General features: G+C 55.4%; 50 protein-coding genes and 2 tRNA genes (2 of these 52 only partly in view). 9 read left to right on the forward strand and 43 right to left on the reverse strand.

Annotated features, from left to right (window positions below):
• Positions 1–2,185, forward strand: partial view of a PilZ domain-containing protein gene (locus NH461_RS13440; RefSeq protein ID WP_261600839.1) — the 3' portion only. 167 nt of this gene lie to the left of the window's left edge; only the last 2,185 of its 2,352 coding nucleotides appear in the window; the start codon falls outside the window, past its left edge; it ends in the stop codon at positions 2,183–2,185.
• A gap of 133 nt (positions 2,186–2,318) precedes the next feature.
• Here NH461_RS13440 and serB read toward each other — a convergent pair whose 3' ends face one another.
• Positions 2,319–3,278, reverse strand: coding sequence for a phosphoserine phosphatase (serB, locus tag NH461_RS13445; protein ID WP_261600840.1), 960 nt, complete (start codon positions 3,276–3,278; stop codon positions 2,319–2,321).
• A gap of 95 nt (positions 3,279–3,373) precedes the next feature.
• On the opposite strand from serB, the gene NH461_RS13450 reads away from it, so the two are divergent.
• On the forward strand, positions 3,374–3,988 hold the full coding sequence (locus NH461_RS13450) for a YtjB family periplasmic protein (protein WP_261600841.1): 615 nt from the start codon (positions 3,374–3,376) through the stop codon (positions 3,986–3,988).
• A 129-nt stretch (positions 3,989–4,117) separates the two neighbouring features.
• On the opposite strand, the gene deoD is transcribed toward NH461_RS13450, so the two are convergent.
• The 14 genes from deoD to NH461_RS13520 all read right to left on the reverse strand — a co-directional run bounded on the left by deoD (position 4,118) and on the right by NH461_RS13520 (position 18,419).
• A complete protein-coding gene (gene deoD, locus NH461_RS13455; protein ID WP_261600842.1) occupies positions 4,118–4,843 on the reverse strand; it encodes a purine-nucleoside phosphorylase in 726 nt (241 codons plus the stop codon).
• A gap of 111 nt (positions 4,844–4,954) precedes the next feature.
• Entirely contained in the window at positions 4,955–6,175 is a 1,221-nt protein-coding gene (gene deoB / locus NH461_RS13460) for a phosphopentomutase (RefSeq protein WP_261600843.1), read from the reverse strand.
• Between the two features lie 10 nt (positions 6,176–6,185).
• Positions 6,186–7,517 (reverse strand): thymidine phosphorylase, encoded by a 1,332-nt coding sequence (deoA, locus tag NH461_RS13465; protein WP_261600844.1) that lies wholly within the window; start codon positions 7,515–7,517, stop codon positions 6,186–6,188.
• 231 nt (positions 7,518–7,748) lie between these two features.
• Positions 7,749–8,522: a deoxyribose-phosphate aldolase gene (deoC, locus tag NH461_RS13470; protein WP_261600845.1), complete on the reverse strand. Its 774-nt coding sequence runs from the start codon at positions 8,520–8,522 to the stop codon at positions 7,749–7,751.
• Positions 8,523–8,926: 404 nt separating this feature from the next.
• Positions 8,927–9,103 (reverse strand): XapX domain-containing protein, encoded by a 177-nt coding sequence (locus NH461_RS13475; RefSeq protein WP_261602913.1) that lies wholly within the window; start codon positions 9,101–9,103, stop codon positions 8,927–8,929.
• Between the two features lie 528 nt (positions 9,104–9,631).
• Entirely contained in the window at positions 9,632–10,885 is a 1,254-nt protein-coding gene (locus NH461_RS13480; RefSeq protein ID WP_261600846.1) for a NupC/NupG family nucleoside CNT transporter, read from the reverse strand.
• Positions 10,886–11,105: 220 nt separating this feature from the next.
• Positions 11,106–11,900 (reverse strand): TatD family hydrolase, encoded by a 795-nt coding sequence (locus NH461_RS13485; protein WP_261600847.1) that lies wholly within the window; start codon positions 11,898–11,900, stop codon positions 11,106–11,108.
• A 10-nt stretch (positions 11,901–11,910) separates the two neighbouring features.
• The gene (locus NH461_RS13490; RefSeq protein WP_261600848.1) at positions 11,911–12,120 is read right to left on the reverse strand and encodes a DUF5363 domain-containing protein; all 210 of its coding nucleotides are present in this window, start codon (positions 12,118–12,120) and stop codon (positions 11,911–11,913) included.
• A 106-nt stretch (positions 12,121–12,226) separates the two neighbouring features.
• A complete protein-coding gene (gene glgX / locus NH461_RS13495) occupies positions 12,227–14,311 on the reverse strand; it encodes a glycogen debranching protein GlgX (RefSeq protein ID WP_261600849.1) in 2,085 nt (694 codons plus the stop codon).
• Between the two features lie 181 nt (positions 14,312–14,492).
• On the reverse strand, positions 14,493–16,073 hold the full coding sequence (prfC, locus tag NH461_RS13500; protein WP_261600850.1) for a peptide chain release factor 3: 1,581 nt from the start codon (positions 16,071–16,073) through the stop codon (positions 14,493–14,495).
• 363 nt (positions 16,074–16,436) lie between these two features.
• Positions 16,437–16,883 (reverse strand): ribosomal protein S18-alanine N-acetyltransferase, encoded by a 447-nt coding sequence (gene rimI / locus NH461_RS13505; protein ID WP_261600851.1) that lies wholly within the window; start codon positions 16,881–16,883, stop codon positions 16,437–16,439.
• Entirely contained in the window at positions 16,873–17,274 is a 402-nt protein-coding gene (locus NH461_RS13510; RefSeq protein ID WP_261600852.1) for a DNA polymerase III subunit psi, read from the reverse strand. Before NH461_RS13510 ends, rimI begins: the two co-directional genes overlap by 11 nt.
• Before the next feature lie 151 nt (positions 17,275–17,425).
• Positions 17,426–17,932, reverse strand: coding sequence for a GNAT family N-acetyltransferase (locus tag NH461_RS13515; protein ID WP_261600853.1), 507 nt, complete (start codon positions 17,930–17,932; stop codon positions 17,426–17,428).
• The gene (locus tag NH461_RS13520; protein WP_410000112.1) at positions 17,922–18,419 is read right to left on the reverse strand and encodes an SCP2 domain-containing protein; all 498 of its coding nucleotides are present in this window, start codon (positions 18,417–18,419) and stop codon (positions 17,922–17,924) included. Before NH461_RS13520 ends, NH461_RS13515 begins: the two co-directional genes overlap by 11 nt.
• Positions 18,420–18,636: 217 nt before the next feature.
• Here NH461_RS13520 and NH461_RS13525 point away from each other — a divergent pair, with 217 nt between their 5' ends.
• The 3 genes from NH461_RS13525 to NH461_RS13535 all read left to right on the forward strand — a co-directional run bounded on the left by NH461_RS13525 (position 18,637) and on the right by NH461_RS13535 (position 22,726).
• Positions 18,637–20,676 carry an EAL domain-containing protein gene (locus NH461_RS13525; RefSeq protein WP_261600855.1) on the forward strand — a complete coding sequence of 680 codons (2,040 nt, stop codon included), beginning with the start codon at positions 18,637–18,639 and terminating at the stop codon, positions 20,674–20,676.
• A gap of 166 nt (positions 20,677–20,842) precedes the next feature.
• The gene (locus NH461_RS13530) at positions 20,843–21,838 is read left to right on the forward strand and encodes a peptidase U32 family protein (RefSeq protein WP_261600856.1); all 996 of its coding nucleotides are present in this window, start codon (positions 20,843–20,845) and stop codon (positions 21,836–21,838) included.
• 12 nt (positions 21,839–21,850) lie between these two features.
• A complete protein-coding gene (locus NH461_RS13535) occupies positions 21,851–22,726 on the forward strand; it encodes a U32 family peptidase (RefSeq protein WP_261600857.1) in 876 nt (291 codons plus the stop codon).
• Between the two features lie 81 nt (positions 22,727–22,807).
• On the opposite strand, the gene nlpI is transcribed toward NH461_RS13535, so the two are convergent.
• From nlpI to rlmE, 15 genes are all read right to left on the reverse strand, one after another.
• Positions 22,808–23,734, reverse strand: a complete 927-nt coding sequence (gene nlpI, locus NH461_RS13540) for a lipoprotein NlpI (RefSeq protein WP_261600858.1) — start codon at positions 23,732–23,734, stop codon at positions 22,808–22,810.
• 163 nt (positions 23,735–23,897) lie between these two features.
• Positions 23,898–26,000 (reverse strand): polyribonucleotide nucleotidyltransferase, encoded by a 2,103-nt coding sequence (gene pnp / locus NH461_RS13545; protein ID WP_410000081.1) that lies wholly within the window; start codon positions 25,998–26,000, stop codon positions 23,898–23,900.
• 299 nt (positions 26,001–26,299) lie between these two features.
• Positions 26,300–26,569 carry a 30S ribosomal protein S15 gene (rpsO, locus tag NH461_RS13550; RefSeq protein ID WP_039458488.1) on the reverse strand — a complete coding sequence of 90 codons (270 nt, stop codon included), beginning with the start codon at positions 26,567–26,569 and terminating at the stop codon, positions 26,300–26,302.
• A gap of 174 nt (positions 26,570–26,743) precedes the next feature.
• The gene (gene truB / locus NH461_RS13555) at positions 26,744–27,688 is read right to left on the reverse strand and encodes a tRNA pseudouridine(55) synthase TruB (RefSeq protein ID WP_261600859.1); all 945 of its coding nucleotides are present in this window, start codon (positions 27,686–27,688) and stop codon (positions 26,744–26,746) included.
• 3 nt (positions 27,689–27,691) lie between these two features.
• Positions 27,692–28,087, reverse strand: coding sequence for a 30S ribosome-binding factor RbfA (gene rbfA / locus NH461_RS13560; protein ID WP_261600860.1), 396 nt, complete (start codon positions 28,085–28,087; stop codon positions 27,692–27,694).
• A 98-nt stretch (positions 28,088–28,185) separates the two neighbouring features.
• Positions 28,186–30,918: a translation initiation factor IF-2 gene (gene infB, locus NH461_RS13565; protein ID WP_261600861.1), complete on the reverse strand. Its 2,733-nt coding sequence runs from the start codon at positions 30,916–30,918 to the stop codon at positions 28,186–28,188.
• 24 nt (positions 30,919–30,942) lie between these two features.
• Positions 30,943–32,430, reverse strand: a complete 1,488-nt coding sequence (gene nusA, locus NH461_RS13570) for a transcription termination factor NusA (protein ID WP_261600862.1) — start codon at positions 32,428–32,430, stop codon at positions 30,943–30,945.
• A gap of 22 nt (positions 32,431–32,452) precedes the next feature.
• The gene (rimP, locus tag NH461_RS13575) at positions 32,453–32,908 is read right to left on the reverse strand and encodes a ribosome maturation factor RimP (RefSeq protein ID WP_261600863.1); all 456 of its coding nucleotides are present in this window, start codon (positions 32,906–32,908) and stop codon (positions 32,453–32,455) included.
• A 180-nt stretch (positions 32,909–33,088) separates the two neighbouring features.
• Positions 33,089–33,165 (reverse strand) — tRNA-Met (locus NH461_RS13580).
• Between the two features lie 56 nt (positions 33,166–33,221).
• Positions 33,222–33,306 (reverse strand) — tRNA-Leu (locus tag NH461_RS13585).
• A 12-nt stretch (positions 33,307–33,318) separates the two neighbouring features.
• Positions 33,319–33,651, reverse strand: coding sequence for a preprotein translocase subunit SecG (gene secG / locus NH461_RS13590; RefSeq protein ID WP_261600864.1), 333 nt, complete (start codon positions 33,649–33,651; stop codon positions 33,319–33,321).
• A 203-nt stretch (positions 33,652–33,854) separates the two neighbouring features.
• Positions 33,855–35,192, reverse strand: coding sequence for a phosphoglucosamine mutase (gene glmM / locus NH461_RS13595; protein WP_261600865.1), 1,338 nt, complete (start codon positions 35,190–35,192; stop codon positions 33,855–33,857).
• 20 nt (positions 35,193–35,212) lie between these two features.
• Entirely contained in the window at positions 35,213–36,046 is an 834-nt protein-coding gene (gene folP, locus NH461_RS13600) for a dihydropteroate synthase (protein WP_261600866.1), read from the reverse strand.
• 76 nt (positions 36,047–36,122) lie between these two features.
• A complete protein-coding gene (ftsH, locus tag NH461_RS13605; RefSeq protein WP_261600867.1) occupies positions 36,123–38,090 on the reverse strand; it encodes an ATP-dependent zinc metalloprotease FtsH in 1,968 nt (655 codons plus the stop codon).
• A gap of 41 nt (positions 38,091–38,131) precedes the next feature.
• Positions 38,132–38,761 carry a 23S rRNA (uridine(2552)-2'-O)-methyltransferase RlmE gene (gene rlmE / locus NH461_RS13610; RefSeq protein ID WP_261600868.1) on the reverse strand — a complete coding sequence of 210 codons (630 nt, stop codon included), beginning with the start codon at positions 38,759–38,761 and terminating at the stop codon, positions 38,132–38,134.
• A 138-nt stretch (positions 38,762–38,899) separates the two neighbouring features.
• Here rlmE and yhbY point away from each other — a divergent pair, with 138 nt between their 5' ends.
• On the forward strand, positions 38,900–39,196 hold the full coding sequence (gene yhbY / locus NH461_RS13615) for a ribosome assembly RNA-binding protein YhbY (RefSeq protein ID WP_261600869.1): 297 nt from the start codon (positions 38,900–38,902) through the stop codon (positions 39,194–39,196).
• 103 nt (positions 39,197–39,299) lie between these two features.
• Here the strand turns inward: yhbY and greA are convergent, their stop codons facing one another.
• On the reverse strand, positions 39,300–39,773 hold the full coding sequence (gene greA, locus NH461_RS13620) for a transcription elongation factor GreA (RefSeq protein ID WP_261600870.1): 474 nt from the start codon (positions 39,771–39,773) through the stop codon (positions 39,300–39,302).
• Between the two features lie 252 nt (positions 39,774–40,025).
• Complete coding sequence (locus tag NH461_RS13625; RefSeq protein ID WP_261600871.1) at positions 40,026–40,226, reverse strand: hypothetical protein; 201 nt, start codon at positions 40,224–40,226, stop codon at positions 40,026–40,028.
• Between the two features lie 43 nt (positions 40,227–40,269).
• On the opposite strand from NH461_RS13625, the gene NH461_RS13630 reads away from it, so the two are divergent.
• Positions 40,270–41,268, forward strand: coding sequence for a porin (locus NH461_RS13630; protein ID WP_261600872.1), 999 nt, complete (start codon positions 40,270–40,272; stop codon positions 41,266–41,268).
• A gap of 96 nt (positions 41,269–41,364) precedes the next feature.
• A complete protein-coding gene (gene dacB, locus NH461_RS13635) occupies positions 41,365–42,774 on the forward strand; it encodes a serine-type D-Ala-D-Ala carboxypeptidase (RefSeq protein ID WP_261600873.1) in 1,410 nt (469 codons plus the stop codon).
• 181 nt (positions 42,775–42,955) lie between these two features.
• Here dacB and carB read toward each other — a convergent pair whose 3' ends face one another.
• The 9 genes from carB to murJ all read right to left on the reverse strand — a co-directional run bounded on the left by carB (position 42,956) and on the right by murJ (position 56,433).
• The gene (gene carB / locus NH461_RS13640) at positions 42,956–46,180 is read right to left on the reverse strand and encodes a carbamoyl-phosphate synthase large subunit (RefSeq protein WP_261600874.1); all 3,225 of its coding nucleotides are present in this window, start codon (positions 46,178–46,180) and stop codon (positions 42,956–42,958) included.
• A gap of 16 nt (positions 46,181–46,196) precedes the next feature.
• Complete coding sequence (gene carA, locus NH461_RS13645) at positions 46,197–47,336, reverse strand: glutamine-hydrolyzing carbamoyl-phosphate synthase small subunit (protein WP_261600875.1); 1,140 nt, start codon at positions 47,334–47,336, stop codon at positions 46,197–46,199.
• A 589-nt stretch (positions 47,337–47,925) separates the two neighbouring features.
• Positions 47,926–48,735 (reverse strand): 4-hydroxy-tetrahydrodipicolinate reductase, encoded by an 810-nt coding sequence (gene dapB, locus NH461_RS13650; protein WP_261600876.1) that lies wholly within the window; start codon positions 48,733–48,735, stop codon positions 47,926–47,928.
• Between the two features lie 119 nt (positions 48,736–48,854).
• Positions 48,855–49,799, reverse strand: a complete 945-nt coding sequence (ispH, locus tag NH461_RS13655) for a 4-hydroxy-3-methylbut-2-enyl diphosphate reductase (RefSeq protein WP_261600877.1) — start codon at positions 49,797–49,799, stop codon at positions 48,855–48,857.
• A gap of 12 nt (positions 49,800–49,811) precedes the next feature.
• Positions 49,812–50,246 (reverse strand): FKBP-type peptidyl-prolyl cis-trans isomerase, encoded by a 435-nt coding sequence (fkpB, locus tag NH461_RS13660; RefSeq protein WP_261600878.1) that lies wholly within the window; start codon positions 50,244–50,246, stop codon positions 49,812–49,814.
• A 160-nt stretch (positions 50,247–50,406) separates the two neighbouring features.
• Positions 50,407–50,937, reverse strand: coding sequence for a signal peptidase II (lspA, locus tag NH461_RS13665; protein ID WP_261600879.1), 531 nt, complete (start codon positions 50,935–50,937; stop codon positions 50,407–50,409).
• A complete protein-coding gene (ileS, locus tag NH461_RS13670) occupies positions 50,937–53,786 on the reverse strand; it encodes an isoleucine--tRNA ligase (protein ID WP_261600880.1) in 2,850 nt (949 codons plus the stop codon). Before ileS ends, lspA begins: the two co-directional genes overlap by 1 nt.
• The gene (ribF, locus tag NH461_RS13675; protein WP_261600881.1) at positions 53,783–54,754 is read right to left on the reverse strand and encodes a bifunctional riboflavin kinase/FAD synthetase; all 972 of its coding nucleotides are present in this window, start codon (positions 54,752–54,754) and stop codon (positions 53,783–53,785) included. Before ribF ends, ileS begins: the two co-directional genes overlap by 4 nt.
• 98 nt (positions 54,755–54,852) lie before the next feature.
• Positions 54,853–56,433, reverse strand: coding sequence for a murein biosynthesis integral membrane protein MurJ (gene murJ / locus NH461_RS13680; protein ID WP_261600882.1), 1,581 nt, complete (start codon positions 56,431–56,433; stop codon positions 54,853–54,855).
• Between the two features lie 209 nt (positions 56,434–56,642).
• On the opposite strand from murJ, the gene rpsT reads away from it, so the two are divergent.
• Positions 56,643–56,903: a 30S ribosomal protein S20 gene (gene rpsT, locus NH461_RS13685; RefSeq protein ID WP_036799376.1), complete on the forward strand. Its 261-nt coding sequence runs from the start codon at positions 56,643–56,645 to the stop codon at positions 56,901–56,903.
• Positions 56,904–56,984: 81 nt separating this feature from the next.
• On the opposite strand, the gene NH461_RS13690 is transcribed toward rpsT, so the two are convergent.
• The gene (locus NH461_RS13690) at positions 56,985–57,281 is read right to left on the reverse strand and encodes an ArsR/SmtB family transcription factor (RefSeq protein ID WP_261600883.1); all 297 of its coding nucleotides are present in this window, start codon (positions 57,279–57,281) and stop codon (positions 56,985–56,987) included.
• Between the two features lie 107 nt (positions 57,282–57,388).
• Positions 57,389–57,671 carry the final stretch of a transcriptional activator NhaR gene (nhaR, locus tag NH461_RS13695; protein WP_261600884.1) on the reverse strand. 605 nt of this gene lie beyond the right edge of the window, so only the last 283 of its 888 coding nucleotides appear in the window; the start codon falls outside the window, past its right edge; its stop codon occupies positions 57,389–57,391.

Here is a 57,671-nt window from a genome sequence, read left to right on the forward strand (position 1 = left end):
CGATCTCCGGGGTCGGGTGAACGGTGAATGCCGCCCCTATGAGCTCAACGGCTTAGTACACTGGCTCGATGACGTCGCGCTCAATACCTATCACAAGCGGATCAAAGTGTTCGGCGGCAAATACCGGGTCGGCCTGTATGAAGCGCTGATGAATACCCGCAATAACTTCCGGGTACTGCACCAGCAGCAAAAACAAACCGTCACGGAAACCAGCACGCCCCTGCGCGATACCCAGTTTGACGCCTCGCTGATCCGCTTTGGCCACTACCTGACCCGTCAGGAAAACCGGCTGCGTATGAGCACGCCGGTCAACCTGCTGCTGCCGTTCAACCAGCACGTCCATGGCACCACATCGGATCTGTCCTATTCCGGCGCCAAATTCAAAGTCCCGTCCGCGTTTAAATACGCCCTGGGGCAAACCATCAAGGCCACTTTTCCCAAGCTGGCAGAAGACTATCGCGACAAACGCCTCAACCTGGAAACCGAGTACCGAATTGTCGGCATTGATGACAGCAAGGATAACGACAGCTTCCGGTGGCTGCGACTGAAACGGATCAGTGACAATACCGCCATCCGCGAAGCCATTGACCGCAGCCAGCAGACCCCGCAGCAGCGGACCCGGAAAAACTACGACGACCGCGTGATCCAGGTGCGTACCAAAGGCTACGAGCACTGCTATCTCAAGCATACCACCAGCATGCCGCTGTTCTTTGCCGGGGACCAGCTCAAGTACTGCCTGCTGACCAACCACAACCGCCATATCTGGGACGGCTGGCACGATGAGCGCAACCAACCGGTGATCAACCACCTGCTGTCCAAAGAGCGTATGGCCAGCCTGGGCAAACCGGGGCTCAAACAGTGCAGCACGCTGATTTACAGCTTCAGCCACGAGCATGACAACAAGAGCTACTTCTACTCTGCTGCGCTGCCGGAGCTGACCAAGGAGCAGCGCCACCTGTTCTGGCATATCGGGGCCGCCCGCAAGAGCTGGCGTGTCAGTCGCCTGACCATCCAGCCGATCAGCCCGGACGATCTGGAGCGGTTACAGGAAATTGCCCCGGACATGTATGAGCAGCTCAACAAGCTGACCCACATCGGGATTTTGCAGGATCTGACCAACGAGCACGCCCAGCCGGACTATCGCCTGGCGGTTAAACCCAGTCTGCCGGGCAAAGTCCTGCAAAACTACCGCCACCCGCGCAATCCGGTGGCGACGGCCAATGCCATTTTCTTTGATCCCAAGCCGCAGCGCAGCGAGTCACGGTTTCAGTTTGAAACCAGGGTACTGATGCAGCACGAGGAGCACCCGATGGTGGAAGGCACCAGTGTCGACCTGTCGATCCACGGCTTGAACCTGAACCTCAACTATCCCCTGCCGATCAAGCGGGGCGACAAGGTGTCAATCACCTTCGACGAGCTGCAAAAGCGGGACAAGAAGGCACCGCTGAGCCAGATCCCCTACACCGTGGTGCGGGTCAGTCCGGATTTCACCAATATCCAGATGACAACCGGCAGCGGGGCAATTGCCATGAAGGGGGAGCAATACCTGCGCCGCCTGATCCAACAAAATGAGCGAGCCCTGCCGTTGGTGGCTGAGCCGCTGCCCAAAGGGGAGCTGCTGCTGGCGATGCACCAGATGCTGCTGACCCGGCTCAATACCATTCCGTATTTTACGGAAAAAGAAAACCACAAGATCAAGCTCAAGGCGTTCGGCTGCAACTTCCCGCTACCGAAGCTACCGAAACTGTTCAACCAGGTCGCCGGCGGCAGTTTGTTTTCGCTGGAGCCGATTTTCAAAAACCGCCTCAACCGGATGCTGGCCGAGCCGATGCGCCCGGTGGAGATCCGCAAGCCCTACATTCACGAGCTGTATCTGTGGATTGAGCGCAAGGGCGATCAGGTGACGCGGCTCAAGAGCCAGCTCATTGACGAGTTTGAGAGTATTGATGAGCGGATCCAGTTCATCAAACAGGCCCGGGCCAGAGGCGAATTCATGGCGCTGCGGGTCACGGCCGTCCCGGTGTTAGAGCCGATGACCGCCCTGACCGGCATCGAGCTCGGCGAGCTGGCCCGAATGACCCTGCACCGGGCCCGGGCGCTGGAAAACGAGTTCACCTCCCTGATCGGCTGCGGCGAGATCTATGACATCAGCGATGAAGTGCTGATCCGGCTCGAAATCGTCTGAATCGCGGCAGTGCCATATGGGCATATAAATAACCGGGGCGAGTGAATTCACTCGCCCCGGTTATTTCCAGCTATCGTCTTCTGAGCGGATCGGGGTTATCAGCCAGTCCCCTGCCAGTCAAACCCCTTCGGCATTACCAGCCGATCCCCTGCGGCAGCAGTGACGCCGACAGAATACACATCACCCCGCCCAAATCGGCATGGCGAATGCTGCTCGGCGCTTCCGCCTGCACCTTCGGCTTGGCATGGTAGGCAATGCCCAGTCCGGCCGCCTTGATCATCAACAAATCGTTGGCCCCATCCCCAATGGCCACTGTGTTGTGCGGTGGGATGTCATATTCTTCGGCCAGCATATGCAGAATATCGGCCTTCACCTGCGCATCCACCACCGCGCCCAGTACCTGGCCGGTCAGCTTGCCGTCGACTATCTCCAGGGTGTTCGAGCGGGCATAGTCCAATGCCAGCGTCTCCTTGAGGTGATCCGAGAAATAGGTAAACCCGCCGGAAGCAATCGCCACTTTCCAGCCATAATGCTGCAGAGTCTTCACCAGCTCAGGCAGCCCCGGCATCAGCGGCAGCTCAGCACGGACCGATTCAAGGATCGCAGCATCGGCCCCGGCCAGCGCCGCTACCCGCTGACGCAGGCTTTGTTCAAAGTCCAGCTCGCCCTGCATCGCCCGCTCGGTGACGGCCGAGACCTGCTCACCGACCCCGGCCAGCACCGCGATCTCATCAATACACTCAATCTCGATCGCAGTCGAGTCCATGTCCATCACCACCACACCCGGCTCGGACAGATCCGGTAAATCGCGCGTATCGGCAAAATCGAGTTCATAATGAATAAGCGCCTCGATCAACGACGCCGACAACGCATCACCGAGCAGCAACGCATCGTACGGCCCGACCTTCCAGGCCGCGACCACCTGCAACGGCTCTCCCTGATGGGCGCCGATCAGATCCACCAGCTCCGCCGTGATCCGGCGTCCATACACCAGGGTATGGGCACGCTGACGCGCCAGATTCGAGGCACTCACGACTTGCGGAAACTGGGTATGCAGGGTGGTATGTTTTTTTACTGTAAGCACTTGGGACATCCATGTTTGAGAATCACTGCTATCAAAGTACCCTATTGCAATTTATCAGGGCAAGTCCCAATATGACATTCGGTTAGAGTTCCATAGACACGGTTATGATGATTCTGAAAAAAATGCGCCTGCGGCGCTTCTGGCAGGTGCTGGTGCTGGCTGCCAGCCTCGGCGGCTTGGTCGCTATGCTCGAATACGGCGCCGATCTCAACCTGCGTAACTACCGCGCCCTGAGCGAGCAAACCCAGACGCTGTCACGCATGGTCGTCCGCCAAGCGGCCGCGACGGCTGCCCAGGATATGCTGGACAAAGATCAGAACAAGCTGCAAGCCCTGGTGCAGCGGCTGTCTGAGGAGCCATTGATCCTCGATGCCAGCATCTATGATTTGGAAGGGGTGACGGTCGCACAGACCGAAGAGGCCATGCCGCTGGAGCAGGTCACCGGCATGTCGACCCCGCTGTCAGTGGCAAGCTTTGGCCGCCAACAGGTCGTCGAGCCGATCATGACCGAAGATCAGGTCGTCGGGTTTGTCCGGATCACCTTAGAACAAGGCCGGTTACTGGAAAAAGCCGCCAGCCAGGTCGACTACATGACCAACACCATTCGCGCCCTGATCCTGGCCGGGCTGATGATTGGCTTCCTGCTGGCCTATACCTTCGGCCGCCGCAAGGATATCTGGCACTTCCCGTTCCTGCTGACCTCGAACAAGCAGGACTAAGCGCCAACATCGGCCCCGAGTACCCAACAGCTCAGCCACCAAAAACTCAGCAATCAAAAAATCCAACAACCAAAAAGGGCTTGCCATCCGGCAAGCCCTTTTTCGATCACCAGCTCCGTTACGCTGCGATTACGCTTCTTCAGCGTCACCCAGCAGAACAGATTCCAGCGCGATCTCAATCATCTCGTTGAAGGTCAGCTGACGCTCTTCAGAGGTGGTTGCTTCGCCGCGCAGGATGTGATCCGACACCGTACAGATCGTCAGTGCCTTGGCACCAAACTCAGCTGCCAGACCGTAGATACCGGCCGCTTCCATCTCCACACCCAGGATGCCGTACTGCTTCATGGTTTGGAAGAACTCGAAATCCGGGTTGTAGAACAGATCCGCCGAGAACAGGTTACCGACTTTAACCTCGATGCCTTTCGCTTTGGCTGCTGCCGCGGCGTGCTTCACCATGTCGAAATCAGCCAGCGCCGCGAAGTCGTGATCGCCGAAGCGAATACGGTTCACTTTCGAGTCCGTAGAGGCGCCCATGCCGATCACCACATCACGCAGGTTCACATCGTCACGCACCGCACCACAGCTGCCCACACGGATGATTTTCTTCACACCGTAGTCTTTGACCAGCTCCGTGCCGTAGATCGAGCACGACGGGATCCCCATACCGTGACCCATCACGGAAATACGACGGCCTTTGTAGGTCCCGGTGTAACCGAACATGTTGCGCACGTTACAGACTTCTTTCGCATCGTCCAGGAAGGTTTCTGCAATGTACTTGGCACGCAGCGGATCGCCCGGCATCAGTACAACGTCAGCAAAATCACCCTTTTCAGCATTAATGTGAGGAGTAGCCATTGTTTATTCCTTACTGTTTTCTGTTGAATGTTGATGATTCAACACAAGTTTGCAATCGAAAGTGCTGTTTCGAAGGATAGACGTCATCCTCCGAAACCGCGACCGGCAGCGTTACAGGAACGACTTGCCGTAGTCCATATCTGAAATTCCGAAGTATTCTGCCAGGCTCTGGCCGATGTCGGCAAACGTCTCACGGCGACCCAGTGAGCCCGCTTTGATTTTCGGACCGGTGACCAGCACCGGGATGTGCTCACGGGTGTGGTCGGTGCCTTCCCAGGTCGGATCGCAACCATGGTCTGCGGTCAGGATCAGCACGTCGTCTTCGGCCAGCAGCTCCAGAATTTCCGGCAGACGCTTGTCGAAGTATTCCAGCGCGGCCGCATAACCGGCCACATCACGGCGGTGGCCGTAAGCGGAATCGAAATCAACGAAGTTGGTGAACACGATGGTGTTGTCACCCGCTTGCTTGATCTCTGCCATGGTGGCGTCAAACAGCGCCGGGATCCCGGTGGCTTTGACTTTCTTGGTGATGCCGCAACCGGCGTAGATATCAGAGATCTTCCCGATCGAGACCACCTCACCGTTTTTCTCCTCCACCAGCTTTTGCAGTACGGTGGCTGACGGCGGCTCAACCGACAGATCGCGACGGTTGCCGGTGCGCTCGAACTGACCTTTACCCGGGCCGATAAACGGACGGGCGATCACGCGGCCGATGTTGTACTCTTCCAGCTCTTCACGCACGATTTGGCACAGTTCCAGCAGGTTATCCAGGCCGTAAGTCTCTTCATGACAGGCGATCTGGAACACCGAGTCGGCCGAGGTGTAGAAGATCGGTTTGCCGGTCTTCATGTGCTCTTCGCCCAAATCGTCCAGCACCTGAGTGCCGGAAGCGTGGCAGTCACCCAGGTAGCCCGGCAGGTTAGCACGTTCAACAATACGATCGAGCAGCGCTTTCGGGAAGCTGTTGCTGTGATCGGTAAAGTAACCCCAGTCAAACAGCACCGGGACACCGGCAATTTCCCAGTGACCGGACGGGGTATCTTTGCCCGAAGACAGCTCTTTGGCGTGACCGTAAGCACCGGTGATTTCTGCATCGGCATCCAGGCCCGCCGGGAATACACCCGAAGACTCTTCACATGCTTTACCCAGACCCAGCTTGGTCAGGTTCGGCAGGTGCAACGGACCGCTGCGCTCGCCGTTGTCTGCTTCACCACGGGCACAACGCTCCGCGATATGACCCAGGGTGTTCGAACCCACATCGCCGAAATCAACGGCATCTTCCGTGGCCCCGATACCAAATGAGTCAAGAACCAGAATAATTGAACGTTTCATGTGTACTCCATTAAAGATCGTCAAGGCGAATACGGCGATAAACTTCCGGGGTCGCAGCCGGTTTCTCATCCGCCACCGTAATACTGGCGCGAACCGCTTTGGCTGCTTCTTCCCACTGGGCTTCAGTGCGGGCGTGGATCACGGCCAGCGGCGTCTCGGCATTCACTTCAGCGCCCAGACAAATCATGTCGCTCAGGCCCACCGCGTAGTCGATGGTATCGGAAGCCACACGGCGACCGCCGCCCATTTCCACCACGGCCATTCCCAGCGCTCGGGTATCCATGGCGTAGGCATAACCGCTGGTCTCAGCAAACACAGGTTTGATCAGGTCCGCCGTTTCCAGATACTGGTCGTAGTTTTCCATGAAGTCCGCCGGGCCGCCCAGGCCAGCCACCATCTTGCCGAATCGCTTGGCCGCTTCGCCGTTGTCCAGCACCGTTTGCAGCTTCTCGCGCGCTTGAGTCAGATCGTCGGCTAAACCACTGTTTACTAACATTTCAGCACACAATGCCATGGTCACTTCAAATAAGCGAGGGTTGCGGTATTCACCGGTCAGGAATTGCACCGCTTCGCGAACTTCGAGCGCATTCCCGGCAGTCGAGGCCAGCACCTGGTTCATGTCGGTCAGCAGCGCGGTGGTTTTGGTGCCGGCACCGTTGGCCACCGCCACGATGGATTTGGCCAGCGCTTCCGAGGCTTCGTAGGTCGGCATGAAAGCACCCGAGCCCACTTTGACATCCATCACCAGAGAGCCCAGCCCGGCAGCCAGTTTCTTCGACAGGATCGAGGCGGTGATCAGGGAAATATTATCGACGGTTGCGGTGACATCCCGGGTAGCGTACACACGCTTGTCCGCCGGGGCCAGGTCACCGGTCTGGCCGATAATCGCCACGCCGGCGTCTTTGGTCACCTGACCGAACACGTCGTTGCTCGGGGTGATGTTATAACCCGGGATTGATTCCAGCTTGTCCAGCGTGCCACCGGTATGGCCCAGGCCACGGCCGGAAATCATCGGTACATAACCGCCACAGGCGGCAACCATCGGGCCGAGCATCAGCGAGGTGACATCGCCCACCCCACCGGTGGAGTGCTTGTCGACAATCGGGCCGTCAAAGTTCATGTGGCTCCAGTCGATCACCATGCCGGAGTCACGCATCGCACAGGTCAGCGCCACGCGCTCAGCCATGGTCATGTCGTTGAAATAAACGGCCATAGCGAAAGCGGCGATCTGGCCTTCGGAGACGGTGTCTTTGGCAATGCCTTGAATAAAGAAGTTGATTTCGTCCGCGGTCAGCTCAATGTTGTCGCGTTTTTTGCGGATAATTTCTTGTGGTAAATACATGGGATTCCCCCAATCAGAGAAGCGTGTAGGGCTGGTGACCATTTTCCGGCGGGGCGCAATCGCCCGCTCTTCACAATGTCCGGTCGCACTCGTGCCACGCTCAGACCTCTGCGGGGCAAGCACAATCGATAAACAGTCACGGGATTCATCCCCACCAGAAACCGTCTCTGTGTCACGGATCCGGAGGGGATCACAAATCAGGTGGCGCGGAGCCACCTGATTCAGGGAAGATTAGTAGCCGCCTTCCGCAGCTTTTTCACCTTCGCCCAGCGTGTGCAGCAGGTTCGCCAACAGGCTGGAGGCACCGAAACGGTAGTGCATGTTGTCGGCCCAGTCAGCGCCCAGGATACGGTCAGCCATGCCCAGGAACTGCTTGGCGTCTTCAGCGGTGCGAACACCACCGGCAGGCTTGAAGCCAACGGTCTTCTCAACGCCCATGTCTTTGATCACGGTCAGCATGATTTCTGCCGCTTCCGGGGTTGCGTTCACCGGCACTTTACCGGTTGAGGTTTTGATGAAGTCCGCGCCGGCTTTGATCGAAATCTCAGAGGCTTTTTGGATCAGCTCAGGCGTTTTCAGCTCGCCGGTTTCGATGATCACTTTCAGCAGGATGTCACCACAAGCGGCTTTACACTGCTTCACCAGCTCAAAACCGATTTCTTCATTACCGGCCATCAGGGCACGGTACGGGAAAACCACATCGACTTCATCAGCACCGTAAGCTACTGCTGCTTTGGTTTCAGCAACAGCAATGGCGATATCGTCGTTACCGTGCGGGAAGTTCGTGACCGTGGCGATGCGCACTTCCGGCGTCCCTTGCTCACGCAGTTGTTTTTTCGCTACAGGAATGAAACGTGGATAGATGCAGATCGCTGCTGTGTTGCCGACCGGGGTTTTGGCGTTCTTACACAGCTCGATGACTTTGGCGTCGGTGTCGTCGTCGTTCAGAGTGGTAAGATCCATTAGTTGAAGTGCACGCAGTGCAGCAGCTTTTAAATCGCTCATGACTATCTCCAGTCCAGTTATTTTCTACCAAGCTTATAGAAACTGTTCCATCCGCCTGAGGCGAACGGTAGCGCCACCGCACACGGTGCGCCTATCGCGAACAGTTCAATGAGCGGACTTGATTCCTTGAAGACTCAGGCTGACATTTCGAGATGTATAACCTGATTGATTTCCTTTTCACCGCGCAGGATATCCGGCCCTCCGGGTTACCCTGCCGTCGTGCCATCCAGCAAATCGTGACAAACATCTCATCACGACGTAAATCTACTGAAACAGCCACCGTCAATCTTTGATGGTTCCCGCCCATCATAGCAAGCTGATGAACACCCCACCATCAAAGATACGTTTCCTATAGTGGACAATCTGTTTACCGCTAGAACACAATCTGCAGCGTATCGCCTCCGTCATAAGGAGGTAAAAAAGTGCTCGATAATCCAGCGGTAAGCGATCGCGCCCAGGTATACCCCGACGATCCCCATCACCCCGGAAAGTACCGGCGGTGCCGGGATTGGCAGCTTAATCGCTGAAAACAAAACCCCGACGATAAACCCGGCCAGGAGCGCCAGCAGAACTTCATACATGACATTCATACACTTCTCTCTGTCTGTCACAGTACCCAGAAAAGTGTAGTCTGCTGCACCTGAGGTGTCGCTTGTTCACTACCGCCCATGGTAAACAATGCCGAGTGGCAGAAATCGGAGCGCAATCGATTTTATGGCTTTTCCCTGCCGCCGGTTCCGGAAATGTTTACCCAGGGTGTTGATGGCTGTGGCTGTGCTTTTTCAGAAACAGAGGCAGAGGCAGAGGCAGAGGCAGAGGCAGAGGCAGAGGCAGAGGCAGAGGCAGAGGCAGAGGCAGAGGCAGAGGCATAGCAACAGAGTCGGGTGGATAGCGCAAGCGCCGGGGAATCAAGTAGCCAGGCGTTCCAAGTGCCCGGCAGATCTCGCGGATACTGAAGCGTCAGGCCGCAGGGCTCCGAACTCCGGGATCCGGGATCCGGGCTTTGGGCTTTGGGCTTTGGGCTTTGGGCTTTGGGCATTATCGGGACGACAGATACAAAAACGCCACAGCTAGGCTGTGGCGTTTGGCATCCTCAGTTGAGGAGTGTCTTACATCGCGCTCAGGCTGATGAACAGACCTGCGATGGTCGCAGACATCAGGTTCGACAGCGTACCTGCGGCAACGGCTTTCATACCGAAGCGTGCAATATCGTGACGACGGTTCGGGGCAATGCTCCCCAGACCACCCAGCAGAATGGCGACTGAAGACAGGTTCGCGAAACCACACAGGGCAAACGAGATGATTGCTTTGGTCTTCTCAGACAGAACAACCGGCGCTGCATCACCCAGGTATGGGACGTAGCTCAGGTAAGCCACGAATTCGTTCAGGATCAGTTTCTGACCGATGAAAGAGCCCGCGATGTTGGCATCTGCCCATGGTACACCGATCAGGTAAGCCAGTGGCATGAACACGTAACCCAGGATCAGTTCCAGTGTCAGCTCAGGCATACCGAACCAGCCACCGATACCACCCAGCATCCCGTTGATCAGGGCAATCAGGCCCACGAACGCCAGCAGCATCGCACCGATGTTCAGTGCCAGTTGCATACCTGAAGAAGCGCCGCTTGCTGCTGCATCGATGGCATTAGCAGGCTTATCATCACCTTGTGCTTCATCACCAGACATTTGCTCGATCGGCGTGTCGGTTTCAGGCTTGATGATTTTCGCGAACAGCAGGCCACCTGGTGCTGCCATGAACGAGGCTGCGATCAGGTACTCCAGTGGAACACCCATCGCGGCATAACCCGCCAGTACACCACCAGCAACAGACGCCAGACCACCACACATAACCGCAAACAGCTCAGACTGCGTCATCTTTGGTACAAACGGACGCACAACCAGCGGCGCTTCAGTTTGACCAACAAAAATGTTAGCTGTTGCAGACATGGATTCCGCGTTCGATGTACCCAGCACTTTGCGCAGACCGCCACCCAATACGTTGATGACAACTTGCATCACGCCCAGGTAGTACAGCACGCTGATCAGTGCAGAGAAGAAGATAACCGTTGGCAGCACTTTGAATGCAAAGATGAAACCAATGCCTTCAACAGAGAAGTTCACCAGGTTACCGAACAGGAACTCAATACCGACATTACCATAGTCAATCACACTCTGAACGGCGCTACTCGCCGCGCCCAGTGCATCCTTACCCCACGGAATGTAAAGTACGAAAGCACCCAGAGTAAATTGAATGGCAAATGCCCCACCCACAGTACGTAAATTAATAGCTTTGCGGTTATCAGATAACAGTACTGCAATACCCAGCAGCACAGCCATCCCAACCAGGCTCATAAACAGGCTCATAGTTTATGGCATCCCTTTAAGTTTAAGTTTGGCGTCTCGACAATTCGGCTCATTTAAGAGTCCGCTGCATTATACAAACCCCATTCGGGATAAAGTAATGCTAACGTCACACTTTATGCGGAAACCAAATGATAGTTTAATCACAACCGTGACACACATCACGTAGTGATGCGCAAACCGCGCAACCAATTGCGCAACCGTTTTTATTCAGTGACCGCCCTCACAAAGAAAGACCAAAAAGTTCAGTTGTGGTTAAGCAAGTGACCGATTCAATTTTCTGGGCGGATTCCGAACGCAGCGCCACCAGCGATTGCATCACATGACACAATCGATCGGGACGATTCGGCTCGCCCTGATGGCCGGCCACCGGCATATCCGGCGCATCGGTCTCCAGTACCAGCGCCTCCAGCGGCAACGCTGCTACCGTATTGCGGGTCTTGTTCGCCCTCGGATAGGTAATGGTCCCGCCGACGCCGATCTTCAGCCCCAGCGCCACCACCTGCTGCGCCTGGGCCAGACTACCGCTAAACCCATGATAGACCCCCCCTGCGACCGGCGGGTGTTGCTTTAATAAGGCAACCAGCTCCGGGAAGGCTTTGCGACAGTGCAAAATCACCGGCAATCGGTAGGTATTGGCCAGGATCAGTTGCTCCCGCAACAACCACAGCTGTTTATCACGATCGGCCTCGGCAATGGCAAAATCCAGCCCGCACTCACCGACCGCCACACATTTGCGATCGCGCTGCGCGCCCTCGCCCGCCACCTGCGCCAAACGCGCAGCGAGTGACGCCAGTGATGCCTCGCTATGCTCTGCACTGAAAAACGGGTGCAGGCCCAACGCGTAATACACCGAGTCAAACCTGCGGCTCAGCGCCTGGACCGCCTGCCAGTTGCGCTCACCAACAGACGGGATCACCAGCGCCTCGACCCCGGCTTGGTGAGCCTTGGCCAGATAGCCCGCCGGGTCGGCATCAAACGGCGTAAAATCGAAATGGCAGTGACTGTCGATCATCATGGCCTCGCCTTCATTCCTGCCGGTGCGTACTGTGCTGCGATACGCACCGAGGACGACGCTGAGACGGATGACGCGGATCGTCTTCATCGTAACGGACCGGTGCGCAGCAGCGACGGTTTTCCGGGACCAGCCCCAGACGTTCACACCATTGATCGTAGCGGGCAATCCCCCGCTTGAGCCAGTTCAGCATCGACTTCTCCCCACTTAGCGTATCCTTCATTACTCATCTCTTGTTGAACCTCACTCCTGCCTAGAGCCTGCTTATGCCTAGAGCCGACTCATGCACAGAGCCACACTCACGCATAGAGCCTGCTTATACATAGAGCCTATTTATGGCCGGGTTTGGCAACCATGACGATCATACTACGCCCGGTCACCAAAATCGTCTCGTCACAATAACGCGGCGCTTGCTCAATGGGATAGATATCAGCCGGACTGGGCGCGGCGGTATTCACTAACAGGTGCCAGTCCTGATGATCCCGGTCCGGTAGGGTAAAAATCAGCGGGTCCCAGTAAGCATTGCAGATCACATACAACTCATCACTGCTGATCGGGTGGATCACCGTCGAGGCCAGAGAATGGGAATGGGCCGACCAGTCCGGCTGATTCGGTTGCAGGCCGTGCCAGTCAATCCCGACGCTCTTGAGCACGGTGTTGAGCGAGACATGCATGTGCCAGTCGATGGTTTCCTCATTGCGCCGGATCCGGTTCATCAGCCGGACAAAACGCAGCAAATCGGCATGCCGGTCCACCAACCGCCAGTCAAACCAGCTGATCTCGTTATCCTGGCAATAGGCATTGTTGTTCCCCCGCTGCGTCCGCCGGACCTCATCTCCCATCGAAATCATCGGTGTCCCGAGCGAGAGCAGCAAGGTCGCCAGCATGTTCTTGCACTGGCGGTTGCGCAGCGACTCAATCTCCGGATTCGTGGTCGGCCCTTCAATCCCGTAGTTGTTCGACAGGTTGTGGTTATCGCCGTCGCGGTTGTCCTCGCCGTTGTCCCGGTTATGTTTTTCGTTATAACTGACCCAATCGTTGAGGGTGAACCCGTCGTGGGCGCAGATAAAATTCACTGAGCGGTGGGGCGAGTGGCGATCGCTGCAATAGATATCGGGCGAGCCCAGCATCCGGGAGGCAAACCGGCTCACCGTCCCGGTATCCCCCCGCCAGAAGGCGCGGACATCATCACGGAATTTACCGTTCCATTCGTTCCAGCGATCGCCGATAAAGGAGCCCACCTGATACAGCCCGGCCGCATCCCAGGCTTCGGCGAAAATTTTGGTACTGCACAGCACCGGATCGGAATCAATCGACCACAGCAACGGCGGCTCTTTGAGCGGGGTGCCCAGGCTGTCGCGGGCCAGTACCGAAGCGAGGTCAAAGCGAAAGCCATCGACTCGCATTTCCGTCACCCAGAAGTGCAGCGCATCAATGATCATCCGCCGCACCACACTGTGGTTAGCGTTGCAGGTATTGCCGCAACCGCTGTAGTTGCGGTACTCACCGCAGGTTTTATCGACAATATAATAGGCGCCGTTCTGGAGCCCCTTAAAACAAAACGTCGGCCCGCTGGCATCCCCTTCTGCGGTGTGGTTGAACACCACATCCAGGATCACCTCAATGCCAGCTTTGTGCAGCTCCCGCACCAGGGTTTTGAACTCGGTGATCGCAGCCAGCGGATCTTTCGCCACGCTGTAGCCGGCATGCACAGAGAAAAAATTGATTGGGCTGTAACCCCAGTAGTTCTGCCGGCCATTCGGCGCATCGTCGACATCAAACTGCTGGATCGGCATCAGCTCGACGGCTGTGACGCCGAGTGACTGCAAATAAGGAATTTTTTCGATCACCCCGGCAAACGTACCCCGCTTTTCCGGGGCCACCCCGGAGGAAGGGTGCTTGGTAAAGCCACCGACATGCATTTCATAGATCACGGTATCGGTCATCGAATGGCCTGGCGGTTTGTCCCCCTCCCAGTCAAATGCCTGCTGGTCAACCACCAGGCTGCGCAGGCTGCTGCCGAGGTTGGGCGCTTCCCCAATCGCTTGCTGCCGATCGTAATGCGCCCCGATACTGATCGCCTGGCTGTACGGGTCAATCAGCATTTTGTTGGCATTAAAGCGCAGCCCGACCTGCGGCTTCCACGGCCCGTCGACCTGAAACGCATACACCTGGCCGTGGCCGATGTTGCTGACAAACACAAACCAGTAATGGCCGCGTTTGTGCGCAAGCGGATCGAGTTCGATCTGCTGAAACGACTCCCGCGCATCGGCGCCATCAAACAGGTGCAGGATCACCCGGGTGGCGTCTTTGGAGTACAAACTGAAGTTCACCCCCTGCCCGCGCAGGGTTGCGCCCAACGGGTAAGGCTCACCGACACCAACCCGGATCTCGTTCGCTGTCACAATCTTCATCGCCCCTCCTGTTGATATGCAATCAATAGTAGTTCGAAATCATTACAATAACAGCGACCCCGCTCGGGGTTTGCTCAGGATACAGGGCTCAAGGCAGCGCGCAGGAATTCTGGGCAATAAAAAAGCCGCCACAGTCGTGACGGCTTTGATCGCGCAACAGCGCTCAAGATCGCAGTGCGAATTAGTGTTCGCGGGTCGCGCGGAAATCAACTTCCGGGAAACGCTCTTTGGCCAGGTTCAGGTTCACCATGGTCGGCGCGATGTAGCTGAGGTTGTCCCCGCCATCCAGCGCCAGGTTCGCCTGGTTCTTGCGCTTGAACTCTTCCAGCTTCTTGTCATCACCGCAGTCCACCCAGCGGGCCGTCGCAACGTTCACGCTCTCGTAGATCGCTTCGACGTTGTACTCCGCTTTCAGACGGGCAACCACCACGTCAAACTGCAGCACACCAACAGCGCCAACAATCAGATCGTTGTTTTGCAGCGGACGAAACACCTGAACGGCCCCTTCTTCCGACAGCTGAACCAGCCCTTTCAGCAGTTGCTTCTGCTTCAGTGGATCTTTGAGGCGGATCCGGCGGAACAGTTCCGGCGCGAAGTTCGGGATCCCGGAGAACTTGAGCTTCTCGCCCTGGGTAAAGGTATCCCCGATCTGGATGGTACCGTGGTTATGCAGGCCGATAATATCCCCGGCATACGCATGCTCGGCACGGGAGCGATCACCGGCCATGAAGGTCACGGCGTCGGAAATGCTGACGTTTTTACCCAGGCGAACATGGTTCATTTTCATGCCCTGGCTATAGGTGCCCGAGACAACACGCATGAAGGCAATCCGGTCGCGGTGCTTCGGATCCATGTTTGCCTGAATTTTGAAGACGAAGCCCGAGAATTTCTCTTCATTCGCTTCCACCTGACGCTCGTTGGCCTGACGCGGCATCGGGGCCGGGGCCCACTCCGTCAGGCCGTCCAGCATATGGTCAACCCCGAAGTTACCCAGTGCGGTCCCGAAGAAGACCGGCGTCAGTTCGCCCTGCAGGAACAGTTCGCGATCAAACTCGTGCGAGGCACCCAGCACCAGCTCCAGCTCTTCGCGCAGTTGCTCTGCCAGATCCGCGCCCACGGCTTCGTCCAGTTCCGGGTTTTCCAGGCCTTTGACAATCCGCGTTTCCTGGATGGTGTGGCCTTGACCCGTTGCGTACAGGATGGTTTCATCACGGTGGATGTGATACACCCCTTTGAACTCTTTCCCGCAGCCAATCGGCCAGGACACCGGGGCACAGGCGATGTTGAGCTCACTTTCGACCTCATCAAGCAATTCCATCGGGTCGCGGATATCCCGGTCAAGCTTGTTCATGAAGGTGATGATCGGCGTATCGCGCAGACGGGTGACTTCCATCAGCTTGCGGGTCCGATCCTCAACCCCTTTCGCGGCATCGATCACCATCAGGCACGAGTCCACCGCCGTCAGGGTCCGGTAGGTATCTTCCGAGAAATCTTCGTGTCCCGGGGTATCGAGCAGGTTGACCAGACGGTCGTTGTACGGGAACTGCATCACCGAGGTGGTGACCGAGATCCCACGCTCTTTTTCCATCTCCATCCAGTCCGACTTGGCGTGCTGGTTCGAGCCGCGGCCTTTCACCGTCCCGGCTTTCTGGATCGCGTTTCCGAATAACAGTACTTTTTCCGTGATGGTGGTTTTACCCGCATCCGGGTGAGAAATGATGGCAAACGTACGACGCTTGCTCACTTCAGTAAGAAATGACATATCTTGATAATCCTGTGAGAGATTTCCACATCGAGCAACGATAGTCCCGCAGCGGGTACCTTATCGTTCGGCTCCTGAATTCGAGCCATCCCGGTTTGACTGACGCCGCATGAATTCCGGCCCGTATCGGGTCCGGTGCCGCGGAAATACCGGTCTGACGTCCTGCGCAAGCAGGTAAAATTGTTTTCACAGCAGTGAGTTACATCTCGGCCTCTTTTTGCGCAGTATCTGAGGAAGGAGCCCGCACCTTTGGCACTCAGGCTGGAAAGGGCGTGTCTGGCATAAACAATGGCGGAATTATACGCAATCTTCGCGCAAAGCGACAGGCCTAACAGGCACCCGCCCGGCCTGCCGGGATCCGAGCTAGAGGACCAGGTAAGTCATGATCAGCGCATCTTCCCGTCCGTTTTCCGTCGGGTAATAGCCATAGCGGCGGTTGATCTCGTTAAAGCCAACCGATTCATAGAGCTGATACGCCCGGGTATTGCTGGCACGCACCTCGAGCCAGATCTCTTCGGCGCCCAGCTCGGTCAGCCGGTCGATAAACCCGTCGAGCAGGAGTTTGCCGTACCCCTTACCCTGGCACGCCGGTGCCACGGCAATATTCAGTAAGGTCGCTTCACCGGCCACCAGCTGGCCATAGCAATAGCCCACCACCTGTTGCCCGACTTCGAGCGCCAGATTGACGGCAATTTTACTCGGCGTCTGGCGGATCAGGGATTCTGACCAGGGAAAAGCATGCGCACGCTGCTCGATTTGCCACACCGCATCAAGGTGGTGCGGCGCAAGGGATACAATGTTATGACTCATAAGCACAAATCTGTTGCCACAAGGCTTTCTTGCTGGCGGGGTTGGTATGCATCTGTTTCAGGGAGGTGGAGGTCAGCACCTGACAGCCCGCCGGATGCGGGGCCTGACAGCCGGCCAGCCAGCACCAGGTCAGGTGATGGGCCCGGATTTGCGCCACGCCTTGCGGCGGCAGCATCAGGGCCTGCTCCGGCGAGAGCTTCATGCTGTTGAGGATCCGGCCGAACAGCCAGCGATCATGGTCATCCAGCTCGTCTTCACACACGAACAGCAGCTTGCAGCTTTCCGGCAAGTCGATCACCGGCATTTCCAGCTCGGGAAAAAAGTCCGGTTTTCTGATCTGCCAGTAAGTCAGCCCCATCTCGTGTAAGATCTGTATGTCTCGCTGCTTCATCCTCGTACCATCTGTGCCTGAAGACCTCATTTCGGCAGGCGATACTACCAGATCATCGGGCAAATGGGCGCGCCGGCGCAAAATTAATTCCGATAAAAAGCACGCAATTCACCGCCGCAGACCTTTGGCCGCGACGGGTCGTGCCCGCGCTTTAGCTCAGCGCCGAAAACTCCGGGCTGTAGGCCACCGTGCCCTGCCGTACCGACAGACTGCCCGGGATCAGCTCCAGCACCATGAAGACTTCATCCGGCACCGGCCAGGCACACTGCAGGCCGTGCGCCGATGCCGGTACAAAACCGGCTTTGGGATAATAGTCGCTGTGCCCGAGCACCACGACCGCCGGATAACCGAGCTCCGCCAGGGTGCTCTTGGCTTCTTCAAGCAGCGCCAGGCCAATTCCCTGGCGCTGGTAGTCTTGCTTCACCGCCATCGGCGCCAGCCCCTGCCAGTTGTCATCATTGCCATCGACGGTAACCGGGCTGAACAGCATATAGCCCACCACGTCACCGTCGTCGTTACAGGCCACCAGTGACAAAGAGCGGTGACCATTCTCCCGCAGCTTCATCACCAGATCAGCTTCGGCATCCGTATCGAACACGGTTTTCAGTAAGGCATCAACAGCCAGAATATCTGCCGGCGCTTCAGTTCTAATGAGCATTCATGACCTCTTTGGCAACCGGCGGGGCCTGCATTCCTTGGTGAATGAAGCTCGCCGACTGCTGCAGTAAAAATTGGATCGGGGCCGGAAGCGAGGCCAGATCAATACTGTCCATCAGGTTTTTCACCTCCAGTCCCAACTCGGTGTCGCCTTCAATCCGCAGGCGACGCTGGAAAAAGAGTGTATCAGGATCTTCCTTGCGTGCAGCAATTAATACCAGATCGTTGCAGTCACCGCTGAAACTCACATCTTCCTGGGCGATCTGATCCGCGACCACCAGCTGCGCATCCCGATAGCTAATGTACCAGCACAGCCCCAGATCCCGCACCGCGACTTTCAGCCAGCGCCCTTCGAGGAAGGCAAAGTCCCCGTCTTCCAGGGCTTCGCGAAACACCAGGGCCAGCCCTTCCAGCATCACTTTTTTCTGAACCGCAAACGGCGTCAGCCGGGCCGGGATCCGCAGCAGCGCCGGCGCATGCTGAACCATCTGTTTTTGTAATTGAGCAATCACTGTTTTTTCCTGTTTCAGTCGCCACAATGGATTGATTGTATGGCAACAAGGACGAGGGCTTTTATGCCTTGCATCAAAAAAATCAACTCTATAGCGGCAAAGTTTGGAATTTGATGACGGTCGCAGGTTATAGTAACCATTATTTTTCAACTGACGCCGCCCGCGTCAGCGCAACGGGATAGACGCATCATCCATGCCGACTGAGCAACTCAACTACTGGTTTCCGCTGCTAACCGACAACAGTCCTTTTCTGTTTGCGGTCCTCGATCCCAATCATCACTACCTGGTCGTCAACAGCCGCTACTGCGAAGTCAGCGGGATGGCGCGCGACGAGCTGATTGGCCGCAGTGATGCCGAAGTTCTGGGCCGGGCCTATTATGAGACCCTGCGCCCCTACTATGATCGGGCCTTCCAAGGCGAATCAGTCGAAGGCGAAGTGGTGCTCAACGATAACCGCCACGAGACCAGCCTGCATTTCAGCCTGGCCCCGCTGCGAGATGCACAAGGCAATATCCCGTACGTCGTGCTGCACTCGGCCGATACCTCCGAGCGTCAGGTGCTGGTGAACTCCCTCCAGGAACTGGAGCATCAGTTGGATCAGCTCAACCACCTGATCACCGACGGCAGCTGTATTGTCGAAGGCGAGCTGATCATCTCGGCCAACGAAGCCGCCGCCGCATTGCTCGGGTTTGAGTCGGTGCAAGATTTGGTCGGCGAAGAGCTGGGCCGGTTGCTGGTCGACAGCCACACCCAGCGGGTCCTCGGCAGCCAACTCAGTCAGCTCGGGCATCAGGAGCAGCGCCGGTGTCAGACCAGCCCCCGGTGCAGCACCGAGAAAGCGCTCCAGGTCACTGTTTCCGATATTTCCCTGCTCGGCTCACCGGCCAAACTGATCCTGCTGCAGGACATTTCCGAGCAGATCAGCCAGCAAGGCCAGATGGAGCAGCTGGTCCATACCGATCCGCTGACCGGCCTGTACAACCGCCACGGATTCAGTCGCCGCCTGGAGCAGTTGATCCAGCACAAGACCCCGCTGGTCATGCTCTACCTTGACCTGGACAACTTTAAAAATATCAACGACTCGCTCGGCCATCATATCGGCGATCGGGTGCTGCAGGAGATCGCCCAGCGACTGCGCCGACTGTTACCCGAGCGCGCCGTGATCGGCCACCTCAACGGCGATGAATTTGCAGTGATCCTGCCCGAGCCCGATCACACCCGGATGGGAGAGCAGATGGCCCAGCAGATCATTGCCCTGATCAACCAGCCGTTCGACCTGCACCATTTCAGCAAACATCTGGCCTGCTCCGTCGGGATGGTCAATTATCCGGGAGACGGCAATGATGCCCGGATCCTGCTGCAAAACGCTGACACCGCCATGTATGAGGCGAAAAATCGCGGCCGCAACCGACTGGTCAAGTTTAGCGAAGAGATGAACAAGGAAGCGCGGATGCAGCTGTGGCTCGAAATCGAGCTGCAAAAAGCCCTGCAGCAGAACGGCCTGGAAGTCTGGTACCAGCCGAAGGTCGGCGCGCGGGATTTCGTGATTGACGGAGCCGAGGCGCTGGTGCGCTGGAAGCACCCGGTTGAAGGCTATATCAGTCCGGCACAGTTTATTCCGGTCGCGGAGCGCTCCGGATTAATCGAGCAACTGGGCCAGGTGGTGATGCGCGAAGTGTTCACCACAGTGCGCCAGTGGAAGCAGCAGGGACTGCTCAACGGCCGGGTGGCAATTAACCTCTCGCCGCAGCAGTTCGGCAACCCGAACCTGATCAGCTTTGTCGAAAAACTCAAGCAGGCCACCGGCGTCGACCCGAGTGATATCACCTTTGAGCTGACGGAAAGCGCGGTGATGAGTGACAGCGATCATACGATCCAGATGCTGAATGCGATCAAACAACTCGGCTTTTCGCTGTCGATCGATGACTTCGGCACCGGCTATTCGTCGCTGTCCTATCTGGCCCGCTTCCCGCTCGATGAGCTCAAGATCGACCGGGCGTTTATCAAAGATATCGAAGCCATTCCCAAGCAGGTCACGCTGATCGAGAACATTATCAACCTCGGTAAAGCGCTGAACATGAGTATTGTTGCCGAAGGGGTGGAAACCCGCCAGCAGGCGACCCTGCTCTCGAACCTCAACTGTGACTCGATCCAGGGCTTTTATTTCTACAAGCCGCAGCCGAAAAACGAGCTTGATGCAATCCTATTGGAGCACAGCCGCCATACCGACTGATCCGGGCGATACCGCCCGGCCGTCACCCGGCCGTCTCTACTTCCAAAGGATAAAATGTGAGAAATAAGTTACTTAATTCAACAAAACCTGCCTGACATCAAAATACGCACCGCATTCCCCCCCTAGTATTTCCGCCATCCTGTCCATCCTCACGGGTAGAAAAACTATGGAGCTACTATGCCCCGCCGGCAACCTGCCGGCGCTAAAAACTGCCATTGATCACGGCGCGGATGCGGTCTACATCGGTTTCAAGGATGATACCAACGCCCGCCATTTCGCCGGTCTGAACTTTACCGATCACAAGCTGGAAAAAGCCGTCGCGTATGTCAAAGACCACCAGCGCAAACTCCACATCGCCCTGAACACCTTCGCCCACCCGGACGGCTTCGGCCGCTGGCAAAAGGCCGTCGATACCGCAGCCGCCATGGGCGTGGATGCCCTGATCGTGGCCGATATGGCCGTGCTCGACTACGCCGCCAACCGCTACCCGGATCTGGAGCTGCATCTGTCGGTCCAGGCATCGGCCACCAACACCGCGGCGATCGATTTTTATCATCGGAACTTTAACGTCAAGCGGGTGGTGCTGCCGCGGGTGCTGTCGATCCATCAGGTCAAGCAGCTGGCCCGCAACAGCCCGGTCGAATTGGAAGTCTTCGCCTTCGGCAGCCTGTGTATCATGTCCGAGGGGCGCTGCTATCTATCATCCTACCTGACCGGCGAATCCCCGAATACAGTCGGGGCCTGCTCCCCGGCGAAATTCGTCCGCTGGCAGGAAACGCCGCAGGGCCTGGAGTCACGCCTGAACGATGTCCTGATTGACCGCTACGCCGAGGGGGAAAATGCCGGCTACCCGACCCTGTGCAAAGGCCGCTTCGATGTCGACGGTCAGCGCTACCACGCCCTGGAAGAGCCGACCAGCCTTAATACGCTGGCGATCTTGCCGGAGCTGTTCCAGGCCAACATTGCCTCGGTCAAAATTGAGGGCCGCCAGCGCAGCCCGGCCTATGTCGAGCAGGTGACCCGCACCTGGCGAGCCGCCATCGATCGCTACCGGGCCAACCCGGACAGCTATCAGGTCGAGCCGGCCTGGGATGCCTGTCTGGGCAATGTTTCCGAAGGGACCCAGACCACGCTGGGCGCCTACCACCGTAAATGGCAGTAACAGGAGCCGCCTATGAAATACGCCTTAGGTCCCTTGCTTTACTTCTGGCCCAAAACCGAGGTCGAAGCCTTCTATCAGCAGGTTCAGGACAGCAGTGCCGACATCGTCTATCTGGGAGAAACCGTCTGCTCCAAACGCCGCGAGCTCAGACCCGCCCACTGGCTGGAGCTGGCCCGGGCTCTGTCAGCAACCGGCAAGCAGGTCGTGCTCTCAACGATGGCACTGCTCGAAGCCCCGAGCGAAGTCAATGTGATGAAAAAATACATTGAAAACGGGGAGTTCATGATTGAAGCCAATGACGTTTCTGCGATCCAGCTCGCCCGGGACAAGGGCGTGCCCTTTATTACCGGCCCGGCCATCAACTGCTACAACGCCCAAACCCTGCGGCTGCTGCTCAAGCAGGGGATGGTGCGCTGGTGCATGCCGGTTGAGCTCTCGCGCGAGTGGCTGCAACAAGTGGTGCGTGAATGCGAAACAATGGGGATCCGCGATCAGTTTGAAACCGAAGTCTTTAGCTACGGTTATCTGCCGCTGGCCTACTCGGCCCGTTGTTTTACGGCCCGGGCCGAAGATCGCGCCAAAGATGACTGCGAAACCTGCTGCATTCGCTACCCCAACGGGATCACCGTCAACAGCCAGGAAAGTCAGAAGGTCTTCACCCTGAACGGGATCCAGACCCAGTCCGGCTACTGTTACAACCTGATCAACGACCTCTGCAGCATGACCGAGCTGGTCGATGTCGTCCGCCTCAGTCCGCTCGGCACCGAAACCCTGCCGCTGCTGGATCAGTTCCGCGCCAATGAGCAGGGCGCGCAGCACCACCCGCTGCCAGGCGGGCACCAATGTAACGGTTACTGGCACAACCTGGCCGGACTGGAAATCCGCTAGCGTGCCCACTGACGATCAAAAAAGCCGCAATCACTGCGGCTTTTTTGATCGCGACTATCCAGTGAGAGGCGACGACAGGTGTTATTCACTGTCCAGTGGTAACGCTTCTTCAAGCGATTCATCCGGTTGCTCCTGCGCGACCTGGGCCTCTGCCATCAGCCGGCTCAGCTCCAGCAACGCAAAACGGTGCTCGACAAACTCATATACATTGCCGGACAGCGCCAGCTTATACAGCATCAGGGCCGACTGGTAATCCTGGCGATAATGGTACTGCTTGGCCAGGTAAAAATAACCTTCGGTCAGTCGCTCAGCCAGCATGGCATTGTCTTCGCTTTCCCGGCTGATTTGCGCCAAGAACTCAGATTCAGTCACATCGCCCAGATACAGACGGACGATCTGCCAGCCCCAGTCCTGCTGCTCACTGGCCTCAAAACGCTGGCGCAGCTTCTCATCGGCAGTCTCGGGCATCTGTACCTGCTCGACCAGATACAGCCAGATCACCCGGTAGGGATCGTTCACATTCTGCTGGTAGTGCGCGATCAAATCTTCATGTGCCAGGTCGTAGCGGCCGCCGTAGTACAAGGCAATGCCGCGGTTACGCTGGGCATACGGATGGCGCAGGTTCAGTTCCAGCGTTGAATCAAAGGCTTCATACGCGGCATCAAAATGGGCACTCTGGGTAAAATAAACCCCGAGAATATTGAACACGTCCGGCTGATCCGGTTTCAGCGACAGTGACTGGTTAAAGTCGAGACGGGCCAAATCACGTAATCCCAGGCTGTCATGCAGCAGGCCCCGCTCGTAGTACACCTGAGCCAGGGTATCGTCATCCAGGTCATTGCGCTTGAGCAACTGGTCGATCCGGGCCAGCTGGATCTGCTGCTGGATCGTCGGCTGGAACGGCACGGCCATTGGCGGGTGAACCCAATTCGATTGGGGGGCTGCGCTGCAGCCTGCCATCATCATAGAAATCGCGACAACGGCGACTTTGAACCTGTTTGCAATCAATGCAATTCTCCCTGAGGTGAACTCATACCAACGAATCTTCTTACTAGCTTATACCATCAGTACAATTTAAGCGGTTGCGGATGCAATTCAATCACAGCTAAGTAATTCACAAATATAAAAAAGGGGCAATAAGCCCCTTTATATCATGGTTTTTGCAAAAGCCTTATGCTTCTGGCTTGGCTTCTGCCGTCGCAGCTTCTTTCATGCTCAGACGGATACGGCCCTGGCGATCGATTTCCAGAACTTTCACTTTCACTTCCTGACCCAGCTCCAGGTGATCCGCAACTTTCTCAATACGCTCTTCAGCGATTTGAGAAATGTGGACCAGACCTTCTTTGGCGCCAATCACAGAAACGAAAGCACCGAAGTCAACAATGCGCATCACCTTACCGGTGTAGATACGGCCAACTTCAACGTCCGCAGTGATCTCTTCGATACGACGGATCGCTTCTTTCGCAGCAGTCCCTTCGGTCGCTGCGATCTTCACAGTACCGTCGTCTTCGATTTCAATCGTAGTACCAGTTTCTTCAGTCAGCGCACGAATCACCGCACCGCCCTTACCGATCACATCTTTGATCTTCTCAGGGTTAATCTTCATGGTGTGGATACGCGGCGCAAACTCAGAGATATCTGCACGTGGCGCGTTGATCGCTTCATCCATCACGTTCAGGATGTGAGAACGGGCACCTTTCGCCTGGTTCAGCGCGATCTGCATGATCTCTTTGGTGATCCCTTCAATCTTGATATCCATCTGCAGCGCAGTGACGCCGTCCGCAGTACCAGCCACTTTGAAGTCCATGTCGCCCAGGTGGTCTTCGTCACCCAGAATGTCAGACAGAACCACAAAGTCATCGCCTTCTTTCACCAGACCCATGGCGATACCGGCCACAGATGCTTTGATTGGCACACCGGCATCCATCAGCGCCAGAGACGTACCACAAACAGACGCCATCGAAGACGAGCCGTTTGATTCGGTGATTTCAGAAACCACACGCACGGTGTACGGGAACTCGTCCGCAGATGGCATCACCGCAGCAATACCACGCTTGGCCAGTTTACCGTGGCCAATTTCGCGACGCTTCGGAGAACCCACGAAACCCGTCTCACCCACACAGTATGGCGGGAAGTTGTAGTGCAGCAGGAAGTGATCTTTACGCTCACCGGTCAGCTCGTCGATGATTTGTGCATCACGCTGGGTACCCAGTGTGGCAGTGACCAGCGCCTGTGTTTCACCACGGGTGAACAGAGAAGAGCCGTGGGTACGTGGCAGCACGCCAGTACGAACGTCCAGCGCACGAACCATGTCTTTTTCACGGCCGTCGATACGCGGGTTGCCGGCGATGATGCGGCTACGAACCACTTTCTTCTCCAGCGAGCTCAGCATGTCGCGGATTTCACGCTCATCCAGTGCCTCGTCTTGAGCCAGCAGCGTTTCAACTACGTCGCTCTTGATTTGACCGACCTGCTCGTAACGGGCCATTTTCTCAGTGATTTGGTATGCGTCAGTCAGACGTGCTTCCGCCTGCTCAGCAACACGGGCTTTCAGCTCAGTGTTTTCAGCTGGTGCAACCCAATCCCATGCCGGTGTCGCAACTTCTGCCGCGAATTCTTTGATCGCGTTGATCACAACTTGCTGCTGGTCGTGGCCGTAAACCACCGCTTGCAGCATTTGTTCTTCAGTCAGACGGTCGGCTTCGGATTCAACCATCAGGACCGCGTTGTCCGTACCGGCAACCACCAGGTCCAGACGGCTGTCAGCCAGCTCAGTGTTGCTTGGGTTCAGGACCAGCTGGTCGTTGATGTAACCCACACGTGCCGCACCGATTGGGCCGTTGAACGGGATACCGGAAATCGCCAGTGCCGCAGACGTACCAATCATGGTCACGATGTCTGGTTGCACGTCCGGGTTTACAGAAACCACAGTTGCAATTACCTGGACTTCATTTTTGAATGCATCAGGGAAAAGCGGACGGATTGGACGGTCAATCAGACGAGCTGTCAGGGTTTCGCCTTCAGATGGACGGCCTTCACGCTTGAAGAAACCACCCGGGATTTTACCCGCAGCGTATGTACGCTCTTGGTAGTTTACAGTTAACGGGAAGAAGTCCTGGCCTTCTACGGCTTCTTTCTTGCCCACAACGCTGACGAATACCGAGGTATCGTCCATGCTAACCATCACTGCGGCTGTCGCCTGACGAGCCATTACACCAGTTTCAAGGGTAACCGTGTGGTTACCGTACTGGAAAGTCTTTACGATAGGATTCACTTGAATTTCCTTTGTTTTATTCCGCTTTCTGTTTGCGCCGTTAAGTATATCCGACCCGGCAAAAAGCGTCATGTGATGAAAGGCAACTTTGCAGTGATTTCACGTATCGCGACTAATGATAATTCTCAACCCACTAAGAACTGTCATTAGCCGCGACCTCAGGGTCGACGAAAACGACTCGTGATCCACCTTCAAGCCACCCAGTTAAGGGCGAACCCCGCGACGGGGCTCAGGCGATCGGAACATCCGATGCCTTAAAAAAAGAAAGGAGCCATAAGGCTCCTTTCTCCAAAGCAATCTTAGCGACGCAGGCCCAGACGCTTGATTAGGTCTTGGTAGCGGTCCAGATTCTTACCTTTCAGGTAATCCAGTAGCTTACGACGACGAGAAACCATACGTAGCAGGCCACGACGGCTGTGGTGGTCGTGCTTGTGGTTCGCAAAGTGACCTTGCAGGTGGTTGATTTGTGCTGTCAGCAGTGCAACCTGAACTTCTGGAGAACCTGTGTCGTTTTCGCCTTGCGCGTATTCAGCAACGATTGCTGCTTTAGTTTCTGCATTCAGAGACATAACTCATTCCTAATACAAATATTGTTTCTAATTTGTGCCAGCCAATCTCTGATTCAGCCGACACCCGAGCCGCGAATTATACTTGCCCCCTTGCGGAACTACAAGCAAAGATTCTGTTCTATCGTGGGGATTTCGGCGCGCTGAAACACACCGTCGACATCCCCCGACAGGCGGTTAAGCCGGCTTGTTGGCCATCACCCGTTTCGGGGCCAGCATGCCTTCTTCATCAATCACACCGACGCCGATAAATTCGCGCGGCTCGCCGACCGTGATCCGCACCTGGGTGCCAGTCGCCGGCACACGGCCGGCCTGAACCGGGTTCCCGTGCAGGATATAGGTGGCCAGCATCGGCAGAATATTGACTTCCGGCAGATCCTGCACCGCGGTATCGGTTGGCAGCAACAGCGGATCCAACAGCTCACGCGGTGCAATGTCTTGCTCCTGCGCCTGCACCAGCAACGCATCCAGCTGCTCCAGCGTGACCATGCGATCGAGCGGGAAGTTCGACACCCCGGTTCGACGCAGGTAGGTCACGTGCGCGCCGCAACCCAGCATCTCGCCCAGATCATCGACGATGGTTCGAATGTAGGTGCCTTTCGACACATGCAGTTCCATCTCGACTTCGTTATCGCTAAAGCGCAGCAACTCAACCGAATACACGGTGATCTTCCGAGATTCACGCGGCACTTCAATCCCCTCACGGGCATATTCATACAGCGGGCGTCCCTGGTATTTCAGGGCTGAGTACATGGACGGGATCTGATCGGTGGTACCGCGGAATTTGGCAATACAGCGCTCCAGTTGGCCCCGGTCAACCTTGACGTCACGGGTCTCAACCACTTCGCCGTCAGAATCCGAAGTATCCGTTCGCTCGCCCAGCTTAGCAATCACCCGGTAGCGCTTGTCCGAATCCAGCAGAAACTGGGAAAACTTGGTGGCTTCCCCGAAGCAGATCGGCAGCATCCCGGTCGCCAGCGGATCCAGCGCACCGGTGTGGCCGGCCTTTTCCGCAAAATAGATACGCTTCACTTTTTGCAGCGCATCATTGGAGGTAATACCGGTCGGTTTATCCAGCAGGATCACCCCGTCAACCGGGCGCCCCTTACGACGACGTGCCATGGTTTATTCCTCGTCTTCCGTCTCTTTCCCACCGCGACGATCTTCATCATCACGGACAGCCTTGGTCACCAGATTGGAAATACGCATCCCTTCGGTCAGCGACTTATCGAAAATAAAGTTCAGCTCCGGCGTCACGCGCAGGCGAATCTGCTTGCCCAGCAGCGAGCGGATGTACGGTGCCATTTCACGCAGGGCTTCCAGGCTGTCTTCCGCAGTCTGCTCACCCACGGTCAGGAAAGTCACATAGACTTTGGCATAACCCATGTCACGCGACACGTCGACGCTGGAAATGGTCGCCATCCCGATGCGCGGATCTTTGATTTCACGCTGCAGGATCACAGCCAGCTCTTTTTGCAATTGCTGGGCAACCCGCTGCGTGCGGCTAAATTCTTTAGACATTCATGCCTCTCCTAGAGAATAACTCTCTTGAAAGAATGGGGAGCCGAAGCTCCCCATGGATAATATGTAAACCTTACAGAAGGTTATAACCTTGATGATTAGTCAAGCGTACGCTGAATTTCAACGATTTCGTAAACTTCGATCTGGTCACCCACGCGAACATCATTGTAGTTCTTCACGCCGATACCACACTCGTAGCCGTTCTTAACTTCCTGAACATCATCTTTGAAGCGACGCAGCGATTCCAGCTCACCTTCGTAGATCACCACGTTATCACGCAGAACGCGGATTGGGTTGTTACGCTTGATCAGGCCTTCAGTCACCATACAGCCGGCAATCGCACCAATCTTAGGCGACTTGAACACGTCACGAACTTCCGCCAGACCGATGATTTCCTGCTTGAACTCAGGAGACAGCATGCCGCCCATCGCCGCTTTCACTTCATCAATCAGCTGATAGATAATGGAGTAGTAGCGCAGATCCAAGCTCTCCGTTTCAATCGTCTTCCGTGCAGACGCATCGGCACGAACGTTGAAGCCCAGGATGATCGCGTTCGAAGCTGCTGCCAGAACAGCGTCAGTTTCGGTGATCCCACCCACACCAGAGCCCACGATGTTGACTTTCACTTCATCAGTCGACAGCTTGCGCAGTGAGTCAGCGATCGCTTCGACAGAGCCCTGAACGTCAGCTTTCAGTACCACGTTCAGTTCAGCAACTTCACCGGCAGTCATGTTCGAGAACATGTTCTCCAGTTTCGCTTTCTGCTGACGCGCCAGTTTCACGTCGCGGAATTTACCCTGACGGTACAGCGCAACTTCACGGGCTTTACGCTCGTCACGAACCACGGTGGCTTCATCACCAGAAGACGGCACGCCAGACAGACCCAGGATCTCGACCGGAATCGACGGACCCGCTTCTTCAATATCACGACCCAGCTCGTCACGCATCGCACGCACACGACCGTGCTCCAGGCCACACAGAACGATATCGCCTTTACGCAGCGTCCCTTCCTGAACCAGAACGGTTGCAACCGGGCCACGGCCTTTATCCAGACGCGATTCAACAACCACACCTTTCGCCATGCCTTCAGCAACGGCTTCCAGTTCCAGAACTTCCGCTTGCAGCAGAATCGCTTCCAGCAGGCCGTCAATATTCGTGCCCTGCTTGGCAGAGATGTGAACGAAGATATTCTCACCGCCCCACTCTTCCGGGATCACGTCGTACTGTGCCAGTTCGTTCTTCACGTTGTCCGGGTTGGCATCTTCTTTATCGATCTTGTTCACCGCAACAATCAGCGGAACTCCGGCCGCTTTCGCGTGCTGGATCGCTTCGATCGTCTGAGGCATCACGCCATCATCCGCCGCCACAACCAGAACAACGATATCAGTCGCCTGAGCACCACGTGCACGCATGGCCGTAAAGGCGGCGTGTCCCGGCGTATCCAGGAAGGTGATCATGCCATTGTCAGTTTCAACGTGGTAGGCACCAATGTGCTGGGTAATACCACCGGCTTCGCCTGAAGCAACGTGGGCTTTACGGATGTAGTCCAGCGTCGATGTTTTACCGTGGTCAACGTGGCCCATGATAGTCACAACCGGCGCACGTGGCACCGCGGTCAGGTTTTCATCGCGATCAGACAGTACGGCTTCTTCCAGCTCATTTTCTTTACGCAAGATGACTTTGTGACCCATCTCTTCAGCAACCAGCGCTGCGGTTTCCTGATCGATCACCTGGTTGATGGTCGCCATCGCGCCCATCTTCATCATCACTTTGATGACTTCTGAAGCTTTCACCGACATTTTGCTGGCCAGCTCAGAAACCACGATGGTTTCACCGATCACAACGTCCTGCTTGGCAACGGTTGCGGTTTTGTCAAAGCCGTGCTGCATAGACGTCGGCTTCGCCATCTGCTTCTTACCGCGAGGGCGCTGATTACGGGCACCACGTCCGCCGCTGCGATCATCAGTCTTCGCGCCAGCTTTCTTTTTCTTACGGCGGCGAGCGCCTTCTTCTTTCTGATCCTGCTCGTCTTCAGCTGCGCGTGCGTAGCTGGACGTTGTAGTATGGTAGTCTGATTTTTCCATATTACTCGTTTCCTGGTCAGATTTTGACCAGTTTTTCTCGTTCATTTCCGCCATTTTGCGTGCCTCTTCTAGCTGGCGCTGACTTTCTTCTTCGGCTTTACGCTTGGCTTCCTCTTCCCGGCGACGTTGTAGCGCCTCAGCTTCTTTTTTCGCCTCTTCGTCAGCAGCGGCGCGCTTAGCCTTCTCTTCAGCTAAACGCTTCTCATCAGCTTCACGCTCCTGCTTATCCTCTGCGTCACGCTTGGCCTTAACTTCTACATCTTGCTTAGCCTTCTCATCAGCTAAACGCTTTTCATCAGCGGCACGTTGCGCCGCTGCTTCTGCCTCACGCTTGGCCTGCTCTTCCGCTGCACGTTGAGCGGTTTCTTCCGCCTCACGTTGCGCAACTTCTTCAGCCTGACGCTTTGCTTCTTCAGCAGCGCGCTGCTCTTCTTCAAGAGCAGAGCGTTTTACATAAGTACGCTTTTTGCGCACTTCGACCTGAACACTTTTATTCTTGCCACCGGAACCCGATACGCTCAGCGTACTGCGGGTTTTTCGTTGCAGAGTAAGGCGTGTCGGAGCCTCGTCAGCACTGCTCGCACCACCATGTTCTTTCTTCAGGTGGGCTAACAGCGACTGCTTTTCTTGTTGGCTTACGCTTTCTTCAGCTTTCTTGCTGATACCAGCATCGGCAAACTGTTGAAGCAAACGATCAATCGGTGTTCCAATTTCCTCGGCTAATGCTTTAACGGTAACCTCTGACATGCTGCTCCTCCCTTGCTTTTAAATTTAGGCTTCGTCGCTGAACCAGCAGATATTACGTGCGGCCATAATCAGCTCGCCCGCTTTCGCTTCGTTCATGCCTTCGATATCAACCAGATCATCGGTGCCTTGGTCAGCCAGATCTTCCAGCGTGCATACACCTATCGCCGCCAGTTTGAACGCCATATCGCGCTCCAGGCCATCCAGGGCAAGCAGGTCTTCCGCAGGCTCAACACCTTCAAAAGACTCTTCCTGCGCAAGAGCAAGGGTCGTCAGCGCTTCTTTCGCACGGTTACGCAGCTCTTCAACAGTGCCTTCATCCAGGCCATCGACAGCCAGCAGTTCTGCAACCGGAACGTAAGCAATTTCTTCCAGTGTGGTGAAACCTTCTTCAACCAGCATTGTGGCGAAGTCTTCGTCGATATCCAGGTGTTTGGTAAACACTTCGATGGACTCTTGTGCTTCTTCCTGGTGTTTCTTCTGAAGATCTTCAACGGTCATCACGTTGAGTTCCCAACCCGTCAGCTGTGACGCCAGGCGGACGTTCTGACCGCTGCGACCAATAGCTTGCGCCAGGTTGTCTTTCTCAACTGCGATATCCATGGTGTGGTTGTCTTCATCAACAATGATGGAGCTCACTTCAGCCGGCGCCATCGCATTGATCACAAATTGTGCAGGATTCTCATCCCACAGCACGATATCGATACGCTCGCCACCCAGCTCACCGGAAACCGCCTGAACACGGGCACCACGCATCCCCACACATGCACCAACCGGGTCAATCCGCTTGTCGTTGGTTTTCACGGCGATTTTCGCGCGAGAACCCGGATCACGGGCCGCCCCCATCAGTTCGATCAGCTCTTCGCCAATTTCCGGCACCTCGATGCGGAACAGCTCAGACAGCATTTCCGGCTTAGAACGGGTCATGAACAGCTGGAAACCACGCGCTTCAGGGCGTACAGCATACAGCAAGCCGCGAACGCGGTCACCCGGACGGAAGTTTTCACGCGGCAATTGGTCATCACGCTGGATCACCGCCTCTGCGTTGTTGCCCAGGTCAATCACCACGGCGTCGCGGTTCACTTTCTTGACCACACCAGTGATCAGCTCACCTTCGTTGTCGATGAATTGCTCCACAACCTGCGCGCGTTCAGCTTCGCGAACTTTCTGGACGATCACTTGCTTGGCTGTTTGCGTCGTGATGCGGTCGAAGGTTACCGATTCGATTTGCTCTTCGACATAGTCACCCAGCCCGATGGTTTCATCATCGTACTGCGCCGCTTCCAGGGTCATTTCCAGCGTTGGCTGAGTCACTTCCTCAACTGCTTTCCAGCGACGGAACGTGTCAAAGTGGCCCGTTTTACGGTCAATCGCCACTCGGACATCAATTTCTGCTTCATATTTTTTCTTAGTCGCTGTAGCCAGCGCGATCTCTAGTGCTTCGAAGATACGCTCACGAGGTACAGCTTTCTCATTGGATACCGCTTCAACGACAGCCAAGATTTCTTTGTTCATTTCTAATGCCCCAATTTAGCGGTTAGAATTTTGGAACCAGGTTGGCCTTGGAAATATTGCTCAGTGCAAAAGTTTCTTCATTGCCATCGACTTTTAATGTGATCATCTCACCGTCAACGGCAGTAATGTCACCCTTCCACTTGCGGCGGTTATTCATCGCCATTTTCAATACCAGGCTGACCTCGTGGCCAATAAATTGCTGATAATGTGCTGGTTTAAACAGCGGCCTTTCCAGACCAGGGGAGGAAACCTCCAGGTTGTAGGCAACAGTGATCGGATCTTCAACATCCATCACTGCGCTAATCTGGCGGCTCACATCAGCGCAGTCTTCCACCGTGATCCCATTTTCATGGTCAATGAAAACACGCAATGTCGAATGCTCACCGGCACGGATAAACTCCAGGCCGACCAGCTCATAGCCCAAAGCAACTACAGGTGCTTCAAGCAATTCAGTTAATTGCATCTCTAAAGCTGTCAAGACAACCCCCCGGAAACAAAAAAAGGGCACTAAAGCCCAGTAGATACCTGAATGGTCATTTTTCAGATAATAAAAAACCCCGAATTACGGGGTTTATTATCACTGGACCCTGATTGCCACAGCACAGGGCTATGACAGAAAAAACGACGCTATTGATAGCATAGTCGCTTTTTCGGAAAGTGGTTGCGGGGGCCGGATTTGAACCAACGACCTTCGGGTTATGAGCCCGACGAGCTACCAAGCTGCTCCACCCCGCGTCCGTAATCGCTGACGATTATATCGTCCAGATGTTGCTGTTTCAAGCAACGAATTATGGTGCCGAGAAGGGGACTTGAACCCCTACACCTTGCGGCACTAGCACCTCATGCTAGCGTGTCTACCAATTTCACCATCTCGGCTAAATTCTTTATTTACTGAGGAATGTCGCTGTGAGCCGGAGCATTCTCAGTTGGTTTTGCAACCTGTTCAGTGGCCGGGGCGCTTAAGTCTTCCCAGCTGCTGGTTTCTTTTGCTTGCTTGGCACTGATATTACCCAGAACCAGGCTGATGGCAAAAAACACCGTCGCACAAATTGCAGTCATTCGGGTCAAAAAGTTTCCAGAGCCGCTCGCGCCGAACAGTGTCCCTGAAGCGCCAGCCCCAAATGAAGCTCCCATATCTGCGCCTTTACCTTGTTGAACCAAAACCAGGCCAATAACACCAAGCGCAGCCAACAGATAAATCACAAGTAGAATTTCGTACATGGGTTCCACCTATGGTTAAATTGTTGTGCCGGCCTTGCTGCAGCAGCGCCAGCGCACCCCCTCACTGAAGGAGCGGGATGAATACTAGCGAAAGCCTCATCCGATGACAAGTAAAATTTCACGAAAAAGTCATAAGGGTGAATCACTTGACCAAGAATTAGGCAAGACCGAAAAAATCGGGCGACTCTTGGCCGCCCATGGTCTTAGCAGTTCTCTTTCACGGCCTGGGCAATGGCCAGCGCAGATTCTTTCACTAAATCAGCATCTTTGCCCTCAACCATCACTCGGATCAACGGCTCGGTACCCGACTTGCGCAGCAGCACGCGACCATTGTCGCCCAGTTGTGCTTCAACTTCGGCCTGGGCAGCCAGCACGGTTTCCGATTCCAGCGGGTTGGCATCACCGGTAAAACGGACATTTTCCAGCACCTGGGGATACATGGTCATGCCGTCGCAGAGATCCTTCAGCGACATCTTACTGCCGACAATTGAAGCCATGACCTGCAGACCCGCGACAATACCGTCACCGGTGGTGACTTTATCGAGCAGGATCACATGGCCGGAGTTTTCAGCGCCAATCAGCCAGTTGTGTTTTTTCAACTCTTCCAGCACATAGCGATCACCCACTTTCGCCCGGACAAACGGGATCCCCAGGTTCTTCAGGGCGACTTCCATCCCCAGGTTCGTCATCAGGGTGCCCACCACACCGCCTTTGAGTTCACCGCGACGCAGCGCATCCCGGGCAATAATATAAGCAATCTGATCGCCATCGACCTTATTGCCTTCTTCATCGACCATGATGACGCGGTCGCCATCACCGTCCAGCGCAACCCCAAAGTGAGCCTGCTCAGCCAGAACTTTAGCCTGCAGCGCCGCCACATCCGTTGCCCCAACCTTGTCGTTGATGTTGGTGCCGTTCGGCTCGCACCCCAGGGTGATCACGTCCGCGCCCAACTCTTTGAATACGTTCGGGGCAATGTGGTAGGTCGCACCGTGGGCACAGTCCACCACAATTTTATAGCCTGCCAGGCTCAGCTCTGACGGGAAGGTGCCCTTACAGAATTCAATATAGCGGCCCGCTGCATCGTTTATCCGGCTGGCTTTTCCCAGCAGGGCCGACTCCACGCAGGTCAGCGGTTTGTCCATTTCTTCTTCAATCGCCAGTTCAATCTCATCCGGTAACTTGGTCCCTTCTGAGGAGAAGAACTTGATCCCGTTATCGTAATACGGGTTGTGGGAGGCTGAAATCACAATCCCCGCTTCGGCGCGGAACGTCCGCGTCAGGTAAGCCACAGCCGGGGTCGGCATCGGACCGGTAAAGGCTGCCTGCAAGCCCGCTGCCGCCAGACCGGCTTCCAACGCCGATTCCAGCATATAACCGGAAATCCGGGTATCTTTTCCGATCAGGACTTTTTTGGTGCCCTGCTTCGACAGGACACGACCTGCCGCCCAGCCAAGTTTCAGTACAAAGTCCGGGGTGATTGGCGACTGCCCGACCAAACCACGAATCCCATCCGTACCAAAATACTTACGTTCAGCCATTCTCAGCTCCTAGCTATTGATTATTTTTCCTGCGCCAGCGTCATCTGACACACTTTCAGCACATCAACGGTTTCCTGTGCGTCGTGAACACGAATGATTTGCGCCCCTTTCATCGCAGCAATGGCCGCACAGGCCAGGCTGCCGGCCAAACATTCGGCAGGTTTTTTATTAAGTAACTTAAAAATCATTGATTTACGCGACATACCAACCAGCAACGGTAAACCAAACTGATGAAATTTATCCAGGTGTGCCAACAGTTGATAGTTGTGCTCCACAGTTTTACCAAATCCGTACCCCGGATCCAGCAACAGCCGCTCCCGCGGAATCCCGGCTTGCTCACAAGCGGCAATCCGGCCGGCCAGAAAACCACCCACATCGCGGAGCAGATCTTCATAATGAGGCTGATGCTGCATTGTACGCGGTTGCCCCTGCATATGCATCAAACAAATCGGTACGCCCGCTCTGGCCGCGGCTTCCAGCGCCCCCGGCTCTTGCAAGGCGCGAATGTCATTGATCAAATCTGCACCGGCCCGGACTGATTCCGTCATAACCTGGGCTTTACTGGTATCAACCGAGATCCAGCAGTCAAAACGCTGACGTATGGCTTCAATGACCGGCACCACCCGGGCCAATTCTTCATCCGTTGACACCTCCGCCGCGCCCGGACGCGTCGACTCGCCACCGATATCGATAAACGTGGTGCCTGCCGCCAGCATTTCCTCAACCCGGAACATGGCGCTGTCGAGTTGGTTAAACTGGCCGCCGTCAGAGAAGGAATCCGGAGTTACGTTGAGGATCCCCATCACATGAGGCGTACTTAAATCGAGGGTTTTCTCTTTACTGGTCAGGATCATGTTTCGTTACCTCCCATCCCAAACAACCATAAAAAAACCCCGAGGCATCTCGGGGTTTTTGGAGTCACGGTAACAACTAAGCTTGCGGCTTGTCGTCTTCCTTGTTTTCAGCTGCCGGTGCCTGAGCGCTTTCAGCCGCCGGATTTTGCTCGGCAGGCGCTTCGGCGTCTTTCGCCTCACCCGCTTTCTCGGCATTCAGCGTATCGCTTTCATCGCTCCAGCCTTTCGGCGCACGGATCACCGCTTTACGCTCCATCAGATCGTCAATCTGACCGGCATCAATCGTCTCGTACTTCATCAGCGCATCTTTCATCGCATGCATGATATCCATGTTTTGCTCCAGGATTTCACGCGCACGCTCATAGTTACGATCAATGATTGCACGAACTTCGGTATCAATCGCACGCGCCGTTTCATCAGACATGTGCTTGGTCTGCGTCACAGAGCGGCCCAGGAATACCTCGCCTTCATCTTCGGCGTACAACAATGGACCCAGCTTCTCAGAGAAGCCCCACTGCGTCACCATTTTACGGGCGATGTCGGTTGCACGTTCGATATCGTTAGACGCACCGGTCGAGACCTTGTTTACCCCGTAAATCAGCTCTTCTGCCAGACGGCCGCCGTACAGGCTGGAGATCATCGATTCCAGGAATTCACGAGAATGACTCACACGATCCTGCTCCGGCAGGTACATGGTGACACCCAGCGCACGACCACGCGGGATAATCGAGACCTTGTATACCGGATCATGATCAGGCACCAGGCGGCCGATGATAGCATGGCCCGCTTCGTGGTAAGCCGTTGACTCTTTCTGCTCTTGCGTCATAACCATCGACTTACGCTCGGCGCCCATCATGATCTTGTCTTTGGCCAGCTCGAACTCAACCATTGAGACCGTGCGCTTGTTGCCACGGGCAGCAAACAGCGCCGCTTCGTTGACCAGGTTCGCCAGATCCGCACCGGAGAAGCCCGGGGTACCGCGTGCAATCAGGGCCGGTTTCACATCACCGTCCAACGGAACCTTACGCATGTGGACTTTCAGGATTTGTTCACGACCGCGAACATCCGGCAAGCCAACTACCACCTGGCGGTCGAAACGACCAGGACGCAGCAACGCCGGATCCAGTACGTCAGGGCGGTTGGTTGCCGCAATCACGATGATCCCTTCATTACCTTCGAAGCCATCCATCTCAACCAGCATCTGGTTGAGGGTTTGCTCACGCTCATCGTGACCACCACCGACACCTGCACCACGCTGACGGCCCACGGCATCAATCTCATCGATAAAGATGATACAAGGCGCAGCCTTCTTGGCTTGTTCGAACATATCACGAACACGGGATGCACCCACACCGACGAACATTTCAACGAAGTCAGAACCGGAAATGGTAAAGAAAGGGACTTTGGCTTCACCGGCAATCGCTTTGGCCAGCAAGGTTTTACCCGTACCCGGAGGGCCAACCATCAGGACACCGGTCGGGATTTTACCGCCCAGTTTCTGGAAGCGGCTCGGATCACGCAGATAGTCCACCAGCTCCTTGACGTCTTCTTTGGCTTCATCACAGCCGGCAACGTCGCTGAAGGTGGTTTTGATCTGATCTTCACTCATCATGCGCGCTTTGGATTTACCGAACGACATGGCACCCTTGCCACCGCCGCCCTGCATCTGGCGCATAAAGAAAATCCACACACCAATGAGAAGCAACATCGGGAACCAGGAAATGAAGATCGATGCCAGCAGGCTCGGCTCTTCCGGTGGGGTTCCGACAACTTTCACATTCGCGTTAATTAGGTCGTCTAGTAGCTTTTGATCGTTTAGGACAGGCAGATAAGTAACGTATCGCGTGTTATCCCGCTTAAACACGGTGATTTCACGATCATTGAATCGCGCTTCCCTAATCTGATCCTGACCGATTTCACGGACAAAGGTTGTATAGTCGACTTGACGGCCAGCCGTATCACCCGGACCGAAGCTCTGAAAAACAGACATCAGAACCACAGCGATGACTAACCACAAAATCAAGTTTTTTGCCATGTCACTCAAGGTGTTAACCTCGCGATAACTAAAAGATTAATTTTAGGGTACTACAGTTTGTAACCTGTAGCTACAATATAAACCTCACGAGAACGATCCCGTGATGAATCCGGTTTCCGGATTTTGACCACTTTGAACATGCTCCGAACTTCCGCCAGATACGGGTCAAAGCCTTCCCCCTGGAATACCTTCACCGCAAAGCTGCCGTTCGGGGCAAGGACTTGTCTACACATATCTAATGCTAGTTCAACAAGATACATTGCTCTAGGTTGATCCGACGCTAAATTGCCGCTCATGTTCGGCGCCATATCGGAGAGCACCACATCGACCATATCCGGTTGAATACGCTCAAGCAACGCATCCAGCACCGCTTCCTCACGAAAATCCCCCTGAAGAAAACTCACGCCAGGCAGCGAGTCCATCGGCAGAATATCACAGGCAATCACCTGGCCTTCATCACCCACGATCTCGGCAGCATACTGCGACCAGCCCCCAGGCGCGGCCCCCAAGTCGACCACGGTCATCCCGGGCTTGAGCAGTTTGTCTTTGTGCTGGATCTCTTCAATTTTAAAAATCGCCCGTGAGCGATAACCTTTTTTCTGAGCCTCCTGAACATACTTATCGTCAAAGTGTTCTTTCAGCCAACGGCCAGAGCTGGCCGAATGCTTTTTTTTACTCATGATTTACCTAATGAGTGAGCGTACTTATAAAGTATAATGGCCCACGTTGCCGTGACACATACTAAACAAATTAGTCTTCTAGACTAGATGGCGTTAGAATACCCTGTTTTCAACCCTGATTAGCAAAATAGAGCCATCATGAATCTAAGCACCAAACAGAAGCAATACCTGAAAGGCCTTGCTCACAACCTGAAACCTGTTGTCCTTATGGGTGCAAACGGTCTGACCGAAGCCGTCCTGGCTGAGATCGAACTCGCGCTGGATCACCATGAACTGATCAAAGTAAAAGTCGCGGCTGAAGAGCGCGAGACCAAAGACTTGATCGTTGATGCGATCGTGCGTGAGACCAAAGCGGAAAAAGTTCAGGTGATCGGTAAGACCCTGGTGCTGTACCGCCAGAGCGAAGAACGTAAAATCGAGCTTCCTCGCAAATAAAAAAGGCCGCCGATGCGGCCTTTTTTATACCGCTATCATGGCAAAATTGCCATGAATTGCCAGCAACCTTAACATTCCTTAACAATATCGCGGCCGGGTGCTATCAGAGATAGGCCACTTCCGCAATTTCAAACTCACGCTGACCACCTGGTGTGGTGATCGTGACTTCATCGTCCTGCATCTTACCTATCAGGCCCCGGGCAATCGGTGAGTTCACAGAAATCCGCCCTGCCTTAATATCCGCCTCATCATCACCCACGATTTGATAGCGCACTTCTTCGTCGGTATCGACATCAATCAGGGTCACCGTGGTTCCGAAAATTACTTTGCCGGTGTTGGCCATTTTCGAGACATCAATCACCTGGGCAACAGAGAGCTTATATTCAATATCACGGATCTGCGCTTCGCAGATCCCCTGCTCTTCGCGGGCAGCATGGTATTCAGCGTTCTCTTTCAGATCGCCCAGCTCGCGTGCTTCGCCGATGGCCTGAGAGATAATAGGACGACGCTTCATTAGTGCTTCCAGCTCTTCACGCAGCATTTTTTCGCCGCGCACTGTCATTGGAACCTTTTCCATAGCTTTACTCACCTCAATACCTGTTTCAGTGCTCAGCACTTTTTTAGGCAAAAAAAAGTTAGCCCAGCAGTGTTGCTGAACCAACGTCGTTAATCGGGATCAGAATTCATTTTAAACAAAGATACGCCAGAGATCACCCCGGATCAGAAATCGGCGACGGAAAAGCATCGCCCTACAAGAACGTGCCTTCAATTGATGCGTATCGAGTCACAAATCCATTCAATGTTACAAATTAATCCGACTCTAAAAACTTCAAAACCATCTAAAGACAACTAAAACCCAACCGGAAGCCAGAACTTTCCAGGCATTCCCTAACCAACTGATAGTAAGCGACATTCCCACATAAAGCAGCGCAAAACCGCTATCAAAAGAGTATTTTTCAGTTTTTTTTACTACCTCTGGCCAAAGTAGAACCAGTAAAAAGAACACCATGCATTTAGCATTCTCATGCATACAACTGATTCATTCCAAAAAGGATTTCTAAAAGGATTCGACAATGAATAAAAAAATGATTGCTCTGGCAGTAGCAGCCGCTTCTCTTTCTACCGTCACCAACGCGGCCGAAGTTTACTCGGATGAAACGTCAAGCCTGGCTGTTGGCGGTCGCTTTGAAGCCCGCGCGCTGATGAAGGACACCGAGACCAGCAGCAACAAAGTAACCGACCAAACCCGTGTGCGTGTCAACATTGCCGGTAAAACAGACATCACTGAAAGCATCTATGGTCTCGGCTTCTGGGAAGGCGAGTACAAAGACGGTGAAGATCTCAACAACCGTCACCTGAACGCCGGGATCGGCGGCGACTTCGGGAAAGTGGTGTATGGTAAGACCGACGGCTCCCTGGCGGCACTGACAGACTTCACCGATATCATGGCCTACCATGGTAACGAGGCCGGGAATAAAATTGACGCGGGCGACCGTACCGGCAACAACCTGGCCTATATCGGCTCATTTGACCTGGGCGGCAATAACCTGGTGCTGGGTGCCAACTACGTGTTTGACGGCGACAATGAAAACACAGCCGGTGAATACGATGTCAACGGTTACTCTGCAAGCGCCATCTATGCGATGGAGATGGGTCTGGCCTTCGGTGCCGGCTACGGTGAGCAGGACGGCTACGGCGCCCTGAACACTGAGAAAGCCAAGCAGGCTTTCGGAGCGATCTCGTACACCCTGGGTGATTTCTACGTTGCCGCCCTGTACCAGGATGCTGAAGATACTGTGGTCGACGATGTGCTGATCAAAGACTCTCAGGGCTATGAGTTCGCAGCTTCTTACACACTGGGTAAAACCGTGTTTATCGCGACCTACAACTACCTGGAAGATAAAGACAACAACATCGACCTGCGTGACTCCATTGCCGTTGACGCGACACACTACTTCAACAAGAACTTCCGTACCTACGCATCTTACAAGTTCAACAACCTGGACGAGAAAGATGTCGGCAAATCCGCGGCCTCTGACGAGTTCGTCCTGGGTGCCCGCTACGACTTCTAATCCTCCGGCAATCGCCTGAGACGAAGGCGTCCCTCTTTCAGGGGGATGCCTTTTTTCGTTAAGATACCCCCATATTTCCCCAACCAGATGCTGATCATGCTCCGTGTTTTGACGTTTTTTCTCAGCTTCCTGCTCTGTGCCCAGGCCCTAGCAACCCCCGTTTTCTCTCCCCGACAGGCACTCAGCCTGCTCCCGGCCGGCCACGATGCCGCACTGATCGTGGCTGATCCGGCCACGGGGGAGATCCTGTATTCCCAGCGTGAGCATCAGCTTCAGGCGCCGGCCAGCACCCAAAAGTTGCTCACCGCCTTGGCAGCCAGGCTCTATCTGCCGGATGAGTTTTATTTTACGACGGACCTGGAGCGCCGGGGAAACGACATCATCCTCCGCTTTAGCGGCGATCCCCTGCTCTCACGCACCCAACTGGCCGATCTGCTCCGTCAGCTGAAGCTACACCAGATCACCCGGATTGAAGGGGATATTTTACTGAATGGGGCCGTGTTCGATGGCCATGAACAGGCACCGGGCTGGCCGTGGGATATTCTGGGGGTCTGCTACAGCGCCCCGTCGAGCAGTATCTCGCTGGAGCACAACTGCGTACAGGGAGCACTTTACAGTAACCGGTCGCCGGGTGCGCTGACCCGGGTCAATGTGCCCCGCCATCAGCCGATCACCGTCAGCAGTGATGCCCGGGTGGTCACCCAAGCCGAGCAAGAAGCCAGCTATTGCGAGTTGAGCCTGATAACCGCGCCGGGCAACCGCTATCAGCTCAGTGGTTGCCTGCCGGAGCGCAAAAAACCGCTACCGCTGAATTTCGCAGTTCAGGATACCGTTGACTATACGGCGGCGGTGATCCGGGATGAGCTCAAACGTGCCGGGATCCGTTTTCGCGGCCAAATCCGCCGGGATGATCAGGCCCAGGGAGAGCACCTGGCCCGCCATCGCTCGGCCCCCCTCGCGACCTTGCTCGAGACCATGGTCAAGGACTCGGATAACCTGATCGCTGATAACTTGCTGAAAACGCTGGGCCGAGTGTACTTCACCCAACCCGGCACCTTCGCCAACGGGGTCGCCGCCATGAAAGCGATCCTGACCGAGAAGGCCGGTCTCGACCTGAGCCAGGCCGTCTTGGTCGACGGCTCCGGCCTATCGCGCAACAACCGCCTGACTGCCCGCTTGATGATGGAAGTGATCACTTACCTCTATCAGCACGATGAGCAGTTAAACTTACTCCGCACCCTGCCGATCAGCGGTCAGAGCGGAACCTTGCAATATCGCCAGAGCATCCGCCACCAGCCGCTGGAAGGGCATATTCTCGCCAAAAGCGGCTCATTGTTCGGCACCCACAACCTGGCCGGGATCGTCACCACCCAGTCCGGAAAGAACCTGCTGTTTGTTCAACTGATCACCAATTATCACCCGCCCGAGCAGGACACCCCGGGCATTGCACCACCGATTGAACAGTTTGAGCGCCGGTTCTACCAGAGTCTCTACCGCAACTATTAATCGCTACCCTTGCCGCCCCGGGCTTCCCGGGGCAAAGCATCACGACCTCCCACCGGCACGGCACACTGACTCACTTCTGCCGGCTGACCGCAAACACCAGACAAAAAAAGCCCGCACAAAGCGGGCTCTTGGTATTTAGCATGGCGTAGCCTTTCAGAGGATGCGCCTTTCAGGAGAGGTGTTACCCCTGGTTGATCCGGGCATGCAGTTCCTGCACTGAAGTGACCTTGTTGCGGTCATCTGCTGACCAGGCCATGCAGGTTGCAAACGCTGCGTTCAGGGTTGTGGTGTAGTTCACCTTCTCTGCCAGCGCGCCGCGACGCAGGACCTTCGAGTCCTCGATCGCCTGGCGGCCTTCCGCCGTATTCACGATGTAGGTGTACTCGTTGTTCTTGATCCGATCCAGGATGTGCGGACGGCCTTCGTGAACCTTGTTCACCAGGCGCGGGTTGATCCCGGCTTCACCCAGAACCACCGCCGTGCCGTGGGTCGCATCCAGCTCATAGCCCTGCTTCACCAGCTTCGACGCCAGGTCTACGACACGTTGCTTGTCATTGCCGCGAACCGACAGCAGCGCACGGCCTTTGGCCTGCTTCTCTTTACCACAGCCCAGCTCCGCTTTGGCGAAAGCTTCGGCAAACGTATCGCCCACACCCATCACCTCACCGGTCGAGCGCATCTCCGGGCCCAACAGCGGGTCAACACCCGGGAACTTGTTGAACGGCAGCACCACTTCCTTCACTGAGTAGTAAGGCGGAATAATTTCCTTGGTAAAGCCCTGAGATTCCAGTGTCTGACCCGCCATCACGCGCGCAGCAATCTTGGCCAGCGGGGCACCGGTTGCCTTGGAGACAAACGGCACAGTCCGCGCCGCACGTGGGTTGACTTCAATCAGGTACACTTCGTTGTCTTTCACCGCAAACTGGGTGTTCATCAGGCCACGAACGCCCAGCTCAAACGCCAGTTTCTCAACCTGACGGCGCATCTCGTCCTGGATTTCCTGGCTCAGCGTATAAGCCGGCAGCGAACAAGCCGAGTCACCGGAGTGAACGCCCGCTTGTTCGATGTGCTCCATGATCCCGCCAATCACCACACGCTCACCGTCGCAAATCGCGTCGACATCGACTTCAGTGGCATCATCAAGGAAGCGATCCAGCAGTACCGGCGATTCGTTCGACACGCTCACTGCTTCGTTGAAGTAACGGCGCAGGTCAGCTTCGTCGTAGACGATTTCCATCGCCCGACCGCCCAGAACATAGGATGGACGTACGACCAGCGGGAAGCCGATTTCTTTTGATTTCTCAACCGCTTGCTCCAGCGCAGTCACGGTCGCATTCTCAGGCTGTTTCAGCCCCAGACGCTCTACAGCAGCCTGGAACCGCTCACGGTCTTCGGCACGGTCAATCGCATCCGGGCTGGTCCCGATAATCGGCACACCCGCCGCTTCCAGGGCACGGGCCAGTTTCAGCGGCGTCTGGCCACCGTACTGCACAATCACCCCTTTCGGCTGCTCAACACGAACAATCGACAGCACATCTTCCAGCGTCACCGGCTCGAAGTACAGGCGGTCTGACGTGTCGTAGTCGGTTGAAACCGTTTCCGGGTTACAGTTCACCATGATGGTCTCGTAACCGTCTTCACGCAGGGCCAGGGAGGCATGCACACAGCAGTAATCAAACTCGATGCCCTGGCCAATGCGGTTCGGACCGCCGCCCAGGACCATGATTTTGTCTTTGTCCGTCGGCTGTGCTTCACATTCGTCATCATACGATGAGTACATGTACGCGGTGTCTGAAGAGAACTCAGCAGCACAGGTATCCACACGCTTGTAGACCGGGTGAATGTTGAACTGGTCACGCAGCTTGCGGATTTCAGTTTCAGCCACACCCAACAGCTTCGCCAGACGCGCATCGGCAAAACCTTTACGCTTGAGCCGACGCAACACCCCTTCATTCAGGCCGGCAAAGCCGCCTTCTTTCACGTCGTTCTCCAGTTTCACCAGCTCTTCAATTTGAACCAGGAACCAGCGGTCGATGTTGGTCAGGTTAAACACGCCATCGACGGACAGGCCGGCACGGAAAGCATCAGCGATGTACCAAATCCGCTCGGCACCCGCATCTTTCAGCTCATGGCGGATTTTGGTCAGCGCATCGGGCTCATCCAGGTCGACCATCTCATCGAAGCCGGTCGCGCCCACTTCCAGGCCGCGCAGGGCTTTATGCAGAGATTCCTGCTGGTTACGGCCAATCGCCATCACCTCACCGACAGACTTCATCTGCGTGGTCAGACGGTCATTGGCACCGGCAAATTTCTCGAAGTTAAAGCGTGGGATCTTGGTGACGACGTAGTCAATGGTTGGTTCGAACGAGGCCGGTGTCGCACCACCGGTGATGTCGTTCATCAGCTCATCTAAGGTAAAGCCAATCGCCAGTTTGGCGGCAACTTTGGCAATCGGGAAACCGGTCGCTTTCGAGGCCAGCGCAGAAGAGCGCGAAACCCGCGGGTTCATCTCGATGATCACCATGCGGCCATCTTTCGGGTTGATCCCGAACTGAACGTTCGAGCCCCCGGTTTCAACACCGATTTCTCGCAGGACCGCCAGCGAGGCGTTTCGCATCAGCTGGTATTCTTTGTCGGTCAGGGTTTGCGCCGGGGCGACCGTGATGGAGTCACCGGTGTGGATCCCCATCGCATCGAAGTTTTCGATCGAACAGACGATGATGCAGTTGTCGTTTTTATCACGAACCACTTCCATCTCGTACTCTTTCCAGCCAATCAGCGACTCGTCAATCAGCAGCTCATTGGTTGGAGACAGATCCAGGCCGCGGCGGCAGATCTCTTCGAACTCTTCTTTGTTATAGGCAATCCCGCCGCCGGTCCCACCCATGGTGAACGACGGACGGATAATACAAGGGAAGCCGACCATATCCAGGACTCGGTAAGCTTCTTCCATGGTTTTGGCGGTATCGGCACGCGGACATTCCAGGCCAATTGATTTCATCGCCGCATCGAAACGCGAGCGATCTTCCGCTTTATCAATCGCATCTGCTGTCGCACCAATCATCTCAACGCCGAACTCTGCCAGCACGCCATGGCGCTCCAGATCCAGCGCACAGTTCAGTGCAGTCTGGCCGCCCATGGTCGGCAGCACGGCATCCGGACGCTCTTTCTCGATGATCTTGCGTACCACTTCCCAGTGGATCGGCTCGATGTAGGTCGCATCCGCCATTTCCGGGTCGGTCATGATGGTCGCCGGGTTCGAGTTCACCAGAATCACGCGATAGCCTTCTTCACGAAGCGCTTTACACGCCTGGGCACCCGAATAATCGAACTCACAGGCCTGGCCGATCACGATTGGGCCGGCACCCAGGATAAGAACACTTTTAATGTCAGTACGTTTTGGCATTGCTTACTACTCCGGCTTAGGCGCTGTGCTGTTTAATCAGATCGATAAAGTGGTCAAAAAGTGGTGCCGCGTCATGCGGGCCCGGGCTGGCTTCCGGGTGGCCCTGGAAGCTGAACGCCGGCTTGTCGGTGCGGTGGATCCCCTGCAGCGAGCCGTCAAATAGCGATTTGTGCGTGGCACGCAGGTTTTCAGGCAGCGTCGCCTCGTCCGCCGCAAAGCCGTGGTTCTGGCTGGTGATCATCACCACATCGCGGTCCAGATCTTTCACCGGGTGGTTGGCACCATGGTGGCCGAATTTCATTTTCACGGTTTGCGCGCCGCTGGCCAGGGCCAGAATTTGGTGCCCCAGACAAATGCCGAAAATCGGCAAGCCTTTGTCCAGAAAGACTTTGGTCGCTTCAATCGCGTAGGTACACGGCTCCGGGTCGCCCGGTCCGTTGGACAGGAACACACCGTCCGGGTTCATCGCCAGCACCTCTTCTGCCGAGGTCTGGGCCGGTACCACCGTCAGGCGACAGCCACGGTCAACCAGCATGCGCAAAATATTGCGCTTGGCACCGAAGTCATAGGCCACGACATGGTACGGCAGCTCGCTGTCATCTTTTGCTTCCGGCAAGCCGCCGGTCAGGGTCCAGGAGCCCTGCTTCCATGGGTAAACTTCAGCCGTTGTCACCACTTTCGCCAGATCCATACCTTTCAGACCCGGGAAATCTTTCGCCTTGGCCAGCGCCAGCGCCTCATCCTGGTGATTGCCCGCCATGATGCAGCCATTTTGCGCCCCTTTCTCACGCAGCAGGCGTGTCAGTTTACGGGTGTCAATGTCTGCAATGCCGACGATGTTTTGGGATTTGAGATAATCAGAAAGGGATTGCTGACTACGGAAGTTGGAAGCGATGAGCGGGAGATCGCGAATCACCAGGCCTTGCGCGTGGATGGAGGAGGATTCTTCGTCTTCGGAATTGGTTCCGGTATTGCCAATATGGGGGTAAGTGAGAGTCACAATCTGTTGAGAATAAGAGGGGTCGGTGAGGATTTCCTGATACCCCGTCATCGAGGTATTAAAAACGACTTCACCAACAGCCGAACCATCTGCCCCGATGGACACGCCGTGGAACACTGTCCCATCTTCCAGGACTAACAGCGCTGATTTGCTCAAGACAACCTCCAGAGATTTAGAATAATAAAAATGCAGCTAAAACAGATAAACTTGCAATTACCCATTCCATACAAAGTCAAAAAGCGAGTCAAGCTGAATTTTGACAAATTGCGCGCATTCTAGAGATCGCTGTGAAAAGTGTCAACCGAACGGCCAAAATAAATTTTATTTTCAGCCTCACCAGCAAAAACCGCCCTCCTAACCCGGATAAAGCACACAAAAGTCGTTAATCCTGCGCTCCCGGCAGAGGCGAAAATTGAGTTTAACGTTTGCCTAAAACACCCTCAGAACAAAACCAACAAACCTCATCAAAAATGGTGAAAAAAAGCCAACTTTAGATACCGTTTTACAGGGAATGGTAAAAAATTAAACCCAAACAGCCAAAACAAACATGAAATAAGAGCATCCCCCCTCAGAGATAACGCAACCAAACGCACAGGCATGTTCAAACGATAAAATTCACTATTTATGCATGTTACGTCCGGAAGAGCATAATAATTATGAATTCGAAAAAAACAGGGTGATGCAGCCATTGCTGATGGCGCATCACCCTGTTGAAGAAAGAAGCTAAATGGGAAGCGTCAGGTGTTTACAGCGTATCCAGTCCGAGGACATCCTGCATGGTGTAGAAACCCGGCTGCTTGTCATTGAGCCAGGCAGCCGCGCGCACGGCACCATTGGCAAACGTCATCCGATCCGTCGCTTTGTGAGTAATTTCAACCCGCTCGCCGATATCGGCAAACATCGCAGTATGTTCGCCGACAATGTCACCGGCACGGATGGTGGCAAAACCGATTTCATCCCGGCTGCGCTCGCCGGTGATCCCTTCGCGGGCATAGACCGCCACATCACTGAGCTTGTTGCCCATCGCGCCGGCAATTGCCTCACCCATGCCGATTGCGGTCCCGGACGGAGCATCGACCTTGTGACGGTGGTGCGCTTCAATGACTTCAATATCACAATAATCGCCCATCACCTGGGCTGCTTTTTCCAGCAGCTTAAACACCAGGTTGACCCCGACACTGTAGTTCGGTGCCATCACCACCGGCACCTGCTTGGCTGCCTCATCGATCTGCTGACGCTCTTCGTCACTGAACCCCGTCGTCCCGATCACGATTTTCTTGCCGTGTTGGCGACAAAACGCCAGGTTTGCCAATGTGGCAACCGGGGCCGTAAAGTCGATCAGTACATCAAAATCATCTTTCGCCGCCGCCAGATCATCCACAATGGTGACCGACACGGGACCCACCCCGGCCAGCTCTCCGGCATCGACGCCCACCAAAGATGAGCTGCTGCGCTCTGTCGCCGCACCCAATGTCGCCTGCTCCGAAAGGTGTGTCGCCTTAAGCAACTGACGTCCCATGCGCCCTGCCGCGCCTGCAATCGCAATTCTGACCATTGCGTGAAGTCTCCCTGATCATCTGGATTAAGTGGTAGCCCACCAATGTAGCCTGTTGACCCGGATAAAAAAAGCCCCGGCTGCAGGCCGGGGCTCTGAAAAAAATTCACACGGGGCAATTAACCCACATTTTTGACCTGCAGCTCACGCGGCACTTCAAAGAACATGTTCTCCTCGCGGCCAGACAGCTCTTCGACTTCCGCGCCGCTGATCTCCTGGATCCGGGCAATAATCTGATTCACCAGCGCTTCCGGCGCTGAGGCGCCGGCGGTGATCCCGACTTTCTGCTTGCCGTCAAACCAGACCGGCTGGACATCTTCCGGACAATCGGTCAAATATCCCGGCGTCCCCAGTTTTTCTGCCAGCTCACGCAAGCGGTTTGAGTTGGAGGAGTTCTTCGAGCCGACCACGATCATCACATCGACAGTTTCCGCCATCTCGCGCACGGCGTCCTGACGATTCTGGGTCGCATAGCAGATATCATCTTTACGCGGCCCCTGGATCTGCGGGAAGACTTCGCGCAGCTTGTCGATCACATCGGCCGTTTCATCCACCGACAACGTGGTCTGGCTGACATAGTGCAGGTTGGACGGATCTTTGACCATCAACTTGTCGACATCGGCCGGGGTTTCCACCAGATACATGCCACCGGTGTCGCTGGCATACTGTCCCATGGTCCCTTCGACTTCAGGGTGGCCGGCATGGCCAATCAGCACCACTTCCATATTACGGCGGCTGGCACGGGCGACTTCCATATGAACCTTGGTCACCAGCGGACAAGTAGCATCGAAGACCGTCAGCTGGCGCGCCTTGGCTTCGTTACGAACCGCCTGCGAAACACCGTGGGCGGAGAAGATCACGATATTGTCATCCGGCACTTCGTGTAACTCTTCAACGAAGACCGCACCGCGTTGCTTCAGCCCTTCCACGACAAAGCGGTTGTGCACCACTTCATGGCGAACATAAATCGGTGGCTGATACAGCTCCAGTGCCCGTTCAACAATACTGATGGCACGGTCAACACCGGCACAGAACCCGCGTGGATTGGCTAGTAAGATTTTCATTGCTGATTGCTCTTAGTTCTCTATGGTCACGACTTCAACGTCGAACGTCACCCGCTGCCCGGCGAGCGGATGGTTGAAATCTACAGTTACGGAATCGCCGGCAACGGCCGTGATCACGCCCGGGATATCCTGCCCGTCCGGACCGGCAAAGGCAATAATATTGCCCACTTCCGCCGGAGCGTCCGTCCCGAACTTGCGCAGATCGACATGGTGAATATTGTCCGGGTTCGGCAACCCAAACGCATCTTCCGGCGCCAGCTCAAAGCTGCTCTTGTCACCGGCTTTCAGCCCCAGTAGACACTGCTCAAAGTTGTCGGTCAGGCTGCCGTCACCCATGCGAAATTTTGCCGGTTTGCCCATGACCTGGGTTGATTCTGCAACCGAGCCATCTTCAAGCTTAATGGCAAAGTGCATCAGAACTTCACTGTTTTGCGTAATCACCGACATGTAGGGTCCTTAACATCTTGTATTGGATGGCGCACGCCGCTCCGAAACTCGCGGTAACCTGAGTCCGGACCACCGGGGCCTGTATCATTAGCGCCCATTTAACAACAAAGCGCCGTCCGTATCAACGGACAGCGCTCAGGGTTATCGTCTCTGACTGAGATTAGTGGTTCGCAGGCTGTTTCTTCTTATCGGCCAGGAAGCCTTCCAGAATAATCAAACCGGCCCCGAGGCAAATCGCCATATCCGCTATATTAAATGCCGGCCAGTGGTGTTTCCCGACATAAAAATCAAGGAAGTCCACGACAAAGCCGTGATACAGCCGATCGGACAAATTGCCCAGTGCGCCACCAATAATCAGGGCATACGCGCTGTTGGCCAGTTTGTGTGAGGCCGGCGCACGACGCATCCAGAAAATCAGTAAGCTACAAACCCCTAATGCGATTGCCGTAAACAACCAACGCTGCCAGCCACCGGCGTCACTCAGGAAGCTGAACGCCGCACCGTAATTATGAACATACAGCAGGTTGAAAAACGGCAGCAGTTCAATCCGGTTCGGCCAGCCATACTCCATGGTGTTCATCACCAGCAGCTTGCTGCCAATATCGACAAGGTAGACCAGAGCCGCCAGCCACAGCCAGCGCACGCCGGAGTCCTTCCATGATAATTTCTGTTTCGGCGATAACTCTGTCATTAGGCAAACTTACGCTCTTCTCCGTCACCGTCGACGTTGCTCACACAGCGACCGCAGATCGATTCATGGCCTGCAATCGCACCGACATCGGCGACATGGTGCCAACAACGATCACACTTCTCAGCCTCAGACGCGGCAACTGCAACAAACAGACCTTCCAGTTCCGTTGCTTGCGCGCCTTCCGGCTGGCTCTCGGCAACCACCACTTCGGCTTTCGAGGTCAACAGGACGAAACGCAGCTCATCTTCCAGCTGGTTCAGCTTCGCAGCCAGCGCCGGGGTCGCGAACAGCGTCACTTCGGCCTGAAGTGCGCCACCAATGACTTTTTCGTTCCGGGCAGCTTCCAGCAGCTTGTTCACCGCACCACGAACCTGCTGGATCTCGGTCCAGAATTCGTTGTTCAGCGCTTCGCCGTCCGCCAGACCAAACAGGCCTTCGAACCACTCACCGGTGAAGACAAACTTCTCACGGGACTCGCCGTTGCCCTGGGCAGCCGGCATCTCGTTCCAGATTTCGTCGGCAGTGAACGACATGATCGGCGCCATCCAGCGAACCAGCGCTTCAACGATGTAGTACAGCGCGGTCTGACAGCTACGCTGTGCGTGGCCACCGCGTTTGGCGGTGTACTGACGGTCCTTGATCACATCCAGGTAGAATGAGCCCATTTCGATGGAGCAGAAATGCATCAGGCGCTGCGTCACGGCGTGCAGATTGTACTCGCCATACGCTTTAATGATGTCTTCCTGAGCGGCTTTGGCACAGCCCACTGCCCAGCGATCCAGCGCGACCATCTCTTCCGGCGCAACGCAATCGGTCGCCGGGTTAAAGCCACTCAGGTTGGCCAGGAAGAAACGCGCGGTGTTGCGGATACGACGGTACGCATCGGCAGAGCGCTTGAGGATCTCATCCGAGACCGCAACTTCGCCGGTGTAGTCTGTCGAAGCCACCCACAGACGCAGGATGTCCGCACCCAGTTTATTGGTCACATCTTTTGGCGCCACCACGTTGCCGATCGATTTTGACATCTTCCGGCCCTGGCCATCCACCACGAAACCGTGGGTCAGAACCTGGTTGTATGGTGCTTTGCCTTTCATCGCAACCGATGAGATCAGCGACGACTGGAACCAACCGCGGTGCTGGTCAGAGCCTTCCAGGTACAGATCGGCGCTGTGGCCGTTGTACTCTTCGCGACTGTCGACCACAGAGAAGTGCGTTACACCAGAGTCAAACCAGACATCCAGGGTATCCAGTACTTTCTCGTAGTTCGCCGCATCTTCAGCGCCCATCAGCTCGGTCGGATCCAGATCCCACCAGGCTTGAATCCCTTTTTGCTCAACCAGTTGAGCTACTTTTTCGATCAGCTCGCTGGTCTGCGGGTGCAGCTCTTGCGTTTCTTTATGTACGAACAGGGCAATTGGCACGCCCCAGGTGCGCTGACGGGAGATACACCACTCCGGACGGCCTTCAACCATCGACTCAATGCGATTTTGACCCCACTCCGGCATCCACTGGACGCCTTTGATTTCTTCCAGCGCTTTGGCACGCAGACCGGCCTGATCCATCGATACGAACCACTGCGGGGTGGCACGGAAGATGATCGGCGTCTTGTGGCGCCAGCAGTGCGGGTAGCTGTGCTCGTAAGCATGGTGGTGCAGCAGCGCGCCGTGCTCTTTCAGCACTTCAACGACGGCATCGTTGGCTTTGAACACATGCTGGCCGGCAAACAGCTCGGTATCCGGCAGATAAACGCCGTTGCTGCCGACCGGGTTGGCGACTTCCAGACCGTACTTCTGGCCCACCACGAAGTCTTCCTGACCGTGGCCAGGGGCGGTGTGAACACAGCCGGTACCGGACTCGGTGGTCACGTGATCGCCCAGGATCACCGGAACATCAAAGTTGTAGAACGGGTGGTGGAAGCGCAGCAGATCCAGGTCAGCCCCTTTACAGAAGCCCAGGTTATGGTAGTGCTCAACACCGGCACGGGCCATCACATCACTTGCCAGCTCGGCAGCGACGATCAGACGCTCAGGGGTTTCGCCTTCCGTTTGGATCAGCACGTATTCCAGATCATCACGCACGGCAACGGCACGGTTGGCCGGCAGCGTCCAAGGCGTGGTAGTCCAGATCACGATCGAAACATCGCCGTGGCCCTGATGGCCTTCGGCGCAGCTGAACTTCGCAACCACAGCAGCTTCGTCCGCAGCCTTGAATTTCACGTCAATCGACGGCGACATTTTGTCTTTATATTCAACTTCGGCCTCTGCCAGGGCAGAACCACAGTCAGTACACCAGTGGACCGGCTTAAAGCCTTTGAGCAGGTGGCCCTGATCGGCAATTTTGCCCAGCGAGCGAATGATGTTCGCTTCGGTTGCAAAATCCATAGTGCGATATGGCTTGTCCCACTGACCCAGCACGCCCAGGCGGATAAAGCTCTCTTTCTGGCCTTCCACCTGACCCGCCGCATAGGCACGGCATTTTTCACGGAACTCTGCCGCGGTCACTTTCTGACCCGGCTTACCGACTTTCTTCTCGACCATCAGTTCGATCGGCAGACCGTGGCAGTCCCAGCCAGGAATGTAAGGCGCGTCATATCCCGACAGCGTCTTCGACTTAATAATGATGTCTTTAAGAATCTTATTCAGTGCGTGACCAATGTGAATATCACCGTTGGCGTATGGTGGGCCATCGTGTAATACAAAGGATTTCTTACCCTTTTTGGCTTTACGGATTTCACCGTAAAGATCTTCATCATACCAACGCTTAAGCATCGCAGGTTCGCGATTCGCAAGATTGCCTCGCATCGGAAACCCTGTTTCAGGCAGGTTCAGGGTATCTTTATAGTCGCTCATTGATTCTCGATTCCGTTACTTGGGCGAAGTGGGACATTTTTACGCTCAGACAGCCACACCCGTGCTGTTTGAGCATCACGCTCTATTTGCGCTTTGAGCGCATCGAATGATTCGAATTTTATTTCGTCACGCAGCTTATGATGCAGCACAACCTCAATCTGATGCCCGTAGAGATCAGACTGAAAATCAAACAGGTGTACTTCCAGCTGTTGCCGGACACCATTGACAGTCGGTCGGCGACCAACATTGGCAACCCCGGGAACCGGTTCGCCATTGACGCCATAGACCTCAACCGCATACACCCCGGAGACCGGAGACACCCGGCGCTTCAACGGGACATTGGCGGTCGGAAAACCGATCGTCCGGCCAAGTTTCCGCCCGTGGGACACCCGTCCGCTGATACTGTACGGACGTCCCAGCAGGGACTCAGCCAAGGGCAAATTATCATTTGCCAGGGCTTCACGGATCGCGGTACTGCTCACCCGTTGTGCCGAAACACAAAAGCTGTGGGTACTGACCACCGTAAACCCAAATTCCTTTCCGGCCGCAACCAGGGTTGCGAAATCGCCGCGCCGGCCCTGGCCGAAGCGGAAATCATCACCGACAACCAAAAACTTAACACCCAATTGCTCAACCAACAAGCGACGAACAAAGTCATGTGCCGACATGTCGGCAAAACGGCTGTTAAAGTTGACACACAGCAGGCGATCAACACCGACCTGCTTGAGTTGCAGATATTTGTCACGAAAGCGCGTCAGTCGGGCCGGCGCATTTTCTCCGGCGAACAGTTCCATCGGCTGCGGCTCAAAGCTCATCACCGTCGCCGGCAGACCTAGCGTCTGTGCCTTGGCCAGCACCTGACGCAACACAGCCTGATGACCCAGATGAACCCCATCAAAGTTGCCGATCGTCAACACGCAACCGTGATGCTCTGGCTTGATGTTATGTATGCCTCGGATTAATTCCATGTGCCGATATCATGTTCGCAGAGTGAAAAACTGACGGATTATATACTACTCTGAGTCCATCGTACCAATTTGAATCATTTTCTGATGTTTTCGCCACTTCAATCAAGGCTCGGAGCAACGTCGTCTTCCACCTTCAGATGATGGAGGCGAAGCCCCAGCAGCAGCACGGTTACCAAGTACGTCCCGGCCCCGAGACCGATGGTGGCCGCCAGCCACAACACCCGCTCCGACAGTGACCAGTCCAGCCACTGAGCCATCGGCGGGCAGAACCACAGCAACACTGCAACCATCGCCGCACCGGCAACCGCGAGTCGGCCGACAAACCACAGGGTCGCCGCCGTCAATCGATACACCTCAGCACGATGCAGGCCGCGATAGAGCAGCGCCGCATTGACCAGCGCCGACAGCGCCGTAGCCATCGCCAGACCGACATAACCGTAGAAATAAGCAAAAATGGCATTGAAAACCATATTACTGATCATCGCGATGATGCCGAAGCGAACCGGAGTCTTGGTATCCTGGCGGGCATAGTAGCCCGGGGCCAGTACCTTGATCAGCATGAAGTTCAATAGCCCCGAAGCATAGGCCAGCAGCGACAGGGAAGCCTGCTCAACATCCGTCGGCGAAAATTCTCCCCGCATAAACAGTACCATCAGCATCGGCTTGGCCAGCACCATCAACCCGAGCATTGCCGGCAAGCCGAGCAACAACACCATGCGCACCCCCCAGTCCATCGTCTGGGCGAAATGCACGCGGCTCTGATCCACATGCTTGCGGGACAAGGCCGGCAGGATCACGGTGGCGATGGCAATCCCGAACAGGCCGAGCGGAAACTCCAGCAAGCGGTCCGAGTAATATAGCCAGCTGATTGAGCCGGTCGCCAGGAAGCTGGCGATAAAGGTGTCAAACAGCAGGTTGATCTGGCTCACCGATACGCCGAACAGGGCCGGGATCATCAGGGTGCGGATCTTGACCACGCCCGGATCCCGCCAGCCCCACTTCGGCCTGACCAGCATCCCTGCGCGATACAGAAACGGCAGTTGGAACAGAAACTGGATCAGTCCGCCGAGAAACACCCCGATTGCCAGCCCGATTTCCGGTTGCGCCAACTGCGGCGACAGGAACCAGGCACAGCCAATGACCGCCACATTCAAAAACACCGGGGTAAAGGAAGAGACCGCGAATTTCCCCAACGTATTGAGGATCGCGCCCGAGAGCGCCACAAAGGTGATAAACCACAGATACGGGAAGGTGATCTTCAGCAGCAGGGAAGCCAGCTCAAACTTCGGTGCCGCCGGACCGCCCTGAAGCCAATCGACAAACCAACCGGCCCCGAACAGCGCAGTGACTACGCCGGAGCACAGGACCCCCAGCAGTGTCACCACGGTGACAATCCCGCCCAGGGTGCCGGAGGCACGGGCGATTAACTGGCGGGTTTGATCCAGATCGCCGCCAGCGTGAGATTCCGTCAGCACCGGGACAAATGCCTGGGAGAAGGCCCCTTCGGCAAATAACCGGCGCAGAAAATTCGGAATTTTATTGGCAAAGAAGAAGACATCAGCGGCAGCCCCCGCCCCCATCAGGTTGGCAACGACGACATCACGCACCAAACCCAGCACTCGAGAGACCAATGTCATGGTGCTGACAATCATCCCGGAGCGCAATAGACGCTTGCTCACAAAAAAAACCTCACAAAGATAGCCCAGAAAGGTGACTTACAGGGCGAAAAGCTGGTAAAATCTGCCGCCATATTAACCGTGTTCATCCGCAAGTGCCAATTCTGTTGGTCCGGCGGATATTTGCACAAATCATTTGACAATCTCTGGAATTGCGGGCATAGTCCTCGGCCTTAAATTGTCACCATACCAAGAATTTGGGAGTTACACCCTTGGCAAATATCAAATCTGCTAAGAAACGTGCTATCACTTCTGAGAAACGTCGCCAGCACAACGCTAGCCGTCGTTCTATGATGCGCACTTTCTTCAAAAAAGTTATCGCTGCAATCGAAGCTGGCAACAAAGAAGCCGCTACTCAAGCTTTTGCTGAAATGCAACCTGTTATGGACCGTATGGCTACTAAGGGCCTTATCCACAAAAACAAGGCTGCACGTCACAAGGCTCGCCTGGCTGCGAAAATCAAAGCTCTGTAAGAGTTGTGATTTGCTAGCATGAAAAAACCGGCTCTCGAGCCGGTTTTTTTGTTGCTGTTTGTCGGGGTTTCCCTTGCCACACTAAACGTTGCAATACATCTTGTGCAGCAACTGAATCATGGCCCGAACCTCATCGCTTTTCAGCCGGTAATAGACTGTCTGCGCCTCTTTGCGGGTATCAACCAACCCGTCACGACGCAACCATGCCAAATGCTGAGAGAGTGCAGACTGGCTCAGCCCCAGCTTTTCACTCATCATCCCAACCGACATTTCACCTTCCAGCAAATAGCACAGAATAAACAAACGTCTTTCATTCGCCATGGCTTTCAGTAACGCTACGGCTTTGGGTGCATTTTGCTCCATTTGCTGTAGTTCCATACTGCCACCATCATTTAAATTAAGATAATGCTAATGTACTCAATTTAAGCAGGGTTTTCTAGCCGCAAATGTTGGTTTTTTGTGCCGACGGCCGCTCAGGTGCAACATTAGCGGAACAATTTCCTAAAATCTGCCTCGCAGATCTTCTTCACCGCCGGGTGCATGATCATCCGCTCGGCAAAAATCACGTAATACTCCTCCTTAATTTCCCGCACCCGTTTAACTTCCTGAATGTGGTGGGAGCCTTCAATTTCCGACGCATAAATAGAGGGCGCGACAAACATGGAGCGATGATACGAGCCAAAGGCCTTCATCAGCGCGGCATCATCAAACTCGCCGAGAATATTCGGCGTGATCCCCTGCTGATCGAACCACTGGTGTAATTTCCGC

This window comes from Photobacterium sp. TY1-4 (assembly GCF_025398175.1).
Lineage (GTDB): Bacteria > Pseudomonadota > Gammaproteobacteria > Enterobacterales > Vibrionaceae > Photobacterium.

Bases quoted from the DNA above. Each gene is read 5' to 3' on its own strand.
- serB (WP_261600840.1), bottom strand. From the start codon at position 3,278: ATGTCCCAAGTGCTTACAGTAAAAAAACATACCACCCTGCATACCCAG.
- NH461_RS13450 (WP_261600841.1), top strand. From the start codon at position 3,374: ATGATGATTCTGAAAAAAATGCGCCTGCGGCGCTTCTGGCAGGTGCTG.
- deoD (WP_261600842.1), bottom strand. From the start codon at position 4,843: ATGGCTACTCCTCACATTAATGCTGAAAAGGGTGATTTTGCTGACGTT.
- deoB (WP_261600843.1), bottom strand. From the start codon at position 6,175: ATGAAACGTTCAATTATTCTGGTTCTTGACTCATTTGGTATCGGGGCC.
- deoA (WP_261600844.1), bottom strand. From the start codon at position 7,517: ATGTATTTACCACAAGAAATTATCCGCAAAAAACGCGACAACATTGAG.
- deoC (WP_261600845.1), bottom strand. From the start codon at position 8,522: ATGAGCGATTTAAAAGCTGCTGCACTGCGTGCACTTCAACTAATGGAT.
- NH461_RS13475 (WP_261602913.1), bottom strand. From the start codon at position 9,103: ATGTATGAAGTTCTGCTGGCGCTCCTGGCCGGGTTTATCGTCGGGGTT.
- NH461_RS13480 (WP_261600846.1), bottom strand. From the start codon at position 10,885: ATGAGCCTGTTTATGAGCCTGGTTGGGATGGCTGTGCTGCTGGGTATT.
- NH461_RS13485 (WP_261600847.1), bottom strand. From the start codon at position 11,900: ATGATGATCGACAGTCACTGCCATTTCGATTTTACGCCGTTTGATGCC.
- NH461_RS13490 (WP_261600848.1), bottom strand. From the start codon at position 12,120: ATGAAGGATACGCTAAGTGGGGAGAAGTCGATGCTGAACTGGCTCAAG.
- glgX (WP_261600849.1), bottom strand. From the start codon at position 14,311: ATGAAGATTGTGACAGCGAACGAGATCCGGGTTGGTGTCGGTGAGCCT.
- prfC (WP_261600850.1), bottom strand. From the start codon at position 16,073: ATGTCATTTCTTACTGAAGTGAGCAAGCGTCGTACGTTTGCCATCATT.
- rimI (WP_261600851.1), bottom strand. From the start codon at position 16,883: ATGAGTCATAACATTGTATCCCTTGCGCCGCACCACCTTGATGCGGTG.
- NH461_RS13510 (WP_261600852.1), bottom strand. From the start codon at position 17,274: ATGAAGCAGCGAGACATACAGATCTTACACGAGATGGGGCTGACTTAC.
- NH461_RS13515 (WP_261600853.1), bottom strand. From the start codon at position 17,932: ATGCTCATTAGAACTGAAGCGCCGGCAGATATTCTGGCTGTTGATGCC.
- NH461_RS13520 (WP_410000112.1), bottom strand. From the start codon at position 18,419: ATGGTTCAGCATGCGCCGGCGCTGCTGCGGATCCCGGCCCGGCTGACG.
- NH461_RS13525 (WP_261600855.1), top strand. From the start codon at position 18,637: ATGCCGACTGAGCAACTCAACTACTGGTTTCCGCTGCTAACCGACAAC.
- NH461_RS13530 (WP_261600856.1), top strand. From the start codon at position 20,843: ATGGAGCTACTATGCCCCGCCGGCAACCTGCCGGCGCTAAAAACTGCC.
- NH461_RS13535 (WP_261600857.1), top strand. From the start codon at position 21,851: ATGAAATACGCCTTAGGTCCCTTGCTTTACTTCTGGCCCAAAACCGAG.
- rpsO (WP_039458488.1), bottom strand. From the start codon at position 26,569: ATGTCTCTGAATGCAGAAACTAAAGCAGCAATCGTTGCTGAATACGCG.
- truB (WP_261600859.1), bottom strand. From the start codon at position 27,688: ATGGCACGTCGTCGTAAGGGGCGCCCGGTTGACGGGGTGATCCTGCTG.
- rbfA (WP_261600860.1), bottom strand. From the start codon at position 28,087: ATGTCTAAAGAATTTAGCCGCACGCAGCGGGTTGCCCAGCAATTGCAA.
- infB (WP_261600861.1), bottom strand. From the start codon at position 30,918: ATGTCAGAGGTTACCGTTAAAGCATTAGCCGAGGAAATTGGAACACCG.
- nusA (WP_261600862.1), bottom strand. From the start codon at position 32,430: ATGAACAAAGAAATCTTGGCTGTCGTTGAAGCGGTATCCAATGAGAAA.
- secG (WP_261600864.1), bottom strand. From the start codon at position 33,651: ATGTACGAAATTCTACTTGTGATTTATCTGTTGGCTGCGCTTGGTGTT.
- glmM (WP_261600865.1), bottom strand. From the start codon at position 35,192: ATGGCTGAACGTAAGTATTTTGGTACGGATGGGATTCGTGGTTTGGTC.
- folP (WP_261600866.1), bottom strand. From the start codon at position 36,046: ATGATCCTGACCAGTAAAGAGAAAACCCTCGATTTAAGTACGCCTCAT.
- rlmE (WP_261600868.1), bottom strand. From the start codon at position 38,761: ATGAGTAAAAAAAAGCATTCGGCCAGCTCTGGCCGTTGGCTGAAAGAA.
- yhbY (WP_261600869.1), top strand. From the start codon at position 38,900: ATGAATCTAAGCACCAAACAGAAGCAATACCTGAAAGGCCTTGCTCAC.
- greA (WP_261600870.1), bottom strand. From the start codon at position 39,773: ATGGAAAAGGTTCCAATGACAGTGCGCGGCGAAAAAATGCTGCGTGAA.
- NH461_RS13625 (WP_261600871.1), bottom strand. From the start codon at position 40,226: ATGCATGAGAATGCTAAATGCATGGTGTTCTTTTTACTGGTTCTACTT.
- NH461_RS13630 (WP_261600872.1), top strand. From the start codon at position 40,270: ATGAATAAAAAAATGATTGCTCTGGCAGTAGCAGCCGCTTCTCTTTCT.
- dacB (WP_261600873.1), top strand. From the start codon at position 41,365: ATGCTCCGTGTTTTGACGTTTTTTCTCAGCTTCCTGCTCTGTGCCCAG.
- carB (WP_261600874.1), bottom strand. From the start codon at position 46,180: ATGCCAAAACGTACTGACATTAAAAGTGTTCTTATCCTGGGTGCCGGC.
- dapB (WP_261600876.1), bottom strand. From the start codon at position 48,735: ATGGTCAGAATTGCGATTGCAGGCGCGGCAGGGCGCATGGGACGTCAG.
- ispH (WP_261600877.1), bottom strand. From the start codon at position 49,799: ATGAAAATCTTACTAGCCAATCCACGCGGGTTCTGTGCCGGTGTTGAC.
- fkpB (WP_261600878.1), bottom strand. From the start codon at position 50,246: ATGTCGGTGATTACGCAAAACAGTGAAGTTCTGATGCACTTTGCCATT.
- lspA (WP_261600879.1), bottom strand. From the start codon at position 50,937: ATGACAGAGTTATCGCCGAAACAGAAATTATCATGGAAGGACTCCGGC.
- ileS (WP_261600880.1), bottom strand. From the start codon at position 53,786: ATGAGCGACTATAAAGATACCCTGAACCTGCCTGAAACAGGGTTTCCG.
- ribF (WP_261600881.1), bottom strand. From the start codon at position 54,754: ATGGAATTAATCCGAGGCATACATAACATCAAGCCAGAGCATCACGGT.
- NH461_RS13690 (WP_261600883.1), bottom strand. From the start codon at position 57,281: ATGGAACTACAGCAAATGGAGCAAAATGCACCCAAAGCCGTAGCGTTA.